Origin of the sequence: Rhizobium sp. BT04 (assembly GCF_030053135.1) — a bacterium.
Classification (GTDB): Bacteria; Pseudomonadota; Alphaproteobacteria; order Rhizobiales; family Rhizobiaceae; genus Rhizobium; species Rhizobium binxianense.
Genome location: NZ_CP125652.1, coordinates 2,836,687 through 2,894,031, shown reverse-complemented (window position 1 = coordinate 2,894,031; position 57,345 = coordinate 2,836,687). Strand labels below are relative to the sequence as shown.

The window sequence follows — 57,345 nt, the reverse complement described above, 5'->3', positions numbered from 1 at the left end:
TCTGGCGCGCATTGCCCGCAGCCTTGAGGGCGCCGATGTCATCGCGCTACAGGAGGTGACCCGCGGCTTCTCGCGCAACGGTTTTGCCGACATAGTGGCCGATGTTGCAGCCTTTTTTCCCGACTATTTCTGGGTGTATGGGCCGGCCTGCGACATGCATGTCGAGGCAGCTGAAGGCAGGCCTCAGCCGCCGCCGGGCACCCGCTTCCAATTCGGCAACATGGTGCTGTCGCGCTGGCCTGTCATCTCGACCCGAACGCTGCTTCTGCCGCGCAGCCGGACGATCGGCAAGATCAACCTGCAGCGCGGCGCAACCGAGGCGGTCATCACAACACCCGGCGGCGCGATCCGCGTCTATTCCGTCCATCTCGACCATGTCTCGGCCGACGAGCGCATCCGCCAGCTGCAATTCCTGAACGCTGAGATCAATGCCTTCGTCCAGGAGGGCGGTTCGCTGACGGGCGGTGGCGAATTCGATCTGCCGGAGCCGCCGCTGCCGGAGGATTACGTCATCATGGGCGATTTCAACATGGAGCCGGAATCGCCGGAATATTGCGCGCTTGCCGGTGCCGGCGGCGGATATTACGGCCGTGTCGCCCGGATCGGCACGCCGATCGACGCCTTTGCGGCGCTTTCGGCCTATCGGCCGGGAAGCTACAGCTGGATGGATCCCGAAGATCACAGCAAACGCATGCATCTCGATTATTGCTTCGTCAGTTGCGGCCTCGAGGGCCGGTTGAAATCCGCCCGGATCGATACGCAATCCGAGGGCTCCGATCATTTCCCTCTCTGGGTCGAGATCGGCGATTGACGGAGACGCCGCTGTGGCGGCGCCTCCCTTTTTTCGATCAGGCCACCTTGCGCGGCGGCAACATGCCCGGCTGCAGCACGGTTTCGATGTGCGACACCATGGTGTTGCGGGCGAAACAATAGATTTCGCCGCAGCCCGTCATGCGGAAACCGAGCTTCTCCTGCAGCCGCAGTGAGGCCGGATTGTCGGCGAAGACGCCGGAATGAACCGGCGTCTCCGGCATGCGGCGCGAGAAGCGCTCGATGATCGCCGCCACCGCCTCGCTCATATAGCCGCGCCGCCAGTAGTAGCGGTTCAGCCAGTAGCCGAGGTGCCAGCGGCCGTGGCGCAGCTCGATCGAGACATTACCGATATGGACATCGTCCTTGCCGGTGATCGCCAGCGGCCAGTCCGGCAAGGTGCCGGAGGTGACCGGGATCAGCCAGTCCAGCGCATCCTGCCGGTCGAACGGCGCGGGCACGCGGGACAGCATGCGCGTGACCGCGAAATCGGAGAGCGATTCCGCGATCGCAGGCGCATCGCTCAGCCGGTGGGGACGGAGCGTCAGCCGGGCGGTCGAGATGACAGGCGCGGGGCCTGGCATCATCGGCGTGACCTCCGGCCTTTGCAGCGCGGTCGTGCTCATGCGATGTTCCCCCAGCTTCGGAGCGACATCCAGGTCTTGCGGTCGAGCCTGTACCATTCCACAGGCACGTTGCTGCCGAGCGCCAGTGAGGCGGCGAGCCCCGAACCCTGGAACTGGAAGCCGCACTTCTGGATAACGCGCCGCGAGGCGACGTTCATCACCCGGCAGCGGGCGTCGATCTGATCGACGTCCTGGCGGGTTCTGAACACCATATCGACCAGGGCATGGCAGGCCTCGGTCGTATAGCCCTTGTTCCAATAGGGTTCGCCCAGCCAGTAACCGATTTCGACGGTCCTGCCGTCGGCATGCGGCTCGACACCGCAGCAGCCGATAAAGGCGCCGTTTTCGGCCTTGGTGATCGCATAGACGCATTTGCCAATCTCGCCATTTTTCGTGCGACGCACGAAGTCAGCAGCATCATCGGCGGTATAGGGGTGCGGCATACGCGATACCATGGTGGCGACTTTGGCGTTGTTGGCGAGATGGGCAAGGGCGTCGATGTCTTCTTCGTGGGGCGCGCGCATGACGAGCCTTTCCGATAATAAGACAGGGCAATCGGTCCTTAACCGTTCCGGCCTCAGCCGTTCTTCGGAAGACACCCGGTCTTCCCGGGGAGACCGTGATTGGTCTACCCTTAACAATTCGCCTTGCATGTTCAGTCCTCCTGTTTGGACAAAGAAAAAGGGGAGATGGCGTCCCATCTCCCCTGTTTTCTGGACTGAACCTGATACGGCCAGCCGGGTCGATGAGACGCCGGCTGTTTTTGAGCGCTACCGGCTTATTCCGCTGCTTCCGCTTTCGGCATGACAGACACGTAGACGCGACCGTTGGCCTTCGTTCGGTAGTTCACATTGCCGGCGGTAAGCGCAAAAATCGTGTGATCCTTGCCGAGGCCGACGTTGGAACCCGGATGCCACTGCGTCCCGCGCTGACGCACGAGGATGTTGCCTGCGATGACGGCTTCGCCGCCGAACTTCTTCACGCCAAGGCGCTTGGATTCGGAATCGCGACCGTTGCGCGAGGAACCGCCAGCTTTTTTGTGTGCCATTGGAGTTCTCCTTTAAACCTGAAACCCGTTGATCTTACTTGGCAGCCACGATGTCCGTGATACGGACGACCGTGTGATGCTGACGATGGCCGCGCGAACGCTTCGAATTCTGACGGCGGCGCTTCTTGAAGGCGATGACCTTCTTGCCGCGGTTCTGTTCGACGACTTCTGCCTTGACAGAGGCGCCGGTAACGAAGGGCGCACCGATCGCAGCGTCGGCGCCTTCGCCGATCACGAGCACTTCGGTGAATTCAATGGAATCGCCAGCGGTGGCTTCCAGCTTTTCGATGGTCAGCACGTCGTTGGCTGCCACACGGTACTGTTTACCGCCGGTCTTGATGACTGCGAACATTTTTTATCCTTTCATGTTCGTTCCAGCTCTCCTCGCCGCTTGAGCAAGGTGGCCGTCTTTTTATCAGTCGAAGTTAAGCAGGGATTTCAGAGGGCTACCCTCGAACTCTTCCTGCCGGTGAAGCGCCCCACGCAAGCGCAGGACAAACAAGGCACGGATTTCTCCAAACCTATTGCGCAGCCGAGATACGCGAGCGACAAAAAACTGTCAAGGCAAAAGGATGGAATGCTTCGACTTTTCGGCTTGCCAACCTGTCATATGCTCGTTATGAGAACGCCCGCGCCGAACAAGCGCCGACCAAGACCGCGGAGAGGTGGCAGAGTGGTCGAATGCACCGCACTCGAAATGCGGCATACCTGCAAGGGTATCGTGGGTTCAAATCCCACCCTCTCCGCCACTTGGACCTTGGGCCGTAAAGTTTCCCCGCGACTGCTGATTTCTCTCAACAAGCTTCAGTCCATTAGTGCCGGCAGCTACGAGGCTGCTGCCCAGTCCAGCACTTGCAGGCCAGGCACACGGGCAAACTCGCCTGTATTGGCTGTCACCAGCACGGTGCCGGCTCGGCGCGCGTGGGCGGCGATCAGCACATCATACGGCCCGATCGGAGTGCCCTGTCTCCGGAGATGGGCACGAATATCCGCTGCTTCTTGTGCGTCGCCCTCGTTGAAATCGATCAGAGAAATCCCGCCCGAAGCGATGAACAGGGCGATCTTCTCCTCGTTCGCGTGTCGGCGCTCGCTGGCTGCGGCACCATACATCAGTTCATGATAGACGATGATTGACAGGCCGAGCGGGGTTCCTGCATTTCGCGCCTCATCGAAGCGCTCGCGAACTTGACGTGGCCGTCCGTTCAAGAGCGCGACTGCGACATTGGTATCAAGATGGATCATCAGTCGAACACGGCGCGGTCGGCTGGCATCGATGGTTGCTCACGACCTTCGGGCATGAAAGGCGTGTCGCCCAGCTTGTCGATTGCTGCCCAAGGCATGGCATTGTCAGCGTCGAGCGGTTCGAGGATGACTCGATTGCCGACCCGGCTGACCCGAACCTCCTTGCCTTCGAAGCGGAACTCTTTTGGCAGGCGCACGGCCTGGCTGCGCCCATGCGTGAATAGCTTGGCGGTCGCGCTCATCGTGACGGACTCCCCTGGTAGATACTTATTAATATCTATCATGTGTTGAGAGCTGTGGTCAATTCATTCAGGTGGCGGAGGTAGCGGAGATAATGCGCTCAATGGTTTCGAGCGGAGTGACGATTCTTCATGGCGATGTCCGTTTCGCTCGTAAGATCGGGCATTCGGCTCAACGCAGCAGGCTCCAGAAGCCATGCTTATTCCCATGTTGGCGCTTCAGCTCCACCACATAGGCGTCGTGGGGCCGGGCGCTGCCGAAATCGTCGATATGAGGTGCCAGCGACGCGCATTCCGCCAGATGGCGTGCGGCATGCCTGTAACGGCTGGATCGGCCGTAATCGAGGGCGAAGCCGATCATCGCCCGCAGCAGCAGGGTTGCCGCGAGCGGGTGTTTCTCCTGCAGCATCTCGGCGGCCGGTGTCATCAGCTCGTACAGCTCGCCGTCCAGTTCCGCCTGGCGGTTGGATATGAGTTTCGCTGCCTCGGCGGGTGCGGGCCACGTCAGGAAAAAGCCAAGGGCTCGATGAACATCCGGAAAGCCGTGCGCGAAGGCGAATGCCTTCTCCTCTGCCTCGATATCGTCGAAGTCGGCGAGCCTTCGCAGGAAAGCGCGAAGGTGCTCGCCATTCAGCGCCTGCTCGAAGCATTGCCATTGATAGGCCTGCGCTTCCTCGGCTCGTCCCAGGGCGTCGAGTGCTTTGACGCGGGCGGACTGCCATTCAAACGGCAGTTCGAACCACCCCCTGCGATCGGCGGCGTCCAAAATCTCCAATGCTTCCTCGGCGCGTCCAGCCAGGAGCAAACGGTCGGCAATCTCCGCTGCGACCATCGGCGCCCTTAACGTTGGTTCCGGCTGCTGGGCGATGAAGGCATCGACATCATTCTGGGCATCGGCAATTTCCTGCAGAGCGATGCGCGCCGTCAGTTGCCGCTGATTGGCGTAGAGCTCGTCCCTGTAGATCGGCCCGTCGCCGCCCCAGCCGAGAATCTCTCGGTCGGCGTCGGCAGGCTTCTCCTCCGGTTCGTTCGACCATTGCACCAGGAGACTCTTCAAACGTTCCAGGCCGTCCTTGCCCAGCGCTGGAACCATCTCGGCGATCAGCGGATCATATTGGCCGTGGTCGTTATCCTGCAGCGCCGTGAAGACCCTGTCGGCAAGGACATCGATACCGATCCCCGCGGAGCTGGCGATGACGCCGGCATCGGCGCATGCCTGGTGGAACGTCTCGATGAAGGCGCTGTCGCTGCTGTTGGATCGCCGGCATATCGAATCGGCGACGGCAAGGAATTGCCAGATGAGATCGAACGCTTCCTTCGGATCGTCGGCCGCCACGACGGTGACGATCGCTGACCGCTGCGTTTCGAGATCCGCGTTGACCGCCTTCACCTTATGCCATTCGATGACGGTGCGTGCCCGCGCGATGCTGGCAAGGCGCTTGCGCACCTCGCGCGCCACTTCCGCACTGCCGTGATTGCCGGCAAGCTCCATTCGAAGCCGTCGTTTGTGGGCGGCGCTGCCTGTGCTGATTTCGATCAGCAGTTCGGCAAGCCGCTGCGCACCGAGGGATTCGAGATTCTTCGCATTGAGGGTTGTCTTGGCTACCATCGGTCATCGCTGTCGTTTCTGCGGATGACCCTATCCTGGAGCCGGCACGTGGCCAAGGTCCAGAAATGTGTGCCGGGGACAATCCCCCGGCGCTGCGGTATTAGCTAAAAACTAACGCTGCCTCGTAACGACTCCTAAAGCCGGTTTTGGCACCTTGTTCCCATCGAATATTCTTTCCGAAATTTCTCGCTGGGGTTGATTATGAGTCGTAATAAAGACGCCTGGGTCAGCCAGCGCGCTTATTCACTGTGGGAATCGGAAGGCAGGCCGGACGGGCGCGGGGAGAACCATTGGGCGCAGGCGCTAAGGGAGTTTGAGCAGCTGGAGCTGACCAAGGCCTCGCCCGATGGAAACGATCTTATCGAGAAGCTGAAGGCAGCCGGGCGGCTGATGCGGGTCTATGACGAGGCCCCCGCCGTCGAGAGCGATCGGCAGATCAAGGCGGCTCGCTAGCCTGTATTTATCAATCCTTGGGTTGCCGAAATACTCAGCGGCATTCCAGGCGGACGATCGGCCTTGCCGGCAGGCGTCTTGCCACCTCGACGAAACCGGCATCCAGAAACATCGAGAGCGCTCCCGGATAGAGCTCGGCTCCGTTCGAAGCACGGGCTGCCTGGTCGACGGGGTAGGCTTCGAGGCATTCGGCCCCGTTCGCGCTTGCGAATTCGACGGCGTGTTTCAACAACGATCGCGCCAGGCCCTGCCGCCGGAACGGCTTGCGGACGATGAAGCAATTGATCGACCAAACCGGCCTGTCGTCGACCGGCGCGAAGGGTTTTGAGCGGCGCAGCCGGTCGAAGACGGCGCGCGGCGCGACACCGCACCATCCGCCCGGCTCGTTCTGGTGATAGCCGAGAATGCCCGGCGGGCGCGGCCCGACGACGAGGCTTCGAAACCAGCTGCGATTTCCCTCGCCCCATCCGGCCTTGTATTCGGCATTCGGAAGATACCAGTAGGCGCAGCGACAATTCCGGCCGCCGGAGCAATCGTCGAAGACTGCTTCTATATCATTCAGGCGGTCGGCCGTGGCGGGGAGGAAAGAGAAGCGATCCGGCATGCGGAGAGATTAGGCGCGGGTCGGCGATCGGCAAGACCGCTCCCCCCGCCCTCCACTGCTACTGACGGGCGGCCCAGCTGAGGCCGCGCCGCAGGATGAGCGGCATGTAGGGATGGTCGAATTCGGCCGCGACATGGCCGAGAGCGGAATAGAAGATGCGGCCGGCGCCGAAATGGCGCTTGAAGACGACCGGCATCACGACATTGCGGGCCGCCGGATCGTAGGCGCCGGTGAAGGTGGTGGTCGCCAGGATTTCGACGGTGGGATCATAGTGCAGATAATATTGCTCCGAACGGTAGTCGAAATCGGGAATGCCCTGCATGACCGGATCGTCCTGGCGGGTGACGGCGACGCGGAAGTCGATGATGTTGCCGGGATGAGCAACCCAAGTGACGCCGGAGACATAGCGGAAAGGGGCGCTTTCCTTGAAGGAGGTGGCGAGCGCGCCGTGATGGCCGGCAAGCCCCAGCCCGCCGCGCACCGCCTCGACCAGGGCGGCGGCATGAGGTTTTTCGAGCGTTTCGCCTGTTATAACAGGCACCAGCAGATCGGTTTTGCCAAGCGTCGGAGAGCCGAATATGCCGAGATCGCCGGTCACGTCTACCGCGAAGCCGTCCTGGCGCAGGAGATCGGCGACGATATGAGCGCATTGCTCCGGCTCATGGCCTTGCCAGCCGCCCCAAACGACCAATGCCTTCCTCATTCGCGCGCTCCTGGCTGATTGCTGCCAAAGCCCCTTAAAACGGGCGGTTATGCAAATCACGCGAATAATTCACCGATCGCCGATCCGGTACAAATCGCATGCGACCGGGGCGGTTCGGCATTTGACCTATTGTCCATTCACGCCTATCGCAATTCCTTCTTTTTATTGACGTGTATCTCGTCTAGGTTTCTTTCATCTCTCGCTAATAATAAGGGTGGTGTATGGCAGGTGAAACGGTTCTTGTGGTCGGCGGCGCCGGCTATATCGGCTCGCATACGTGCCTCGACCTGGCGAACAAGGGCTACAAGCCCGTCGTCTTCGATAATTTTTCGAACGGCCATCGCGAATTCGTCAAATGGGGCCCGGCCGAGGAAGGCGATATTCGCGATCGCGCCCGGCTGGACGAGGTGCTGGCCAAGCACAAGCCGGCGGCGATCCTGCATTTCGCGGCGCTGATCGAGGTCGGCGAATCGGTCAAGGATCCGGTGTCCTTCTACGAGAACAATGTGATCGGCACGCTGACGCTGCTTTCGGCGGCGCAGGCGGCCGGCGTCAATGCCTTCGTCTTCTCCTCGACCTGCGCCACCTACGGCCTGCCGCAGAGCGTGCCGCTCGACGAGACGCACCGGCAGGTGCCGATCAATCCCTACGGGCGGACGAAATATATCGTCGAACAGGCGCTTGCCGATTACGACCAGTACAGAAGCCTGCGCTCGGTGGTGCTGCGCTATTTCAATGCGGCCGGCGCCGATTTCGAAGGCCGGATCGGCGAATGGCACCAGCCGGAGACGCATGCGATACCCCTGGCGATCGATGCGGCACTCGGCCGCCGCCAGGGCTTCAAGGTGTTCGGCAGCGATTACGAGACGCGCGACGGCACCTGCGTGCGCGACTATATCCATGTGCTGGATCTTGCCGATGCGCATGTGCGCGCCGTCGAATACCTGCTGGAGGGCGGCGATTCTGTCGCGCTCAACCTCGGCACCGGCACCGGCACGACGGTCAAGGAATTGCTCGGCGCGATCGAGGACGTGTCGAACCGGCCTTTCCCGGTCGAATATATCGGCCGTCGCGAAGGCGATTCGCATACGCTGGTCGCCAATAACGACAAGGCGCGCGACGTGCTCGGCTGGGTGCCGCAGTATGATCTGTCCGAGATCATCCGCTCCGCCTGGAACTGGCATGCAAAATCCAACCAGCATTGAGCCAACCCGCATTGAAAAGGTCCGCCGGCCGAACATTCTGCTGATCACGGCGGACCAATGGCGCGGCGATTGCCTGTCGGCCGTCGGCCACCCTTGCGTGAAAACACCTGCCGTCGATGCGCTGGCACGGGAAGGCACGCTCTTCCGGCGGCATTATGCCGGGGCCGCACCCTGCTCGCCGGCGCGGGCGACACTCTATACCGGCCTTTACCAGATGAACCACCGCGTCTGCCGCAATGGTTCGCCGCTCGATGCCCGCTTCGACAATCTGGCGCTCGCCGCCCGGCGGGCGGGATATGACCCGACGCTGTTCGGCTACACCGACACGGCGCCCGATCCGCGCGGCATGGCTGCCAACGATCCGCATCTGACGAGTTATGAAGGCGTGCTGCCGGGCTTTACGGCCCGCCAGCTTCTGCCCGAACATGAAAGACAATGGCTCTCCTGGCTGAGGTCCCGCGGCCATCGGCATGCCGTCAGCCGCGACATCCATATTCCCGTCGGCGCGCAAGCCGGCGAAATTTCCGATGGCGCGCCGGCCTATTCCAGCGACGAGACCCAGACGGCGTTCCTGGCCGGCGAGTTCATTCGTTGGTTGGGCGAGCAGGATCGGCCGTGGTTTGCGCATGTCTCCTTCTTGCGCCCGCATCCGCCATTCTCCGTGCCGGAGCCGTTCAACCGGATGTTCAAGCCGGGCGAGGGGCCGGCTTTTGCGCGTGCGGCAAACCGGGCCGTGGAACAGGACAGTCATCCCTATCTCGCTTTTGCCATGCCGCGCGTTGACAAGGGCAACTTCATCCACGGTGCGACGGGGCCGCTCGGCGGCTGGAACGCCGAGGATTTCGCCGCGATAAGGGCGATCTATTACGGCATGATATCGGAGGTCGATGCGCAGCTCGGCCGCATCTGGCAGGCCCTGAAGGATGCGGGTGCCTGGGACGATACATTGATCGTCTTCACCTCCGACCATGCCGAGATGGCGGGCGATCACTGGACGCTCGGCAAGGGCGGCTTCTTCGATGGCAGCTATCATATTCCGCTGGTCATTCGCGATCCCGCAAGCGGTGCTGGGGGCGGGGCCGTCGACGATTTCACCAGCGCTGCGGATGTTTTTCCGACCCTCTGCGAAAGGCTCGGCATCGACGCGAAAAACGGGCTCGACGGCCGGTCGCTGATGCCGTTCGTCAACGGCGGGAGCAGACCGGACTGGCGGGATGCAGCCTTCTGGGAATTCGATTTCCGTGATATCGCCGAGGGTGAAACGGAGCGGTATTTCGGGCTGAAATCGAGCGAATGCAATCTCGCGGTGATCCGCGATGCGCGGTTCAAATATGTGCACTTTGCCGCCCTGCCGCCGCTGCTCTTCAATCTCCGCGACGATCCGACGGAGCTCGACAATGTCGCGGTCGACCCGGCCTATGCAGCGATCCGGCTCGAATATGCCGAAAAGCTGCTGTCGCTGAGGGCCCGGCATCTCGACCAGACGCTTGCCTATACCGAGCTGACGGAAAGAGGGCCGGTGACACGCCGGCCCTGACGCCTTTTACCCGAGATAATCGCGCTTGCCGATCGGCGCACCTTGGTTGCGCAGGATGGCGTGGGCGGTGGTGACGTGGAAATAGAAGTTCGGCAGGGCGAAGGCGGTGACATATTCGGCACCGGGCAGCACGATACCGCTCTTGCCCGGCAGGGTGATCTCACGGCTTTCCGCGCCTTCCAGCGCCTGCGCCGAGAAGGTGGCGAGATAGGCTTCGGTCTTTGCCAGGCGCTCGCGCAGCTCATCGAAGGTCTTCTCATCGTCCTCGAACTTCGGGGCGTCGGTGGCGGTCAGGCGGGCGAGCGTGAATTTGGCGCTATCGCTGGCGCGCTGATACTGGCCGGAGAGCGGCAGCATGTCGGGCGCAAGGCGTGCAGCGACCAATATGGCAGGATCGATATTCTTTTCCTTCGCATAGGTCTCGGCCTTGTCGAGATAGGTTTTCAGGCTTCCGAGGCCGCGCTGGAACATCGGAACGGTGAGGCGATAGATCGAAATGGACATTTGTCCTGTCTCCAAAATCTTTAAATGACCGGCCGCGTCGTAAGATCGAAGATGCCTGCGGCCGCGGCCTTCTCTTCGGCCCTCCCATAGATGGATGCGGCCTTCGCCTTTCACAACAGGGGCAACGCGGGCGCCGATCGCCAAGTCCGCGGCATTGCACCTTTATCCATCGCTCATCGCCACTAAAGAGGCTTGACGCCGTTCCCAGAAAATGGAATGAATATTCCGAAGAACAAATTTTACGGTTTGTTTGTTCCGTTTTGCTGAAGCGCCGCGGGAGAGGCGGCGCGAGGAAATTGCGGCTTCAGGGCAAATGCCTGGAGCTCCGGTGTGAGGAGGGTGCAGCCGGGCACCGCTTTGTGGAGGAAGTGAAAATGAAAAAGTTTATCCTGGGCACTGCGATGGCGCTCGTCATGTCAACGGCCGCTCACGCGGAAACCGTCGGCGTCTCGATGGCGAAGTTCGACGACAACTTCTTGACCGTTCTGCGCAACGGCATGACCGATTATGCAAAGACGCTTTCCGGCGTGACGCTGCAGGTCGAAGACGCGCAGAACGACGTTTCCAAGCAGCAGAGCCAGATCCAGAATTTCATCGCCTCCAAGGTCGATGCAATCATCGTCAACCCTGTCGATACCGATGCGACGACGGCTATGTCGAAGCTCGCCGCCGATGCCGGCATTCCGCTGGTCTACGTCAACCGCCAGCCTGTCAACGTCGACACGCTGCCGGACAAGCAGGCCTTCGTCGCATCCAACGAGCTGGAATCCGGCACGCTGGAAACCAAGGAAATCTGCCGCATTCTCGGCGGCAAGGGCAAGGCCGTCGTCATCATGGGCGAGCTCTCCAACCAGGCTGCGCGCACGCGCACCCAGGACGTCCATGACGTGATCAAGACCGATGAATGCAAGGGCATCGAGATCGTCGAAGAGCAGACGGCCAATTGGGACCGCACCCAGGGCGCCGACCTGATGACCAACTGGCTCTCCAGCGGCATCGAATTCGACGCTGTCATCTCCAACAACGACGAAATGGCGATCGGCGCCATCCAGGCGCTGAAGGCGGCCGGCAAGGACATGACCAAGGTCGTCATCGGCGGTGTCGACGCCACGCAGGACGCGCTTGCCGCCATGCAGGCGGGCGATCTCGACGTCACCGTCTTCCAGGATGCCGCCGGCCAGGGCAAGGGCTCGCTCGATGCGGCGATCAAGCTCGCCAAGGGCGAAAAGATCGACAAGAAGGTTTATATTCCCTTCCAGCTCGTCACGCCTGCCAACGTCAAGGACTTCGTCACCAAGAACTGAGACGAGTGCCACCAGGATGCGGGTTCTGCCCGCATCCTTTCCGCCTGTCCGTATCCGGAGGAGATGATATGGCCGTCAGCCCGACAACCATGGCCGCCGTGCGTGCGAGCGGCGCAGTTCCGAATGCGGAATATCTGCTGAGCGCCGAGGGCGTTCGCAAGGAATTTCCGGGCGTCGTCGCGCTCGACGACGTGCAGTTCCGGCTGAAGCGCGCCTCCGTGCATGCGCTGATGGGCGAAAATGGCGCCGGCAAATCGACATTGATGAAGATCCTTGCCGGCATTTACATACCCGACAAGGGCGATATCCGCTTGAAGGGCGTTGAGATCCGGTTGAAATCTCCGCTCGACGCGCTGGAGAACGGGATTGCCATGATCCATCAGGAACTGAACCTGATGCCGTTCATGACGGTCGCGGAAAATATCTGGATCCGCCGCGAACCGAAGAACCGCCTCGGTTTCGTCGATCACGGCGCCATGCACCGCATGACCGAGGAGCTGTTTACCAGGCTCAATATCGACATCGATCCCGATATCGAGGTCCGGTACCTGTCGGTCGCCAACCGGCAGATGGTCGAGATTGCCAAGGCCGTTTCCTATAATTCCGACGTGCTGATCATGGACGAGCCGACTTCGGCGCTGACGGAGCGCGAGGTCGAGCATCTCTTCCGCATCATCCGCGATCTCAGATCTCAGGGCATCGGCATCGTCTACATCACCCACAAGATGAACGAGCTTTTCGAGATCGCCGACGAGTTTTCGGTCTTCCGTGACGGCCGATATATCGGCACGCACGCTTCGACCGACGTTACCCGCGACGACATCATTCGCATGATGGTCGGGCGCGAAATCACCCAGATGTTTCCCAAAGAGGACGTGCCGATCGGCGAGGTCTTGCTCTCCGTCAAGGATCTTTGCCTCAACGGCGTCTTCAAGAACGTCTCCTTCGAGGTGCGGGCGGGCGAGATCCTCGGTGTGGCCGGCCTTGTCGGTTCCGGGCGATCGAATGTCGCCGAAACGCTGTTCGGCGTGACGCCGGCAAGCTCCGGCTCGATCGAACTCTACGGCAAGCCGGTGACGATTTCGTCGCCGACCGAGGCTATCCGTCACCAGATGGCGTTCCTGACCGAGGACCGCAAAGATACCGGCTGTCTGCTGATCCTCGATATTCTCGAGAACATGCAGATCGCCGTTCTGCAGGACAGATATGTCAAGGGCGGTTTCGTGCAGCAGGGCGCCATCGAAGCGACCTGCGAAGACATGGCAAAAAAGTTGCGGGTGAAAACGCCCAATCTTTACGAGCGGGTGGAAAACCTTTCAGGCGGCAATCAGCAGAAAGTGCTGATCGGGCGCTGGCTGCTCACCAATCCGCGGATCCTGATCCTCGATGAGCCGACGCGCGGCATCGATGTCGGCGCCAAGGCGGAAATCCACCGGCTGGTGACGGAGATGGCGCGCCACGGCGTGGCAGTCATCATGATCTCGTCCGAAATGCCCGAGGTTCTCGGGATGAGCGACCGCATCATGGTCATGCATGAGGGGCGCGTGACCGGTTTCCTCAATCGCGATGAAGCAACGCAGATCAAGGTGATGGAGCTGGCTGCGCAGTGATGCGCCGTCGGCGATCGCCCAAGGGAGGTTTGACATGAGTACCAAGGCAGCAGAGGGCGCGGCTCCGCTCGCAACCCGGCAACGGCGGCGGCGCTTGCCGACTGAGCTCAGCATTTTCCTCGTGCTCGTCGGCATCGCGCTCATCTATGAAGTGCTCGGCTGGATGTTCATCGGCCAGAGCTTCCTGATGAATTCGCAGCGCCTGACGATCATGATCCTGCAGGTCTCCGTCATCGGCATCATCGCCGTCGGCGTCACGCAGGTCATCATCACCGGCGGCATCGATCTTTCGTCAGGTTCGGTCGTCGGCATGACCGCGATGATCGCGACCAGTTTTGCCCAGTCGTCGACCTGGGGGCGGGCCGTCTTCCCGTCGCTGACCGACCTGCCGGCCGTCGTGCCGATCGTCGTCGGCCTGTTGATCGGGGCGGCCGCGGGTCTGGCGAACGGCGCGCTCATTGCCTACACCAAGATCCCGCCGTTCATTGCAACGCTTGGCATGTTCGTGTCCGCCAGAGGTGTGGCGAAGTGGTATACCAAGGGCCAGCCGGTTTCCGGGATCACCGAGCAGTTTCATTTCATCGGAACCAAGGCGTGGCCGGTCGTCGTCTTCCTGGTCGTTGCGCTGATCTTTCACATTGCGCTGCGCTATACCCGCTACGGAAAGTTCACCTATGCCATCGGCGCGAACCCGCAGGCGGCACGCGTTTCCGGCATCAACATCGAAGCGCATCTCGTCAAGGTCTACGTGATTGCCGGATTGCTTGCCGGCCTGGCCGGGATCGTTACGGCGGCCCGCGCCGAAACCGCACAGGCGAGCATGGGCGTCGGATATGAACTCGACGCGATCGCCGCGACCGTCATCGGCGGCACCTCGCTGACCGGCGGCGTCGGGCGTATCACCGGCACCGTCATCGGCACCATCATCCTCGGCGTCATGACATCAGGCTTCACCTTCCTCAGGATCGACGCCTATTACCAGGAGATCGTCAAGGGCTTCATCATCGTCGCGGCTGTCGTCATCGACGTCTACCGACAGAAGAAGCGCCGCAAGCACTGATTTGCGGCCACACGATCCGAGGTTTTCGCGGGGGCTTCGGCCCCCGCTTCGATTCCGGCGAAGCTCCGGAGGTCGGTAACCAATTTCTGAAAAAAGAGGTGGCGAATTCCGTCAGCTTTTCTATTCTGACTGCATCATTCGCCCTCTGCAGCGCCGCGCGTCTGAAAAGACGCGTAAAGGACGCTGTAGCACTTTGAATCGATTCCGATTTAAGGAATTATGCAGTAGGGCAGCGCAGGAAGACAGATGCAATTCGTATTTGACGGTCACAACGACGTTCTCCTCCGACTCTGGACACATTCAAAAGACGGCAGCGATCCGATCGCCGAATTCGCAGGCGGTACGACGGTCGGCCATATCGATGCCCGGCGGGCCAGGGAGGGCGGCCTTTCGGGCGGTCTCTGCGCCATCTACATTCCCTCGGGCGATCTCGTCTTCGCCGACCCGGATGCCGACGGTCGCTATATCACGCCGATGGCGGCCCCTCTCGATCCGCTGCCTTCCCTTGCCATCGCCACCGAAATGGCGGCGATTGCGCTGCGGCTGGACCAGGCCGGCGCCTGGCGGCTCTGCCGGACGGTGAAGGATATCCGCGGCGCCATGGCGGACGGCATTTTTGCAGCCGTCATGCATATGGAAGGCTGCGAGGCAATCGGCGCCGATCTTTCGGCGCTCGAGGTGTTCTATGCGGCCGGTCTGCGGTCGCTCGGGCCGGTCTGGAGCCGGCACAATGTCTTTGGTTACGGGGTGCCCTTCGCCTTCCCGATGTCGCCGGATACGGCGCCGGGCCTCACCGATGCCGGCTTCGCGCTGGTGAGGGAATGCAATCGCCTCGGGGTCCTGATCGATCTTGCCCATATCACCGAAAAGGGTTTCTGGGACGTGGCGAAAACGACGGACCAGCCGCTGGTCGCCAGCCATTCGAACGCCCACGCGCTGACGCCGGTGGCGCGCAATCTGACGGACAAGCAGCTCGATGCGATCCGCGAAAGCGGCGGGCTCGTCGGCATCAACTACGCCACCGCCATGCTGCGTCCCGACGGCCGCTCGGACAGCGAGACGCCGCTTGCCGACATGATCCGCCACATCGACTATCTCGTGAACCGCGTCGGCATAGATTGCGTGGGGCTCGGATCGGACTTCGACGGCGCCACCATTCCTGAGGAAATCGGCGATGCGGCCGGCAATCAGAAGCTGATTGCCGCTCTCCGGGAGGTTGGATATGGTGAAGCCGATCTCACGAAACTTGCCCGTGAAAATTGGCTTCGCATTCTGGCACAAGCTTGGCGGGAGGCGCGGGCCTAAAGCGCCGCGCGCCTCTGGACGCGCTCAGAACGGACAACAGTTTAATGGACATGTCGACAAAACGCTTCGCAATCAATCGAGAACAGGGGAACAAACCATGATGATCACCAGGCTCAGCCGCAATTTCCGACTGCTTTCCGCGGGTGCCGCTCTTTCGCTCCTGATGATGGCCGCACCCTCGGCTTTCGCCGAGACGCCCAAAGACACGCTGGTCGAGGGTTTTGCCATCGACGATATCATCACGATGGATCCGGGCGAGGCTTTCGAGCTGTCGACCGCCGAAATCACCACCAACAGCTACAGCCTGCTCGTTCGTCTCGACATGGACGACACCTCCAAGGTGAAGGGTGATCTGGCCGAGAGCTGGAGCGTTTCCGATGACGGCCTCACCTATACGTTCAAGCTGAAGCCGGGCCTGAAATTCGCCTCCGGCAACCCGATCACCGCCGACGATGTCGCCTATTCGTTCGAACGTGCCGTCAAGCTCGACAAGAGCCCGGCTTTCATCCTCACCCAGTTCGGCCTGACCGGCGACAATATTGCCGAAAAGGCCAAGGCGGCCGATGCCAATACCTTCGTCTTCACGGTCGACAAGGCCTATGCGCCGAGCTTCGTGCTGAACTGCCTGACGGCAACGGTCGCGTCGGTCGTCGACAAGAAGCTGGTGCTGGAGCATGTGAAGGCGGTGACGCCGGATGCCGAGCATAAATACGACAATGATTTCGGCAATGAATGGCTGAAGACCGGCTATGCCGGTTCCGGCGCCTACAAGCTGCGCGAATGGCGCGCTAACGAAGTCGTCGTCTTGGAGCGCAACGACAATTATTACGGCGACAAGGCGAGGCTCAACCGCGTCATCTACCGCTATATGAAGGAAAGTTCTGCCCAGCGGCTGGCGCTCGAAGCCGGCGACATCGATATCGCCCGCAACCTCGAGCCGGGCGACATCGACGCGGTGTCGAAGAATGCCGATCTCGCGACCACGAGTGCGCCGAAGGGCACGATCTATTATGTCAGCCTGAACAACAAGAACGAGAACCTGAAAAAGCCGGAAGTCCAGGAAGCCTTCAAATACCTGGTCGATTACGATGCGATCGGCGCCACCTTGATCAAGGGTATCGGCGAAATTCATCAGACCTTCCTGCCGAAGGGCCAGCTCGGCGCACTCGACGAGAATCCCTACAAGCTCGATGTCGCCAAGGCCAAGGAACTGCTCGCCAAGGCCGGCTTGGCCGACGGTTTCTCGATCACCATGGACGTGCGCAACACGCAGCCGGTCACCGGTATCGCCGAATCCATGCAGCAGACGCTGGCGCAGGCCGGCGTGAAGATGGAAATTATCCCCGGCGATGGCAAGCAGACGCTGACCAAGTACCGCGCCCGCACCCACGACATGTATATCGGCCAGTGGGGTTCGGACTATTTCGATCCGAATTCCAATGCCGATACCTTTACCGGCAATCCCGACAATTCCGACGCCGGCACGGTGAAGACGCTCGCATGGCGCAACAGCTGGGAAGCGCCGGAACTCGACAAGCAAGCCAAGGCAGCCCTTCTGGAACGCGACGCGGCCAAGCGCGCCGCCATATATCAGGACATCCAGAAGAAGTATCTGGCAAACAGCCCCTTCGTCTTCATCTTCCAGCAGACCGAGGTCGCTGGCTATCGCAAGAACCTGAAGGACTTCAAGCTGGGTCCGAGCTTCGACACCAATTTTGTCGGTCCGATCGCCAAGGAATAGTCCGGCAGGATTGAGTGGTTTGAGCACCGTCGAAACAAGACAGGAGGCGCGGCCCCGAAAGGGCCGTGCCAAGGCCTTCGCAAAGGCGCTGGGGCGGTTCCTGTTTGCCGCCGTCACCACCTATCTCGGCCTCTTGGCCGTCACCTTCTTCATCGGCCGCGTCGTGCCGATCGATCCCGTGCTCGCCATCCTCGGCGATCGCGCCCCCAACCATGTCGTCGAGCGGGTGCGCCAGGAGATGGGTTTCAATCTGCCGCTCTATCAGCAGTTCTTCATCTATATCAAAGGCGTCCTGTCCGGCGATTTCGGCAATTCGGTGCTGACGACCAATCCTGTCATGGTCGATATTCGCCGTGCATTTCCGGCGACGATAGAGCTCGCAACGCTCGGAACGCTGATCGGCGCTTTCGTCGGCGTGCCGCTCGGCGTTCTCGCCGCCGTGCGTCGTGGCAGCATCGCCGACCAGGTGGTGCGCGTCGTCGGCCTGATCGGTTATTCGGTGCCGATCTTCTGGCTGGCGCTGATCTCGCTCGTCATCTTCTACGCGCAGCTGCGCTGGGTGGCCTTTCCCGGCCGCATCGACATCGTCTTCGAATATACGTTCACGCCGATCACCGGCTTTTATCTCTTGGACAGCGCCTGGCAGGGGCAATGGGATGTTTTCTACGACGTCTTCCGCCACATCATCCTGCCCGCTTCGCTGCTCGGCTATTTCTCGCTTGCCTATATCAGCCGGATGACGCGCAGCTTCATGCTGAACGAGCTTTCGCAGGAATATATCGTTGCCGCGCGGGCCAAGGGTCTTTCGGAAACGCGGGTGATCTGGGGCCATGCGCTGCGCAATGCCGCCGTGCCGCTGGTCACCGTGATTGCGCTTTCCTATGCCGGTCTGCTCGAAGGGTCGGTGCTCACCGAGACGGTGTTTTCCTGGCCGGGCATCGGGCTCTACATCACCAATTCGCTGCAGAATGCCGACATGAATGCCGTGCTCGGCGGCACGATCGTCATCGGCACGATCTTCATCGGCATCAACCTTCTGTCCGATCTTCTCTACCGGACGCTCGACCCGAGGACGCGAAACCGATGACGGCCCCTGCCAGCCCATCTCCGACGATGAGCCGCCGCGAGTGGCTGCTTTCCGACCGGCCGCAATCGCGCCTGCAGGCCCGCCTCGGCCGCGCCTACATCACCTGGCGGCAGTTCACGGCCAACAGGCTTGCGGTGGTCGGCCTGCTGATCATCGTGGCGCTGCTTTTCATCGCCGCCTTCGCCGATGTGATCGCCACGCACAATCCCGTCGTCGGCGATCTCCGCAATGCCCGGCTGCTGCCGCCCGGAACGGGTGAATTTCTGCTCGGCACCGACGACCAGGGCCGCGACATCTATTCGCGGCTGATCTACGGATCGAGATTGACGCTGTTCGTCGTCGTGCTCGTCGCCGTCATCTCGGCGCCGATCGGGCTGATCGTCGGCACGGTCTCCGGTTATGCCGGAGGCTGGGTGGATGCGACGCTGATGCGCATCACCGATATTTTCCTCGCCTTTCCGAAGCTGGTGCTGGCGCTGGCCTTCGTCGCCGCTCTCGGTCCGGGCATCCAGAACGCGATCATCGCCATCGCCATCACATCCTGGCCGCCCTATGCCCGCATCGCGCGTGCCGAGACGCTGACGGTGCGGCGGTCCGACTATATTTCGGCGGTGAAGCTGATGGGCGCCTCGCCGCTCCGCATCATCGTGCGCCATGTCATGCCGCTCTGCATTTCCTCGCTGATCGTGCGGGTGACGCTCGATATGGCGGGCATCATCCTGACGGCGGCCGGTCTCGGTTTCCTTGGCCTCGGCGCGCAGCCGCCGCTGCCGGAATGGGGTGCGATGATCGCCTCGGGCCGGCGCTTCATTCTCGATCAATGGTGGGTCGCGGCGATGCCCGGCATCGCCATCCTCATCGTCAGCCTCGGCTTCAATCTCCTCGGCGACGGCCTGCGCGACGCGCTCGATCCGAAGGAGAGCGGCCAATGACGACACTTCTGACCGTCGACAAGCTCAAGGTCAGCTACCCCACGCGCACCGGCGTGATCGAGGCCGTGCGCGGCGTCTCCTTCACCCTCGGCAAGGAAAGGCTCGGCATTGTCGGCGAATCCGGTTCCGGCAAGTCGCAGACCGGCCGGGCGATCATGGGTCTGACGCCGAAACACGGCATCGTCACGGCCGACCGGCTCGATTTCAACGGCATCGACCTGATCAAGGCGTCTGCCGGCGAAAGGCGCAGGCTGCGTGGCAAGCGCATCGCCATGATCCTGCAGGATCCGAAATACTCGCTCGATCCGGTCATGACGATCGGGCGGCAGATCTGCGAAACGCTGCGCACGCATGAGAAGGTCGGCAAGGCGGAGGCGCGCGATCGCGCGCTCGCCATGCTGGAAGCGGTGCAGATCCGCGATCCCCAGCGCGTCTTCGACCTGCATCCGCATGAGGTCTCGGGCGGCATGGGGCAGCGGGCGATGATTGCCATGATGCTGATCGCCGGGCCTGAACTGCTGATTGCCGACGAGCCGACCTCGGCGCTCGACGTGACGGTGCAGCTCGATGTGCTGAGGATCATGGACAGGCTGGTGTCGGAGCGCGGCATGGGTCTGATCTTCGTCTCCCACGATCTGAGGCTGGTCTCCTCCTTCTGCGACCGCGTCATCGTCATGTATGCCGGAAAGATCGTCGAGGAACTGGCGGCCGCCGATCTCAAACAGGCAAAACATCCCTATACGCAAGGGTTGCTGAACTGCATGCCCGAGATCGGCGCAAACCGCCATCCGCTGCCGGTGCTCGACCGCAGGCCGGAGTGGGCGGCATGAGCGCAACTCTCGAGATCGACGATCTCAGCGTCGTTTACGACGAATTTCATGCGCTGAAGGATGTCAGCATCACCGTCGAAGGCGGTGAATCCTTCGGTCTCGTCGGGGAATCCGGCTCGGGAAAGTCGACCCTGCTGCGGGCCGTGGCCGGGCTTGCGCCGATCAGCGGCGGCGCAATCTCCATCGACGGCGAAGCGCTGACGGGTTCGAAACGCAGCAAAACCTTCTATCGGCGCGTGCAGATGGTGTTTCAGGACCCTTATGGTTCGCTGCATCCGCGCCAGACGATCGACCGGCTCCTGCTGGAACCGCTTGCCATCCACGGCATCGGCGAGAGCGAGAGGCGCATCGCCCGGGCACTCGACGAGGTCGGCCTCGGCAATGGGTTCCGTTTCCGCTACCCGCACCAGCTTTCGGGCGGCCAGCGGCAGCGCGTGGCGATCGCCCGGGCGCTGATCGTCGAACCGTCTATCCTGCTGCTCGACGAGCCGACATCGGCGCTCGATGCCTCGGTGCAGGCCGAGGTGCTGAACCTCTTGGAACAGATCCGGCGCGACCGCAAGCTCACCTTCGTGATGGTGAGCCATGATCTCGGCGTCGTCACCCATATGTGCGAAAGGCTCGGCGTCATGCGCAACGGCGCCGTCGTCGAGCGATTGAGCTCGCAAGACCTGGCCAGGGGCGCGGTACAGGAGGACTACACGAAAAATTTGATGATCGCGAGCAAGGGTTTCGTCAAAGCGTGAAGGGCAATCTTTTCAAATCGTTGAAAAGAAAAGGCCGGCGGCGGCGTTAAGGATAATGCTTTGCTAAAAGACGACCATTCAACTAGACTATTGACAGCTGCCTTGCTTCTGTCATGATCTCGTTAACGTTTGTTAGCTTTCGTGATCGATGGAGGTTGAAGCATGTTCTTTCTCGGTGGGATGACCATGGGCTACCTCGATCCTCCCGTTAAAGCCGACCGCAGGGAACAGATTTCAACATGCATTCCCGCGGAGAAGGACCGTCGGCTGATCGAGGCCCCCGCAAACCCGTCTCAGACTGAGGACGCCGTCGAGCGGTCGTGGATCTGGGCATGGCGCACGCTCTGCTGAAGGGCGGGTTGAATTTTCTCTTCCGTACGCTCTAGACGGAAATTTATCTCTACCTACTTGATAGATAAAATAAGAATATAAGCGCGAGCCGCACAACCGGCCGAACGAGAACAACGGAGGCGACATATGGCAGATCTGGGTATTTCGCATACTCACGTGAACCAGTACGGTTCCGTAGGGACGAGGAAGCCGCTCACCACGCGTCACCGGCTTCAGACGGCGCTCCATGGCGCAATCTTCACGGCGGCATTCCTGTTCGTCGTGGGGATGGTTTGCGGCGTCGTCGGATAATCCGGGCGATGATAGGCGTCGGCAGATGCCGGCGCTGCGGTGGTTTCCGCCCTTATTGAATTCCGGAACGTTTGATTGTCCCGTCGTTCTCCTGACACTCGAGCACTCTTGCTCCGGTGGCCGGCATTGCCATCCGTATCGTCATTCTTCCCTAATCTTTTCACGCCATTTGAAGCGATCGCATCGAGCGTGTTCATGCGATGTGGCTGGCTTCCTATTTCCGCTGCGCACCTGGACGATCCGCACTCCAGCGTTCGGCCGGAGGGGATCGGTTTTGCCGGTGACGCCCCACCCATTCCTTTCCCGAAATCAAAGAGCTCTCGCATTACCGGCATCTTGTCATTCCCGCCGCCAAGACTTGCCCGCCGGGGCTATAGCTCCTGCCTCATGACTTGAATTATTCCGATGATGGCCAAGTTTTCGCCATGGCTTTCGCGGACAGGGTACCGATGGTCTCGATCATCCGTCGGGCCGCGCGCTGAAACCGGGGCGTAGCCCGTTCGCAGCGTTGGGCCGAAGCGTCATTTATCCCGATTCATCGATCTTCGAAGAATTGGGCTCCGTTCATGTAGCAGTCATGATAAGCAGTGCAAAAGGCTGAGCAAAACAGCCATAACTTTGTTTGGATCCAGAACCGAACCCATGTCTATTGCCAATCTTTCTCCGAGCCTTCCGCGCGAATCCGAGACGAAGCAGATCGATCACAACGATTCGATCCGCTCGACCTATCTTGCCATCGAGGACATCAAGGCGATGGGCGATGCGGTCGCCCGCAGCGGCGTCGACAAGCTGCCGGCTTTCGCCCCCTTCGATTTCTTCGCGCGCCACAAGGAAAACGAGAAGGAAATCCTGCGCGTCTACCGGACGACGGCGACCGACGTCGAAGCCGGCGAGACGATCACGCCGGCGGCGGAATGGCTGCTGGACAATCATTATATCGTCGAAGAGGCGATCCAGGAGGTGCGGCGCGACTTTCCCCGCCGCTTCTATCGCGAATTGCCGACCATGGTCGTCGGCGGCGTCGAGGTACCGCGCACCCTCGTGCTTGCCTGGCTCTACGTCGCCCATACCCACAGCACGATCTCGCAGGAAAGCCTGACGGCGCTGGTCGACGGTTTTCAGGCCAGCGAGACGCTGAGGATCGGCGAACTCTGGGCGTTGCCTTCGCTTGTGCGCTACGTGCTCGTGGAAAACCTTCGCCGCATTTCCAGCCGCGTCGAAGCCAGCCGCCGCATGCGCCGCCGCGCCAACGAGGCGGCCGACGAATTGGTGCGCCTGACCGATCCGGCCGGTGCGGCCAGCTATCTGAAGACACTGGAACCGCTTGCCGAGGACAATACCTTCTCGACACAGTTTCTCTATCGCCTGCGCGACGGCTCGCAGACATCGAGCCTGGCGATCACCTGGCTCGACGAGCGGCTGGAAGAACTCGGCCGCAACACCGAAGAAGCGACGACCGCAGAACACAGCCGCCTGTCTTCCGGCAACGTGACGATGGGCAACATCATCCGCAGCCTTCGCGAGATCGACGATGCCGAATGGTCGGTCTGGGTCGAGCAGGTCAGCCATGTCGACAAGCTGCTCTGGGAGCATTCGGACTACGGCATCCTCGATTCCGGCTCGCGCAACAAATATCGCAAACAGATCGAAAAGCTGGCCAAGCGCTCGCCGCTGACGGAAATGGAAATCGCCCAGCTGGCGCTCGACATGACGGATGCCGCCAAGGCCTCCGACGAGCCGCAGCCGCATGAACCGAATGTCGGCGGTTTCCTGTCCGGCGCGCAGCGGCCGAAGCTCGAGGCGCGGGCGAATTATCGCCCGACCTTCATCCAGCATTTCGTGCGCGCCGTGCGCCAGTTCAACTGGCTGGCAATTGCCGTGCCCGTCATGCTGCTGACGGTCATCGCCATGGCGATCGTCGGCCGGTTCATGGCGAATGCCGGCATGGGGCCGATCGAAATCGCCCTGCTGCTGATCATGTTCTCACTGCCGGCATCGGAGGGAGCCACAGGTCTCTTCAACACCGTGCTTTCCTTCTTCGTGACGCCGGCGCGCCTGGTCGGCTACGAGTTCAAGGAAGGCATTCCGGAGGATGCGCGCACGCTGCTCGTCGTGCCCTGCCTGATCTCGAACCGCGACAGCGTCGACGACCACGTGCGCAATCTCGAGGTTCATTATCTCGCCAATCCGCGCGGCGAACTCTATTTCGCGCTGCTCAGCGATTGGCCGGACAGCGACACCGAGGAAACGCCCGCCGATCTCGAGGTTCTCGATTATGCCCGGCGCGAGATCGCCAATCTTTCAGCCCGCTATGCCTATGACGGCAAGACGCGTTTCTATCTGCTGCATCGCCGTCGCCTCTATAACCCTTCCGAAGGTGTGTGGATGGGCTGGGAGCGCAAGCGCGGCAAGCTGCACGAGCTGAACATGCTGCTGCGCGGCGACCGCGACACGACCTATCTGCCGGGCGCCAACACCGTGCCGGCCAACGTGCAGTATGTCATGACGCTCGATGCCGATACGCGCCTGATGCGCGATGCCGTCACCAAGCTCGTCGGCAAGCTCTATCATCCGATCAATCGCCCGGTCATCAATCCGAAAACCGGCCGTGTCGAAAGCGGCTACGGCGTGCTGCAGCCGCGCGTCACCCCGTCGCTGACAACAGGCAAGGACGCGTCGGTCTTCCAGCGCGTCTTTTCGATCAACCGCGGCCTCGACCCTTACGTCTTCACCGTTTCCGACGTCTATCAGGATCTCGCCGGCGAAGGCACCTTCACCGGCAAGGGCCTTTATCATGTCGATGCCTTCGAAGCGTCGCTGAAGGGCCGGATCGACGAGAACTCCGTGCTCAGCCACGACCTTCTCGAAGGCTCGATGGCGCGTTGCGCGCTCGTCACCGATCTCGAGCTGGTCGAGGATTTCCCGATCCGCTACGAAGTCGAGACCTCGCGTCAGCATCGCTGGGCGCGCGGCGACTGGCAGCTGCTGCCCTATATGTTCAATCCGAAATACGGCGTCACGGCCCTCGGCCGCTGGAAGATGTTCGACAATCTGCGCCGCTCGCTGACGCCGATCGCATGGTTCTTCGCCTCCGTGCTCGGCTGGTATTTCATGAGTCCGCTCGGCGCGCTCATCTGGCAGATTCTCTTGATTTTCTGCCTCTTCGTCGCGCCGACGCTGTCGCTGATCAACGGCATCATTCCGCGCACCAGCGATATCATCGCCCGCGCCCATCTCTATACGGTCTGGTCCGATATCACCGCCGCCAATGCGCAGGTCGCGTTGCGGATCGTCTTCATCGCCGATTCGGCCGCCATGATGGCGGATGCGATCGGCCGTTCGCTCTACCGCCTGTTCGTCAGCCGCAAGCTGATGCTGCAGTGGCGGACCGCCGCCAGCGTCCAGGCCGGCGGCCAGGGGACGCTGATCTCGTATTACAAGGCGATGTGGCATGCGCCCGCGCTGGCGCTGCTGGCGCTCGGTTTTGCAGCCCTCCCCGGCGACAACGCCTTCGTCGTCGGCATTCCCTTCGCGCTTTTGTGGATCCTGTCGCCCGTCGTCGCCTGGTATGTCAGCCAGTCGGCAGAGACCGAGGACCGGCTCGAGGTCGCCGATTCCGTGTCCAGCGAACTGCGCAAGATCGCCCGGCGCACCTGGCGTTATTTCGAGACCTTCACCACGGCCGAGCAGAATTATCTGCCGCCTGATAATATCCAGGAAACGCCGCATGTGATCGTCGCGGCGCGGACCTCGCCGACGAATATCGGCGTCTATCTGCTCTCCGTCGTTTCCGGCCGGCAATTCGGCTGGTTCTCCTTCGAGGAGACGCTGGAGCGGCTCGAGCAGACGATCGCGACGATCGACAGAATGGAGAAATTCCGCGGCCATCTGTTCAACTGGTATCACACCGATACGCTGCAGACGCTCGGGCCCCGTTATGTCTCGGCTGTCGACAGCGGCAATCTCGCCGGCCATCTGATCGCCATTTCGTCGGCCTGCCGCAACTGGGCAGAGGCGCCGTCCGCCCATATGCAGGGCAACCTCGACGGCGTCGGCGACACGGCCGGCATTCTCGGTGAAGTGCTGGCAGACCTGCCCGACGACCGCAAGACCGTGCGCCCGCTGCGCCGGCGGCTGGAGGAACGCATCGTCGGCTTCCAGAATGCGCTTGCCGCCGTCAAGCGCGAGCATGAATTCGCCTCGATCCGCATCATCAACCTTGCCGTTCTCGCGCGCGACATCGAGAAGCTCGCCGCCAATCTCGACCATGAGGTCAAGTCGAAGCAGAGCGAAGAGGTCACCCAATGGGCGGCATCCCTGGTGAAGGTCTGCGAGGCGCATATATCAGACAGCACCTTCGACCTTTCCAAGGTCGATGCGCTGCGGCCGCGCCTGATAGCGCTGCGCGACAAGGCCCGCGATCTCGCCTTCTCGATGGATTTCGGCTTCCTGTTCCGGCCGGAGCGGCGCCTGCTGTCGATCGGCTACCGCGTCGAAAGCGGTGAACTCGATCAGGCCTGCTACGACCTTCTCGCCTCGGAATGCCGCCTGACCAGCCTCTTCGGCATCGCCAAGGGCGATCTGCCGACGGAACACTGGTACCGCCTTGGCCGCCAGGTCGTGCCTGTGGGGTCACGCGGTGCGCTGGTCTCCTGGTCCGGCTCGATGTTCGAATATCTGATGCCGCCGCTCGTCATGCAGGAGCGCGGCGGGGGCATTCTCAACCAGACCAACAATCTGGTCGTGGTCGAGCAGATGAATTACGCCCGCAAGCTCGGCATTCCGTGGGGCATTTCGGAAGCGGCCTTCAATGCCCGCGACCATAACCTCAATTATCAGTATACGAATTTCGGCGTGCCGACGCTCGGCCTGAAGCGCGGCCTCGGCCACAATGCCGTCATCGCGCCTTATGCATCGCTGCTCGCCAGCCAGTACGACCCGCCGGGCGCGCTCGAAAACCTGCAGAGGCTGCGCAAGGTCGGCGCGCTCGGCAAGTTCGGCTTCCACGATGCCGTCGACTTCACGCCGACGCGTGTGCCGGAAGGCAAGAAATGCGCCGTGGTCTACAATTATTATGCCCACCATCACGGCATGTCGATCGCAGCGGTCGCCAACGTCGCCTTCAACGGCCATCTGCGCGAGCTCTTCCACTCCGATCCGGTCATCGAGGCGGCGGAGCTGCTGCTGCAGGAAAAGGCGCCGCGCGACATTCCGGTCATGAGCGGCAAGCATGAATCCGACACGCCCGCCAGCATCCAGGACGACCTCCTGCGGCCGGAGATCAGAAAGATCAGCGACCCGGCTTCGCGTGACCGCGAACTCGTGTTCCTGTCGAACGGTCATTATTCGCTGATGCTGACGGCGACAGGCGCCGGTTATTCCCGCTGGAACGGCCTTTCCGTTTCCCGCTGGAAAGCCGATCCGACCGAAGACCGCTGGGGCAGCTTCATCTTCCTGCGCGATACCGCCACCAATGAATGGTGGTCGACGACATCGGAGCCGAAGGGTGTCGAAGGCGAAAAGATCAAGGTCGAATTCGCCGACGAGAAGGCGCAGTTCACCAAGACGGTCGGTGACCTCACCAGCGAAGTGGAGTGCATCATTGCCACCGAGCATGATGCCGAGGCCCGCCGCGTCACTCTGCTCAACATGGGTGGAGAAGACCGTTTCATCGAAGTCACCTCCTATCTCGAACCTGTCATTACCTCCGACGATACCGACAATGCGCATCCGGCATTCGCCCGGATGTTCGTCAAGACCGAGATCGGCAAGCGCGGCGACGTCATCCGCGCAGAACGCAACAAGCGCGATCCGAACGAGCCGAACATCAGCATTGCCCATCTGATCGTCGACAATGCCGGCGACACCCGCCATACGGAATTCGAGACCGACCGGCGCAAGTTCATCGGTCGCGGCCGCAGTCTTGCCGATGCGGCGGCCTTCGATCCGGGTGCAACACTTTCCGGCAGCGACGGCTTCATGCTCGATCCCGTCATGTCGCTGCGCCGCACCGTCCGTGTGCCGGCCGGCAAGAAGGTCAGCGTGATCTTCTGGACCATCGCGGCCCCAAGCCGCGACGAAGTCGACAAGGCGGTCAATCGCTATCGTCATCCCGACGCCTTCAACCACGAGCTCGTCCAGGCCTGGACGCGCACCCAGGTGCAGATGCGCCATGTCGGCGTCACCTCGCAGCAGGCAGCGGCCTTCCAGCATCTCGGACGTTACCTCGTCTATCCCGACATGCAGCTGCGCAAGGACGAGGCGACCGTCGAGGCCGGCCTGCAGTCGCAATCGGCGCTTTGGCCGCTGGCGATATCAGGCGACTTCCCGATCTTCACGCTGCGCATCAACGACGACATGGATCTCGAAATCGCCCGTGAGGCGCTGCTGGCGCAAGAATATCTGCGCTCGCGCGGCGTCACCGCCGATCTCGTCATCATGAACGAACGCGCATCTTCCTATGCGCAGGACATGCAGCATGCGCTCGACGCCATGTGCGAAAACGTGCGCCGCATGGGCCAGGCCGACGGGTTGCGCCAGCATATCTTTGCGGTTCGCAAGGACCTGATGGAGGAGAGTACCTATCACGCGCTGATCGCGGCTTCCCGCGTCACGCTGCATACGAAGAACGGCAAGGTGGTCGACCAGATCAACCGCGCCGTGGCACTGTTTGCACCCTCCAAGGAGGAGCTGCAGGAGATGGAACGGGCCGAGCGCAACAAGCCCCCCGTCAAGCGGGTCGCGCCGGTGCCGCCGCCCGTCGTGCCGGCCGTCGTCATCGAGGAAGAAGGCGATCTCGACTTCTGGAACGGGATCGGCGGCTTTGCCCGCGACGGGCGCGAATATGTCGTTCGCCTGCCCGGAGGTCACGCGACGCCGCAGCCCTGGATCAATGTCATCTCCAATGACAGTTTCGGCTTCCACGTGTCGGCCGAGGGCTCCGGCTTTACCTGGAGCGCCAATTCGCGCGACTATCAGCTGAGTTCCTGGTCGAACGATGCGGTGATCAACCGTTCCGGCGAGGCCTTCTATCTCGTCGATCTCGACAGCGGTGCCGTCATGACGCCGTTTGCAGCGCTTTCCCGCCGGCCGGACATCCGTTTCGAAGCCCGCCACGGGCTCGGCTATTCGGTTTTCTCCAGCGTTCAGCACGATATCGCCCTGGAACTGACGCAGACGGTCGACCGCGAAAGGCCGGTGAAACTGCAGCGCCTGCGCCTGCGCAACACCGGTTCGACCAGCCGCAAACTGCGTCTCTATGGTTATGTCGAATGGATCCTCGGCAGCAATCCGGGACGCACGGCGCCTTTCATCCTGTCGAAGCATGATGAGGAGACCGGGGCGCTGTTTGCCACCAATCCCTACAGCATCGATTTTTCCAACCGCACCGCCTTCTTCGCGGCGAGCGAGACGCTTTCGAGCTTCTCGGCAAGTCGGCGCGAATTCGTCGGCAAGGCAGGAACGATCCAGGCGCCGCAGGCCGTCACCTCGGCCGCCTCGCTTTCCGCCACGACAGACCTGGACGGTGATCCGGCCGCGGCGCTTGCGATCGACGTCGAGCTCGGTGCCGGCGAGGAACGCGACTTCACCTTCTTCCTCGGCGATACGCCGACGGAGGAAGAAGCGCGTGGTGTCATCGCCGATATCCGCAAGGCTTCGTTCGACGATGCCGTCGAGGCGAACCGCGCCTTCTGGCGGGATTTTACCGGCAGGCTGCAGATATCGACGCCGGATCGCGGGATGAACAATCTCGTCAACACCTGGCTGCCCTATCAGAGCCTCGGCTGCCGCATCATGGCCCGCACCGCCTTCTATCAGGCAAGCGGCGCCTTCGGCTTCCGCGACCAGTTGCAGGACACGCTGGCCTTCGTGCTGCACGAACCCTCGCTTGCCCGCCGGCAGATCCTGAATGCCGCTTCGCGTCAATTCCGCGAAGGCGACGTGCAGCATTGGTGGCTGCCGGGAACGGGTGCAGGCGTGCGCACGCTGATCTCGGACGACGTCGTCTGGCTGAGTTATGCGATCCATCACTATTGCACCGTCACCGGCGACAAGAGCGTGCTCGACGAGGAGATCGCCTTCCTGGAAGGGCCGGCACTGCTCGAGGGCCAGCACGACTCCTTCTACAAGCCGGAGATTTCCGAGGACAAGGCGAGCGTTTACGAACATGCGGCGCTGGCACTCGATCTCGCCATCGCCCGCAAGGGAACAAACGGCCTGCCGCTATTCCTCGGCGGTGACTGGAACGACGGCATGAACCGCGTCGGCATCGGCGGGCGCGGCACCAGCGTCTGGCTCGGCTGGTTCCTGGCGGGTGCCTTGCGCTCCTTCATTCCCTATGCCGAAGAGCGCGGCGACACCGCCCGTGCGGAACGCTGGTCGGCGCATCTCACGGAGCTGAAGAAGGCGCTCGAAACTGCGGCCTGGGATGGCGGCTATTATCGCCGCGGCACGTTCGACGACGGTGCGCTGCTCGGCTCCCGGGAAAGCCCCGAATGCCGGATCGATTCGATTGCGCAGTCCTGGAGCGTGCTGTCGGGCGAGGGCGATCCGGCCCGCGCCGTCACGGCGATGGAGGCCGTGCTCGACCAGCTGGTCGACGAGGATGCCCGCATCATCCGGTTGTTCACGCCGCCTTTCGTCAATTCCGCCAGAGATCCCGGCTATATCAAGGCCTACCCGCCGGGTGTGCGCGAAAACGGCGGGCAATATACCCATGCCTCGACCTGGGTGGTGATGGCGCTGGCGGAGCTGAAGCGGGGCGACGACGCCTTCCGCTGCTTCCAGATCCTCAACCCGATCACCCATGCGCTCGACAAGGCTTCGGCGGAGCAATACCGCGTCGAACCCTATGTCGTGGCGGCCGACGTCTACGGCCATGAGCCTTATACGGCGCGCGGCGGCTGGACCTGGTATACCGGCTCTGCCGGCTGGCTCTACCGCGCCGCCGTCGAGGGCATCCTCGGCATCCGGCTGAAGGGCGGCCGGCTCTACGTGCGCCCGTCGCTCCCTTCGGAATGGGACGGTTTTGCGGCAGAGGTGGAGCAAGGGGGCGGCAAATACCGCATTTCGGTCTCAAAAGCGTCCAATGACAGCGGCTACACTCTGTCTATCAATGGTTGCGAAGTCACCGATCCCGAAGAGGGATATCCGCTCGGATAACAGCGTTCTCCACGCTGAAAAACATGGCGATTCGCGACGGCCAAAAGGGAACCCTTTTGGCCGTCGTCGCGTTTGCAAAATCGGATAATAAGGAGAGACCCATGGCAAGCACGCCGACCGAAGCCATCGTCGCTGGGCGCAGTTCCCTATCCGCAGCTGCGCCAACACGTGACACGAGGCTCGACGTGTTGCGCGGCGTGGCGCTGATCATGATCTTCATCAATCATGTTCCCGGGCAGATTTTCGAATATGCGACGACGAAGAATTTCGGTTTTTCCGACGCTGCCGAGGCCTTCGTGCTGATCTCCGGCATTGCCGTCGGCCTGGCCTATGGTTCCGGGTTCCGGCCGGGCAACCGGCTCAAGATGGCGATCAAGGCAATAAAACGCGCCTTCACGCTCTACCTCGCCCACATGATCACCACCTTCATGACGCTGGCGCTGTTCATCTCGGGCGCCTGGCTGTTTCACCGGCCGGGCTTGCTGGTCGAAATCAACATCCTCGCGGTGCTGATGAACCTGAAGGAAGGCATTCCGGCGCTGCTGCTGCTCGGTCACCAGATCGGTTACAACAATATCCTGCCGATGTACGGCGCGTTGATGCTGATGGTGCCGGTCATCCTGCTTCTGAATGCGCGCAGCCCGTTGCTGGCGCTTGGCGTTTCCGGCACGGTCTGGCTGCTTGCGGGCATCTACCAGGTGGCGCCGCACAACATGCTGATCGAGAGCTACTGGTTCCTCAATCCGCTGTCCTGGCAGTTCCTGTTTACGATCGGCATCGTTTCGATGCTGCATATCAAGCGCGGCGGCACAATCCCGCGGCATCCGCTGCTGCTTGCGGCTGCGGCCGCTTACGTCGCGCTGTCTTTTATCTGGGTGACCGGCCATCTGTGGGCCCTCGGAAATTCGCTGGCCGCGCTTGGCCTGCCGACCGTCATCACCGGTTTCGACAAGACCTTCCTGTCGCTGCCGCGTCTGTTGCATGTGCTGGCGCTGACCTATCTCGTCATCAGCATTCCGGCGTTCTCGCGCATTCTGCGCCGTCCTGCGCACCATCCGCTGACGATCCTCGGCCGCCATTCGCTGAACATCTTCGTCGCCGGCACAATCCTCGCCATGATCGGCCAGGTGGTGCTCTATATCACCAACAAGGATCCGCTGGTCGGTCCGCTCTTCGTGATTGCAGGTGTCGCGACACAATTCGCCTATGCTTATTATCTCGAGCGCAAGCGCCAGCAGGGCAAGGTTAAGACGAAACTGGTCACGAAGCCCGCCACCATGGCGATTCCCGTCCGTATCGGCACGGCAAATACCTATCGCCGCAACGATCGGAAATAGGGTCCGGGATCATCGGAGATGAAGGAGCCGGCGGCCGAAGGGCTGCCGGCTTAATTTTTATGGACGAGGATGTTCACCAGTTTGCCGAAGGGATCGCGCACGTAAAAGCGACGGACGCCCCATGGTTCGTCGGCGGGGCCGTACTCGATGGGAAAGCCGGAGGCCGACATTGCCTCGAAAGCGGCATCGAGGTCGTCCACCTCGATCGAGAGGTCAGGCACCGGTGTTCCGAAACCACCTTCGCTGGCGATGCTGAGTTGAACGGTCATATCAGTTGCGGCGCCGAAGGTCGCGATCCAGCCGTGGTCCATGATGACGTCGAGACCGAGGATATCCTGATAGAAGCGTTTGGCCGGGTGAAGTCCGGTGCCTGGATATTGGCGACGATGCGCAGGACCTTCATGGGTTTCTCCCTCGTGCTCGTTGACTGGCGAAGGTTAGGGAAGATCGGCGGGGTGATCAATCTGTCTGGGTCAGAGCGGAGATGTTGCGGGTGGGATACCCCCTCCGCCTTGCCGACCCGGGGTCGAGCCGCGGGTCTCGACCCGTCCTTCGGACCCCCACAAGGAGGGAGATCGACTCGGGATGGAATCTCCCCAAGCAATCGATGTTGAAACGGGTCCGCCCAGCCGATCTCCCCCCTGTGGGGGACCCCGGCAGGGCAGAGGGGGTGCCACACGCTCAACGCCGCCTCCCGGGCTCAGGCAAACAAAAAGGCCGGAAGGAGTTGCCCTTCCGGCCTTTATCTCGAAACCCGAACCGATCAGGCGGCTTCGGTGGTGTGGGCCTTGCGGACCTCTTCGTCCGTCAGGATGCCGCTGGCGCGCAGCAGGGCGGCGAAGCGGCCGTTGCTGTGGCTGAGTTCGTCGAAGCTGCCCTGTTCGACCACGCGGCCGTCATCCAGGAAGAGCACCATATCGGCTTCGCGGACCGTCGACAGGCGGTGGGCGATGATGAAGGTGGTGCGGTTCTGGCGCAGATTGTCGATCGCCGCCTTGACGCGGGCTTCGGTTTCGACGTCGAGCGCCGAGGTCGCCTCGTCGAGCACCAGGATCGGCGCGTCCTTGAGGATGGCGCGGGCAATCGCGATGCGCTGGCGCTCGCCGCCGGAGAGCTTGTTGCCACGTTCGCCAACATGGGTATCGTAGCGATCCTCGCGGGTCTCGATGAAGTCGGCGGCGGCGGCGGCTTCGGCCGCACGGCGCATTTCCTCTTCGCTGGCGCCTTCGCGGCCAAGGCGGATATTGTCGCTGATCGAGCGGTTCAGCAGGCCCGCATCCTGGAAGACGGTGGCGATATGGCGACGCAGCGACTTGCGGGTCACCTTGGTGATATCGGTGCCGTCGACGAGGATCTGGCCGCCCTGAGCGTCGTAGACCCGCTGGAGCAGGTTGACGAGCGTCGTCTTGCCGGCGCCGGTCGGGCCGACGATGGCGACCGTCTGGCCTGCCTTCACCGAGAAGGAGACATTGTGCAGGCCCTGCGAGGAGTTGCCGAAGCCGAAGGAGACGTCGCGGAATTCGATCGCACCCTTGACCTCCTTGATCTCGCCGTTGCCGGCCGGCTCTTCACGGTCACGCACCGAGTCCTCGAGCGCATAGAATTCCTCGAGCTTGGAGCGGGCCTCGAAAATCTGCGTGGCGAACTGGCGCATCAGGTCGAGGCGGCCGATCAGCAGGTTGGCGAAGCCGATGAAGGCGATGACGTCGCCGACGCGTATCTGGCCGGACTGAACGAGCATGGTACCAATGATCAGGACCACCATCATCGCAATGGTCGACGCCATGCGGTTCAGCGCACTGGCGATCGCCCACCAGTCGAGCACCGGATACTGGGCTTCGAGCAGACGGTCGGCGAAGGATTTCAGCGCCCTGGTTTCAGCCTCGATGCGGTTGTAGCTGTGCAGCACCGACACGTTGCTGATCGAGTCGCTGACATGCGAGAAGACGGTGTGATAGTGGTTCTCGACCGAAGCCTGGCCGTCTTTGGTGCGGCTCATGACGACGCGGCCGATCAGCCAGTAGGCGATGGCGAGCACCATCAGGACGGCTGAAAGGCGCAGGTCCATCGACATTGCGGTCGGTATCAAAAGAGCAAGCGCGATCACCGTCGACAGGTGGTTGCGCATGAATTCCAGCCAGAGGCCGAACAGCGTTTCGCAGGCGCGCAGCAATGTATGCAGCGCGTTGGAGGTGCCGCGCTGATGGTGCCAGCCGAGCGGCATGGAAATGATGCGACCGAAGGCTTCCGTCAGCAGCGTCGCCCGCCGGCCATGGGCGAGCCGGTCGGCCTCGCGGGCGACCAGGACGAAGGCAATGGTGTTGAAGACGGCGAAAGTCGCCCACATGAACAGGATGGGCTTGACCTCACCCTTGCCGGAAATCGCATCGATAATACGACCGAACAGGATCGGCTCCGCGATGGTAATCGTCGCCAGAACGATGTTGGCCACCACGACCAGGGATACGCGCAGCTTGTAGGCGCCAAGATAGCGCAGAGCTCTTGCATAGACCTTGAATAGCGTCACGTCGAACCTCTTGTGCATCTGCGAAAAACGGGATGATGCGATGCTACAAAAGGTTACCTGAACCGGCGATTAACGGCGTATTCAGGGTTCAATCCCGCGACGATTACCCGATCGTGCTATCCCAGGATGCGACGAGATAACCCTGGCGCTCAAATTATTGCTCGGCTATATCCCCGCAACAATTTGCGCTTGCATTTTAATAAATGTTTAGCGCAGCATTAAATTAGAGACTGCATTTTTTGAAGAAGACCGTTTCGCGACAATGTGAAAGCCGCCGACGGCCTCGATGCGGGCACCGGTCCGGACAAGGGGCGCTTTGTGAATATTACATCGTTAATTCAATTGCTTATCGTTCTGGGAGAATCGTCAAATCCTCAAGCTGTCGTCACCGAGCTGGAGCATGTCATCCGCGATTGCGGCTTCGAATATTACGGCCTACTGCGCCATTTGCCGCAGAATCCGGCACAGCAGATTCCGGAACCCTGGGCTGCGGCGCTTGCCGGCCGCTGGCCGGAACAATGGCCGCAGATTTATACCGCGAAAAAATATGTCCTGATCGATCCGATGGTGCGCTACCTCGCCCATGCGCAGCGGCCTTTCAGCTGGCGGGAAAGCTTGGCAGCCTTCCGCAAGGATGCGCAGCAGCGCCGTATGGAGCAGATGATGGTCGATGCTTTCGGTCACGGACTGGAAGACGGTTACATCTTTCCGATCCACGGACGGAACGGCATTCTCGGCAGCCTCAGTCTCGCCGGCAAGCCCGTCGAGCTGTCACCGATGGAGATCGCCCTGTTCGAGGCGGTGGCACGCAAGTCCTTCTGGCGATTGCTCGAGCTGAGAGGCGAGGCTGAGGCGCTGGAAACCGTGCTGCCGGCCGATACGCCGCTGACGCGACGCGAAATGGAAATCCTGCATTATCTCGCCGAAGGCATGACTTCGATAGAAATCAGCAAGATGTTGAAGATCTCAAACCACACCGTCGACTGGTATATGAACGGCCTGCAGAACAAGCTGAAGGCGAAAAACCGGCAGCAGGCGGTGGCGCTTGCGTTTCGTCACGGTCTGATACGCTAGAGGCTGGTGCCGAAAGTATCAGCGGTTTTCATGTTACTTCTTTGATTTAAATAAGGTCTCAGATTTAAACCGGCATGGCCTGATATCATTCGCATCCAAAATGGCGAGAAATTGCATTTCGCAGTCGCAAGAGAAATTGAACTTCCTGTGACAAGAAGTTAAGAATTTCCTTCGCGGGTGCAGCATGCCCGCGTCTGAACGTCTGAGGAGACCGTTTTGCCCATTTCCAAGATTCTCGTTGCCAATCGCTCCGAAATTGCCATTCGCGTGTTCCGCGCGGCCAACGAGCTTGGAATAAAAACAGTGGCGATCTGGGCGGAGGAAGACAAGCTGGCGCTGCACCGCTTCAAGGCGGACGAGAGCTATCAGGTCGGCCGCGGCCCGCATCTTGCCAAGGACATGGGCCCGATCGAAAGTTATCTGTCGATCGATGAGGTGATCCGCGTTGCCAAGCTCTCGGGCGCCGACGCCATTCATCCCGGCTACGGCCTGCTGTCGGAAAGCCCCGAATTCGTCGATGCCTGCAACGAGGCCGGCATTATCTTCATCGGCCCGAAGGCCGATACAATGCGGCAGCTCGGCAACAAGGTTGCGGCGCGCAACCTGGCGATCTCGGTCGGCGTGCCTGTGGTGCCGGCCACCGGGCCGCTGCCGGACGATATGAAGGAAGTGGCAAAGATGGCCGAGGAGATCGGCTATCCCGTCATGCTGAAGGCCTCCTGGGGCGGCGGCGGGCGCGGCATGCGCGCCATCCGCGATCCGAAGGACCTTGCCCGCGAAGTGACGGAGGCCAAGCGTGAGGCGATGGCCGCCTTCGGCAAGGACGAGGTCTATTTGGAAAAGCTCGTCGAGCGCGCCCGCCACGTCGAAAGCCAGGTTCTCGGCGATACGCACGGCAATGTCGTGCATCTGTTCGAACGTGACTGCTCGATCCAGCGCCGCAACCAGAAGGTCGTCGAGCGCGCGCCGGCGCCCTACCTCTCGGAAGCGCAGCGCCAGGAGCTTGCCGCCTATTCGCTGAAGATTGCAGCGGCGACCAACTATGTCGGCGCCGGTACCGTCGAATATCTGATGGATGCCGATACCGGCAAATTCTATTTCATCGAGGTCAATCCGCGCATCCAGGTCGAACATACGGTGACCGAAGTCGTCACCGGCATCGACATCGTCAAGGCGCAGATCCACATTCTCGACGGCTTTGCGATCGGCACGCCGGAATCGGGCGTTCCCGCGCAAGCCGACATCCGCCTCAACGGCCACGCGCTGCAGTGCCGCATCACCACGGAAGATCCGGAGCACAATTTCATTCCGGATTACGGCCGCATCACCGCCTATCGCTCGGCCTCCGGTTTCGGCATCCGCCTCGACGGCGGCACCTCCTATTCCGGCGCGATCATCACCCGCTACTACGATCCGCTGCTCGTCAAGGTGACGGCCTGGGCGCCCAATCCGTCCGAGGCGATTTCCCGTATGGACCGGGCGCTGCGCGAATTCCGTATCCGCGGCGTCGCCACCAACCTGACCTTCCTCGAAGCGATCATCGGCCATCCGAAATTCCGTGACAACAGCTACACGACCCGCTTCATCGACACGACGCCGGAACTCTTCCAGCAGGTCAAGCGCCAGGACCGCGCGACGAAGCTTCTGACCTATCTCGCCGATGTCACCGTCAACGGCCATCCCGAGGCCAAGGACAGGCCGCGGCCGCTTGACAATGCCGCCCAGCCGGTGGTGCCCTACGCCAACGGCAACACCGTCAAGGACGGCACCAAGCAGCTGCTCGACACGCTCGGCCCGAAGAAATTCGGCGAATGGATGCGCAACGAGAAGCGCGTGCTTCTGACCGACACGACGATGCGCGACGGCCATCAGTCGCTGCTCGCCACCCGCATGCGCACCTATGACATCGCCCGCATCGCCGGCACCTATGCGCATGCGCTGCCGAACCTCCTGTCGCTCGAATGCTGGGGCGGGGCGACCTTCGACGTTTCGATGCGCTTCCTGACCGAGGATCCGTGGGAGCGGCTGGCGCTGATCCGCGAGGGGGCGCCGAACCTGCTGCTGCAGATGCTGCTGCGCGGCGCCAATGGCGTCGGCTACACCAACTATCCCGACAATGTCGTCAAATATTTCGTCCGCCAGGCGGCCAAGGGCGGCATCGATCTCTTCCGCGTTTTCGACTGCCTGAACTGGGTCGAGAACATGCGGGTGTCGATGGATGCCATTGCCGAGGAGAACAAGCTCTGCGAGGCGGCGATTTGCTATACCGGCGATATCCTCAATTCGGCCCGCCCGAAATACGACCTGAAATATTATACCGACCTTGCGGTCGAACTCGAGAAGGCCGGCGCCCACATCATCGCGCTCAAGGATATGGCGGGCCTGCTGAAGCCCGCGGCGGCCAAGGTTCTGTTCAAGGCGCTGCGCGAAGCGACCGGCCTGCCGATCCATTTCCATACCCATGATACGTCGGGAATTGCGGCGGCGACTGTGCTTGCCGCCGTCGATGCCGGCGTCGATGCGGTCGATGCGGCCATGGATGCGCTGTCCGGCAATACCTCGCAGCCCTGTCTCGGCTCGATCGTCGAGGCGTTGCGCGGCACCGAACGCGATCCGGGCCTCGATCCGGAATGGATCCGCCGCATCTCCTTCTATTGGGAAGCGGTGCGCAACCAGTATGCCGCCTTCGAAAGCGATCTGAAGGGTCCGGCATCGGAAGTCTATCTGCATGAAATGCCCGGCGGGCAGTTCACCAATCTCAAGGAGCAGGCCCGTTCGCTCGGCCTCGAAACCCGCTGGCATCGGGTGGCGCAGGCCTATGCCGACGCCAACCAGATGTTCGGCGATATCGTCAAGGTGACGCCGTCTTCCAAGGTGGTCGGCGACATGGCGCTGATGATGGTCAGCCAGGATCTGACGGTCGCCGACGTCATCAGCCCGGACCGCGAAGTCTCCTTCCCGGAATCGGTGGTCTCGATGCTGAAGGGCGATCTTGGCCAGCCGCCGTCGGGATGGCCGGCAGCGCTGCAGAAGAAGGCGCTGAAGGGCGACAGGCCCTATACGGTGCGTCCCGGCTCGCTGCTCAAGGAGGCCGATCTCGATGCCGAGCGTAAGGTCATTGAGACCAAGCTGGAGCGCGAGGTCAGCGACTTCGAATTCGCCTCCTATCTGATGTATCCGAAAGTCTTCACCGACTTTGCACTAGCCTCCGATACCTACGGCCCGGTCTCGGTGCTGCCGACGCCGGCCTATTTCTACGGCCTTAAGGATGGCGAGGAGCTGTTTGCCGATATCGAACGTGGCAAGACTCTCGTCATCGTCAACCAGGCGATGAGCGCGACCGACAGCCAGGGCATGGTCACCATCTTCTTCGAGCTCAATGGCCAGCCGCGTCGCATCAAGGTGCCGGACCGGGCCCATGGGGCGACGGGTGCCGCGGTCCGCCGCAAGGCCGAACCGGGCAATGCCGTCCATGTCGGTGCGCCGATGCCGGGTGTCATCTCACGTGTCTTCGTCTCGCCCGGCCAGGCCGTCAGCGCCGGCGATGTGCTCGTTTCCATCGAGGCGATGAAGATGGAAACGGCGCTGCATGCGGAAAAGGACGGCTCGATTTCCGAGGTGCTGGTACGCGCCGGCGACCAGATCGATGCCAAGGACCTGCTCGTCGTTTACGGTGGGTGAGCGGCGCCGATTGTTTCCGAAAGGTTGCATTCGGCCATGCTGCCGATCACCCGATTGTGTACGGTCGGTCTGACAAAAAAGCTGATTTTTCGAAGCGTCAGCGGCTTCCTCGCCTTGCCCGGCGAGGAGGTTTTCTCATAGATTGGCACTCCCTCCATCCGCCCCCAAGACCAATCAGGACACCATCTCCATGAGTAAGCTGAAGATTGCCGTCATTGTCGGCAGCACGCGTATTGGCCGTTTCGCCGAACATCCGGCCAAGTGGATCGCCGAACTGGTCAGCCAGCGCTCCGATCTCGAAGTCGAGATTCTCGATCTTCTCGACTATCCCATGCATTTCTTTGGCGAAGAGCGCGCCACGACGGCTGAAAGCGAATCCGCCGAGCGCTGGAAGAAGAAGCTGCGCGAATTCGATGGCTTCATATTCACCGTCGCCGAATACAACCATGCGCCGACGGCTGTTTTGAAGAATGCGATCGATCTCGGCGAATTCATCCAGAAGCCGGTCGGTTTCGTCGGTTATGGCGGCGTCGGCGGCGCACGTGCGGTCGAGCAGCTTCGTCTGATCTTCGTGGAAATGAGTGCCGCTTCCGTCAAGACCGGCGTCCACATCGCATTCAGCGAATATCTTGCCGTTCTCAAGGAGGGCAAGAGCCTGGGGGATTACGCGCATCTCAACGAGGCTGGCAAGAACCTGCTCGACCAGATCACCTGGTGGGGCAATGCGCTCAAGGCTGCGCGCGCCGTCGTCACGGCCTCCTGATTGCAGTTCCAGCAATGCCGGGATGTTCGCATCCCGGCATTGTCTCAGATATCGTAGGTATGGGCGGCGTTGATCGTCGAGATGAAGCGCTTGGTGCGTTCGCGCTGGGGCGTATTGAAGATCGCCTTGGCGCTGCCCGTTTCCACCACGCTTCCGGCTTCCAGGAAGACGACGTCATTGGCGATTTTCGAGGCAAGCCTGAGATCATGGGTCGCCATCACCATCGTCGTGCCTTCTCCGGCCAAACGGCCGAGCACATCGACCACCTCGGCCGAAAGCTCCGGATCAAGCGCCGAGGTCGGCTCGTCGCAAAGAAGCACGCGCGGCGACGGCGCCAGCGCCCGGGCAATCGCCACACGCTGCTGCTGGCCGCCTGAAAGCGTTGAGGGCCAGGCGTTCGCCTTTTCGGTCATGCCGACCTTGGCCAGCAGCTCCATGGCGCGCTCGCGGGCCTTTTCTCGCGGCCATCTCAACACCGTGACCAGGCCTTCCATGACATTCTCGATCGCGGTCTGATGCGGGAAAAGCTGGAAGTTCTGGAAGACCATGCCGGTCTGGCGGCGGATCTTCTGGATCGCCGACCAGCTCGTTCGTTTGCCCGGCGCAAAGGCCAGCGTTTCCTCTCCGAGGCGGATGGAACCGGCGGTCGGGATTTCGAGCAGGTTGATGCAGCGTAGCAGCGTGCTCTTCCCGCCGCCGGACGGCCCGACTAGCGCGGTGACGCTGCCTTCAGGGATGCGGATTCTGATATCTTTCAGGATAACCGCATCGCCGAAGCGCTTTTCGATGTTGGAAAGCTCGATCATGCATTTGCCTCCAGCATGCCGCCGTAACGCGCGAAGCGGCGCTCCAACCGCACCTGCAGCTGCGAGAGGACGGAGCTCAGGACGAGATAGATCAGCGCCGCCTCGATATAGAGGATCAGCGGCTCATAGGTGGTGGCGACGATGCGCTGCGCCGCCTGGAAGAGTTCCGGCACGGTGATGGCGGCGGCAAGCGAGGTGTCCTTGACCAGCGAGATGAAGGTGTTCGACAGCGGCGGCACGGCGACGCGGGCGGCCTGCGGCAGGATGGTGCGGCTCATCGCCTGGCGCCAGCTCATGCCGATCGAATAGGCGGCCTCCCACTGGCCCTTCGGCACCGAGGAAATGACGGCGCGGATGATCTCGGAGCTGTAGGCGCCGATATTCAGGGTAAAGCCGATCAGGGCGGCGGGAAAGGCATCGAGCAGAATACCGAGGCTCGGCAGGCCGTAGAAGATGACGAAGAGCTGGACGAGCAGCGGCGTGCCGCGAATGACCCAGACATAGAAGCGGGCGACGGCGGAAAGCGGCATCGGCCCGAACAGCCGGGCGATCGCGGTGGCGAGCCCGAGGGCGAGGCCGAAGACGAAGGATAGCAGGGTCAGCGGAATGGTGAAGATCAACCCAGCCCAAAGGAGCGAGGGGAGTGATTCCACCATCAGTTGGAGCCAGTGCGCCAAGGGAGTTCCCTCTCGTCGGTTGGTACGTTGAAGTGGCATACCCCTCCCCAACCCCTCCCCACAAGGGGGAGGGGCTTAGCGGAGGCCCCGGCGCACCAAATAGCGACCGTCCTGTTGGCTGAGAGGCTGTTTTGAGATGAGAACAGTGCGGCATCGAAGCCCCTCCCCCTTGTGGAGAGGGGTTGGGGAGGGGACTTTTCCTGAACGAAGCTTACTTGGAAACGTCCTGGCCGAAATACTTGTCGGCAATCTTCTTATAAGTGCCGTCGGCCTTGATGTCGGCAAGCGCCTTGTTGATTTCGACAAGCAGCTCCGGCTCGTTCTTGCGGATGATGACGCCGGAATAGTCGGCATTTTCCTGCTCGGCGACGATCTTCACCGGCGCGTCCGGCTTGTGCTTCTTGAAGTCGAGGAAGGAGAGGCTGTCGTTGATCGTGGCATCGGCGCGCTTGGTCAGCACCAGCTGGATCGACTGGTCGAAACCATCGGTGCCGACGAGTTCGGCGCCGGCTTCGGTGGCGAGCTTGCCGAAGTTGCTGGTCAGCGACTGGGCGGATTTTTTGCCCTTGAGGTCGGCGAAGGACTTGATGCTGTCGTCGCCGTCGCGGGCGATCAGCACGGCCTTGGATGCGATATAGGGCTCGGAGAAATCGTATTTCTGCTTGCGGGCTTCGGTGATGCCGACCTGATTGATGACGGTGTCGTAGCGCTTGGCGTCGAGGCCGGCGATCAGGCCGTCCCACTTGCCTTCGACGAATTCGGCCTTGACGCCGAGCTTGGCGGCGATGGCTTCGCCGATCTCGACATCGAAGCCGACGAGCTTGCCGCTTTCGTCATGATAGGTGAAGGGCGCATAGGTGCCCTCGGTGCCGATCTTGAAGACGCCGGCCGATTTAATGGCGGCGAGGTTTTCGCCGGCATGGGCGGGCAAGAGGGCCGCAGCCTGAATGAGGGCGGCAGCAGCGACGGTTTTCAGCCAGTTCATTGTTATATCCATCCTTGGGAGGTTGTCATCGGATGAGGGATAGTTCGCAGAAAATTAGGGCGCAGGAAGCGTAAAAAACTGCGAATAAAAGCAGCAACTGCAAATATTTTTCTCAAGCGGCCGGTTGAGCCGGGAATCCCTTGGAAAATTCGCATCAGACAGCGATGCGACGGCGCAGCCTTTCGCTGACGATGATGATCAACCCGGCCCCGAGGATCATGCATGCGCCGGCGATGACATTATGCGTGGGGATATCGGCCCAGATCAGATAGCCGAGGAGGAAGGCCCAGACGAGAGACGTGTATTCGAATGGCGCAAGCACGGAGACGGGCGCCCGGCGCATGCCTTCGAAGAGGGCGAACTGCGCCGCGCCGGCAACAACGCCGGTGGCGACGAGCAGCGCCAGCTGCGTCATGTCAGGCGTCCGCCACGTATAGAGAACGGCAACGCCTGTCATAACAAGGAAAAAGAGGTTGGAGACGGCAAGCTGGACGATGGTCTTCTCGTGCAGCGAGGTCTTGCGCAGCAACACCATGGCGGAGGCCCAGAGGACGGCTGCCTGCAGCGCCAGATAGACCGGCCAGGAGATGGCAAGGCCGATCGGGTTGCAGGCGATCAGCACGCCGACGAAGCCGACGCCGACGGCAAGCCAGCGCGCCGGCGTGACCTCCTCCTTCAGGATAAGCCATGCAAGCAGGGTGCCGACGATGGGTGCGGCGTAATAAAGCGTCGTTACTTCAGCCAGCTGCAGGCGGCTTGCGGCGGAATAATAGGAAAGCCAGGCAGAGAGAAGAAGGATGCTGCGGACGATCATCGGCTTGATGATCGGCGATGTCATCGTTTGATGGACGAGCTTGCCGCGGCCATAGGCGAGACAACCGACGAGGATGGTGAGACTGCGGAAAAACAGGATCTGCCAGACCGGGATGGTTGATGTCAGGATCTTGATGATCGCGTCATGGAAGGTGAACGCCATATAGGCGACGCTCGTGAGCAGAATGCCCAGGCTGACGGAGTTTTTCACGGAAATGCACCAGATGGCGGATATGCCGGCGGGAATCGAGAATATGCGATCGGTAATCCCGGCCCGTGGGCCGGTCAATAGGCCATATTTCGCTCCGGTAGTGGAGCTTTGTTTCATAACGTCAGAAAACGTGTGATCGTGCAGATTGCCTGCACGGTCTTCAGCGTTTATGCACGTTTCTCATGTTTGAAATATTGAGCCGGTAGAAACATGCAGGATTTTTTATTGCGAGAGCGCCAGGGGGTGATTTCCGAAAGGTTGCGGCTGAATGGCCGCGTGCTGGCGGCGGAACTTGCGCTGGAATTCGGTGTCTCCGAGGATACGGTGCGGCGCGACCTGCGCGAAATGGCGGCGGCAGGGCTCTGCGAGCGGGTCTATGGCGGCGCTTTGCCGGTTTCGCCGGCGCATGGAAGCCTGACGCAACGCATCGGTTTTGCCGCTGGCCGGAAACAGGCTCTGGCGCGCGCCGCGGCAACGCAGATTGCCGCCGGTTCGTGTGTGTTCTTCGATGCCGGCAGCACCAATCTGGCGATCGCCAACGCACTGCCGGCCGAACTCGAGCTGACGGCCGCGACCAATGCGCCGGCGATCGCCGCCGCACTGATCGACAAGCCTGCCGTCAACGTCATCCTGATCGGTGGAATGGTGGACCGGCAGACGGGCGGGGCGCTCGGCGCCAAGGCTCTCCGGGACATGGAGCAGATTTCGCCCGATCTCTGCATTCTCGGCGCCTGCGGCGTCGATCTCGAGGCCGGTATCACCGCGTTCGGTTTCGAGGATGCGGAGTTCAAGCGGTTCGCGGCATCCAGGAGCAGAAAAGTGCTGGTGGCGGTCACCTCGGAGAAATTCGGTACGGCCGCGCCGCATAGTATCCTGCCGGTTGCGCATTGCGAATGCCTGGTCGTCGAGCACGATGCCGATCCGGCCGTACTCGGCCGCTACCGCGAGCGCGGATGCAGAACGGTGATCGCCGAGGAAACGAACTGAGGCTGCGGCCACAGAGTTTAGGGAAATCGGGCGCTTGCAAGCCCGGCAATGAGGAAAGACCGAAAATGGACAGTCATGTGAGTGCGCCGGCGGGAGCTCGGAGCGGCTTCGTTACCAGAAGCAGGGCGGCTGTTTCCCTGCTTTTTCTCATGAACGGCTTCGTCGTCGGCTGCTGGGCGCCGAAGATCCCGGATTTTGCCGAGCGGCTGGCGCTGAGCAAGTTCGAGCTCGGGCTGATGATCCTCATCTTCGGCGTCGGCTCGCTGGTCATGATGCCGATCGCCGGGGCGCAGATCGCCAAACACGGCTCGCGTATCGTCGTTCAGGTCCTGGCTGCCTGCGTGTTGCCGCTGCTGCTGGCCTTGACGCTCGCGCCAAATGTGATCACCGGGGCAATCGCGCTGTTCCTGTTCGGCGGCTTCATCGGCGCGATGGATGTGGCGATGAATGCCAATGCGGTGTCGGTCGAGAAATCCATGCGCCGCGCCATCATGTCGTCCTGCCACGCTTTCTGGAGCCTTGGCGGGCTGATCGGCTCCGGCCTCGGCGGCATCGTGATTTCCAAGCTCGGCATTCTCGGCCATGCGCAACTGGCAACGGTGCTGGCGGCAATCTTCCTCGCTCTGGCATGGCCGATGATCCTTGCCGATCCGCCGCATCCCGATGCCAAGAAGGAAAAGACAAGACTGCCGATGGTGCCGCTGCCGTGGCTGCTCGGATTGATGGCCTTGTTCTCCATGGTGCCGGAAGGTGCGGTTCTGGACTGGGGCGCGCTCTATCTCAGGCAGGAAATGGGTGCATCCGTGGCGCTTTCCGGTCTTGGTTTCGCAGCTTTTTCGGCGACCATGGCGATCATGCGCTTTGCCGGCGACGTGGTGCGCGATCGTCTCGGCGGCGTCAAAACGCTGCGGATCTGCACGCTGTTTGCCATCGTCGGCATGCTGCTTGCCGGCCTGGCGCCCAATGCCGAGCTTGCCATTCTGGGCTTTGCCTTTTGCGGTATCGGCATTTCCAACATGGTGCCGATCGCCTTCTCGGCGGCGGGCAACATTCCCGGCCTCAAGCCCGGCATCGGCATCTCCGTGGTCACGACCATGGGTTATTCGGGCATGCTGGTTGCGCCGTCCCTCATCGGCTTCGTCGCCGAGCATATTGGTTTTGCGGTGGTTTTCATGGCGCTGCCGGTGCTGCTGCTGGTCGTTCTCCTGTTCTCCAAGCTCGCCCACTATGCCGATGGGGTCTCCGGAGGCGGCCACTGAGCCGCCTCCCAACAAAAGTGATATCGGGGGCGGTTGACAAGAAAGCGGTCATGATCCACCTGAAAGGCACTGTTTTTAGGGGTGAAAAAGCGCTTCATGTCTTCAGCCGCCGATTTTGATCCGAAACCGCGCCGCGCTTCCGTTGCCGTCGATGTCGGCGGCGTCATTGTCGGTGGCGGGGCGCCGGTCGTCGTGCAGTCCATGACGAACACCGATACGGCCGATATCGATTCGACCGTCGCCCAGGTCGCCGCCCTCCACCGGGCGGGCTCGGAACTGGTGCGCATCACCGTCGACCGCGACGAGAGTGCCGCCGCCGTGCCGAAGATCCGCGAGCGGTTGCTGCGGCTCGGCATGGACGTGCCGCTGATCGGCGACTTTCATTATATCGGCCACAAGCTGCTTGCCGATCATCCCGATTGTGCCGCCGCGCTGGCGAAATACCGCATCAACCCCGGCAATGTCGGCTTCAAGGACAAGAAGGACAAGCAGTTCGCCGAGATCATCGAGATGGCGATCCGCTACGACAAGCCGGTGCGCATCGGCGTCAACTGGGGCTCGCTCGATCAGGATCTGCTGACGGCGCTGATGGATCAGAACGCCGCAGCCGGCTCGCCGCTTTCGGCCCGGCAGGTGACGCGCGAGGCGATCGTGCAGTCGGCGCTGCTCTCGGCAGCCCTTGCCGAAGAAATCGGCCTGCCGCGCAACCGCATCATCCTGTCGGCCAAGGTCAGCCAGGTGCAGGACCTGATCGCCGTCAATTCGATGCTTGCCGAACGCTCCAATCATGCTTTGCATCTCGGTCTGACCGAGGCCGGCATGGGCACCAAGGGCATCGTCGCCTCGTCGGCGGCGATGGGCTTCGTGCTGCAGCACGGCATCGGCGATACGATCCGCGTGTCGCTGACGCCCGAGCCGAACGGCGACCGCACGCGCGAAGTCCAGGTGGCGCAGGAAATCCTGCAGGTCATGGGCTTCCGCCAGTTCATACCTGTCGTTGCCGCTTGTCCCGGCTGCGGGCGCACGACCTCGACGGTGTTCCAGGAGCTTGCCCAGAACATCCAGAACGACATCCGCAAGAACATGCCGGTCTGGCGGGAGAAATATCCCGGCGTCGAAGCGCTGAACGTCGCCGTCATGGGCTGCATCGTCAACGGGCCGGGAGAAAGCAAACATGCCGATATCGGCATTTCGCTCCCCGGCACCGGCGAGACGCCGGCGGCTCCCGTCTTTATCGACGGCCGGAAGGCGCTGACACTGCGCGGCCCCAATATCGCGGCAGATTTTGAGGCGCTTGTCGTCGACTATATCGAGAAGCGCTTCGGTCAGCGCACCGCGGCGGAATGAACGGCAGCGAATTCGATGAGCCGATACTGGTCTGATATCGTCAGCAAGCTTCAGCCCTATGTCGCGGGGGAGCAGCCCCGCATTCCCGGCCTGGTGAAACTCAACACCAACGAAAATCCCTATGGGCCGTCTCCCCGGGCGCTTGAGGCGATCGGGCAAGCGACGGACGATCGTCTGCGGCTCTATCCCGATCCTTCAGCCACGGAATTGCGCGAGACGATCGCGGCGCGTCACGCTCTAACGGCGGACGAAGTCTTCGTGGGCAATGGTTCCGACGAGGTTCTAGCGCATGTGTTTCAGGCGCTGCTGAAACACGATCTGCCGCTGCTCTATCCCGACGTGACCTACAGCTTCTATCCGACCTATAGCCTGCTATACGGTATTGAAGCGATCGAGATACCGGTCGATGACAGGTTCCAGATCCGGCTCGCGGATTATGACAGGCCATGCGGCGCGATCATCATTCCCAATCCGAATGCGCCGACCGGCATCGGCCTGCCGCTCGCTGACATCGAGGCGCTTGTCGCCACCCATCCGGATGCGGTCGTCGTGATAGACGAAGCCTATGTCGACTTCGGCGGTGAAAGCGCCATCCCGCTGATTTCCCGATATCCCAACCTGCTTGTCATCCAGACTTTGTCGAAATCCCGCTCGTTTGCGGGCCTGCGCGTCGGTTTCGCGCTGGGGCAGCGGGAACTGATCGAGGCGTTGGTGCGTGTCAAGGACAGCTTCAACTCCTATCCGCTCGATCGCCTGGCGCAGGTCGCCGCGACCGCCGCGATCCAGGACGAAGCATGGTTCGAGACATGCCGGAAGAAGCTCATTGCCAGCCGGGACCATCTCGTTACGGAACTCGAAGCGCTGGATTTCGAGGTTCTGCCGTCCCAGGCGAATTTCATTTTTGCCAGGCACGAAAGCCGGTCGGGTGCCGCGCTTCTCGCCGCTCTGCGCGAGCGGGACATCCTCGTCCGGCTTTTTGCCAAGCCGCGTATTGCAGATTTCCTGCGCATCAGTATCGGCACCGACGAGGAATGCGCCGGTCTGGTTGCCGCTCTCAAGGCGATATTGGCAGCCTGAGCTGCCCATTTTTCTGAGTCCGGGTCCGTCAGCTCTTCCGGTCGGCGATGAACTGCGCCGCGGCGATGAGGGTCGAGGCGCGGGCGCCGTAGGGGGCAAGCAGCGTCTCGGCATCGGCGACATGCCGGCGGAGCTCGGTCTCGGCCCATTCCATGCCGTGCAGGGCGACGAGCGTTCCTTTGCCGCGGGCCGCATCCTTGCCGGTCGCCTTGCCCATGGTCGCAGCATCAGAGGTCAGGTCGAGGATGTCGTCGGCGAGCTGGAAGGCAAGGCCGATTTTTTCGCCGAAAGCGCGCAGGCGGCGGCGATCTTCCGGCGGACTTGCCGAGATGAGGGCGCCGGCTTCGCAGGCGAAGCGGATCAGCGCGCCTGTTTTCATCGCCTGCAGGCGGATGATGCCGGCCTCGTCAGGGGCCTGTCTTTCCGCCGCGAGATCGAGCGCCTGGCCGCCGGCCATGCCGCCGAGACCGGCGGCGCGGGCAAGGGCCAGCACCAGCGCTGCCTTGCTCGTATCGGGAAGGGCCGTTTCCGGCGCGGCGATGATGTCGAAGGCGTAGGTCAGCAGGCTGTCGCCTGCTAGGATCGCGGTGGCTTCGTCGAATTTTATGTGGACCGTCGGTTTGCCGCGGCGCAGATCATCATCGTCCATGGCCGGCAGATCGTCATGCACGAGCGAATAGCAGTGGACGCATTCGAGGGCTGCGCCGACACGAAGGGCCGCCTCGGCGTCACCGCCGAGAAGGGCGGCGCTTTCGACGACCAGAAACGGGCGCAGCCGCTTGCCGCCATTCAGCACGGCGTAGTGCATGGCGCTGCGCAAGGTCTCGGGCCTGGCGATTTCGTCGGAGAGGCTGTTCGGTAAAAGCAATGCGTCGAGCAGCGCCTCGATCTCGCGGGCGTTGTGCTTCAGCCTGGTTTCGAAAGTGACCCGGTTCGCATCCATGGGCGCTGTTTGGCATGGCGCAATGGGGGCTTGCAACGGAATTGTCGATGGCTGCCGCAAGATTTCCCATGTACTCTGGCATAAGCGCCGCACAGGGGTTATGAGAACGATAGGAGCGAAATCGGGCTGGGGACATTGGATATAGCGCCAGAGATAGAGGACAGCGTCGACGCGCCGGCCGAGCGGCGATGGTTTGGAGACCGGCGTGTGTTGAAACGCATTGTCCTTGCCGTGCTGACCCTGCTGGTCCTTCCCTATGCGCTGATCTTCTTCTACCTGTTGCCCTTCATTCATCCGGTCTCGACGCTGATGCTGCGCGATCTCGTGCTGTTGCGCGGCTATGACCGCAGATGGGTGTCGCTTGATGAGATCGCCCCGGTTCTGGTGCAATCGGTGATGATGTCCGAGGATGGGCAATATTGTTTCCATGGCGGCGTCGACTGGGCCGAGATGCGCATGCTGGTCGAGGATACGCTGAAAGGCCAGGCGACGCGCGGCGGCAGCACCATCCCGATGCAGACGGCGAAGAACCTCTTTCTCTGGAACAGCCGCTCCTTTGTGCGCAAGGCGATGGAGCTTCCTCTGGCCGTCTCCACGGATTTCGTCCTGTCGAAACGGCGGCTGATGGAAATCTACCTCAATATCGCCGAATGGGGTCCCGGCATCTATGGCATCGAGGCGGCGGCCCAGCATCATTTCAAGGTGCCAGCCTCGAAGCTGACGCGGCGCCAGGCGTCGCTGCTTGCGGTCTCGCTGCCGAACCCGATCGATCGCAATGCCGGCAAGCCGGGACGAGGCCTTCGCCGGCTCGCGGGTGTGATCGAGCGGCGGGCACAGGGTTCCGGCGACTACATCAAGTGCATCTATGAGTGATATCAGAACGTGTCGTTAGGAACGGCGCTCCAGATTTTCGAATGGGGGCATCCGCCGTCATCTGACATTCTTGGTTCTGCCATATGGGCGAATGGAGTCTAATCAGAGCCCTCGAGTCGCCCCATGACCGTCACGACGTTTTCTCCCGAGCTTCTCCTTTATTCGAAGACGCACAATCCGAACCCGCCCGCCCATCTCGGCAGCCGTTATCGTAAGGTCGGCGGCTTTCTGCCGGAAGCCGGCAACACCATCGTCTGCCATGCCGAAAAGGGTTCGCCGTCGCAGGCGGTGCTGATCGAGGCGCGGGAGAAATATCTGGCAATGCCGGAGGCTTCGCAGTTCCTGTTCACGCCGATATCAAGCCTTCACATGACGCTTTTCGAAGGTATCATCGAGACCCGGCGCCGGCAGGATTACTGGCCGGGCGATCTCCCGCTCGAGACGCCGATCGATGACATGACCGAGTTGATGGCTGCCAGGCTTGAAGGTTTTACGATGTTCGATCCCTTCAAGGTCGCCATTGTCGAAGCTCGGCCATCGGGCCTCCTCGTCGACGGGGCGACGGAGAATGACCGCGGGGTTATGCGCGCCTGGCGCAACGCGTTTGCCGACCTTCTCGGCTATCGCCAGCCGAACCATGAGGACTATAAGTTCCACATGACCTTGGCCTATGCGATCGAACGGCTGGAGGACGAAGCCTTGCCGCGCTGGCAGGCGATGCTCGACGACGTGGCCGACCATATCCGCCGCAAGGCCCCGGTTTTCGAACTGACGCCACCGGCATTCTGCGTGTTCGAGGATATGAACCATTTCCACGAACTGTTGATCTTCGATTTCGACGCCCGAACGGGAGGAGCCCATGGATAGACCGACGCTCTACATTGCCAATAAGAACTATTCCTCCTGGTCGTTCCGGCCCTGGATGGCGCTGACGGGCGTCGGGATCGATTTCGAGGAAGTCCTGATCCCCTTCGACTATCCGGGCGGCAATCCCAACATCAAGGCCGTATCGCCAAGCGGCAATGTGCCGATCCTGCAGCACGGCGCATTGAAGATCTGGGAATCGCTGGCGATCATCGAATATGTCGCCGAGCTTCACCCGGAAGCCGGCCTTCTGCCGAGCGATCGGGCCGCACGAGCGATCGCTCGTTCGGTTTCGATGGAAATGCTCTCGGGGTTTCGGGCGCTGCGCGCCGCCTGCCCGATGAATATCCGCCGGCCCAAGGCCAGGATCGTCTTGCCGGATGGTGTCGACGCCGATGTCAACCGCATCGAGACGGTCTGGCGAGACCTGCTGCAGCAATCCGGCGGGCCGTTTCTCTTTGGCGCATTCAGCGGCGCAGATGCGATGTTTGCGCCTGTCGTCAACCGGTTCGACATCTATGACCTCGTCAACCGGGACGAAACGCTGACCTATATGGAGACCATGAAGGCGCATCCGGCCTGGCGGAAATGGGAAGAGGCGGCACGGGCCGAGCGTTGGATCGTGGCGGAAGACGAAGTTTGAGCCAGGAATCATCGGCGTCGCAAAAAATATGCATGGGGACTGGTCAAGCCCACCCCTTGCATGTATAAGCGCGCCAAATTCCGAAATCGCGACATGTCCGTTTCGGCCGCCAGTCTGGCCGTGGGAATGTTTTGCCCGCAAGTGGAGTAAGAGAAATGGCTGTACCGAAGAGAAAAACAAGCCCGTCCAAGCGCGGTATGCGCCGTTCGGCAGATGCACTGAAGGCTCCGACCTACGTCGAAGACAAGAACTCCGGCGAACTGCGCCGTCCGCACCATATCGACCTGAAGACCGGTATGTATCGCGGCCGCCAGGTTCTGACGCCGAAGGAAAGCGCATAATTTCCCGATCCGGCTTGCCCGATCGAAAGTTTCAAGGCCGGCGTCACGCCGGCCTTTTCTATTCGACGATATAATATTTGCAATGACTTGCGGTCTGGCAGCGGTTTGCGGCAGTATTCTTCCTGCGCGCTCCAGCGCCGCGCGTCTTTTCAGACGTGCAATTGATGCTGTAGCCCTTTGAATTTACGCGTCATGATTTCCGAAAATCGAATGCGATTTTTCAGAAATCATGATGCTGGGAGATTGCCGATGATAGCCGCCATGCCCCTGATGATTATCCCATTTATTCTTTACAATCTGGCGATGCTGGGATTGATGGGCGATGGCGGCATTCCGGCGCTGCAGCACGACGTCATCGTACTGTCGATGATCTCGGGTGCGATCTGGAGCATGGCGCTCGGCGATCTCTTCATCGTCGTCGCCCTTGTCGTGCTGTTCTTCGAAATCCTGAAGGCGACCAGAACCGGCCCCGGCAACCTCATCAACCATATCTTGTCGATGCTGGTGTTCATCGCCTTCCTGGTCGAGTTTCTGCTCGTCCGGGACGCTGCGACGCAGGTATTCTTCATATTGCTGACGATCGCTCTGATCGATGTGATCGGTGGTTTTGCCGTCTCGATCCGGAGCGCCGGGCGGGATGTCTCGATCGGATTATAGGTTGTCGAGTTTGTTCTGAAGGGCGCGGAGCTGTTCCTTCAGCTCATCGATATCCTTGGCCTCGGCCTTGCGGCTTTCCTTGGCAGGCGGCGTCATGAAGGGCGAGAACATCTGCATCGCCTGCTGAAACAGCTCGGTATTGCGGCGAACCTGGTCCTCGACCATCTGCATCGGCAGTTGCAGGTTCTTGCCGAGCGGCGTCTCGCCGAAGGCGCGGTTCACCTGCTCACGCATCTGGGACTGCTGTTCGGTGAAGGCGCGCATCGAATGTTCGAGAAAGCTCGGCACCACCATCTGCATCTGATCGCCGTAATAGGTGATGAGCTGGCGCAGGAAGGAGATCGGGAGCAGGGTGTTGCCGGTCTTCGATTCCTGTTCGAAAATAATCTGGGTCAGCACCGAATGGGTGATGTCATCTCCGCTTTTTGCATCCTGGACGGTAAAATCTTCGCCCCTCTTCACCATCTCCGCCAGGTCTTCCAGCGTGACATAGGTGCTGGTGCCCGTATTGTACAACCGGCGATTGGCGTATTTCTTGATAACGATCTGACCCTCATGCTTCGCCATATCAGTCTCCTGGACCCCCGTCTGAATTATGGATATTCCTCCACTTCAGACTGTAAACGCAAAAGAAGGCCGGTGACAATCTCTTTGTGCGATGCGGCAAACCTTTCACAGAGCAGATGAATCGGCTTTGGCGGACGATGCTGAAAAACGACGGCAGCCGGTCTTCGCGTTTGACTTGTGCCCCAAGCTTTGCCAGTTTCCACTTATGTAAGTGAGACGAAAAACGAGGAGGAGCGTCCCCATGAGCAATTCATCCGTCGTCATCGCCAGCGCAGGTCGAACAGCAGTGGGCTCGTTCAACGGCGCTTTTGCAACGGTCCCCGCGCATGAGCTCGGCGCGGCCGTCATCAAGGGAGCGCTCCAGCGCGCCGGCGTCGATGCCGGCGAGGTGGATGAGGTGATCCTTGGTCAGGTGCTTGCCGCTGGCGAGGGCCAGAACCCGGCCCGCCAGGCGGCGATCAAGGCCGGCATTCCGAAGGAGGCGACGGCCTGGGGCGTCAACCAGCTCTGCGGCTCCGGCCTGCGCGCCGTCGCACTCGGCATGCAGCAGATCGCCACCGGCGACGCCCGGATCATCGTTGCCGGCGGTCAGGAATCCATGTCGATGGCGCCGCATGCCGCGCATTTGCGCGGCGGCGTCAAGATGGGCGACATGAAGATGGTCGACACGATGATCAAGGACGGCCTGACCGATGCCTTCCATGGCTATCATATGGGGGTCACCGCCGAGAATATTGCGCGGCAGTGGCAGCTTTCGCGCGAGGATCAGGATCAGTTCGCCGTCGCCTCTCAGAACAAGGCTGAAGCCGCGCAGAAGGCCGGCCGTTTTGCCGACGAGATCATTCCCTACCTCATCCAGACGCGCAAGGGCGACGTGACCGTCGATGCCGACGAATATATCCGCCATGGCGCCACGCTGGAGGCGATGGGCAAGCTGCGCCCGGCCTTCGACAAGGAGGGCACGGTCACGGCCGCGAACGCCTCCGGCCTCAATGACGGCGCGGCCGCAGCGGTGCTGATGAGCGAAGCCGAAGCCGTCAGGCGCGGCATCCAGCCGCTCGCCCGCATCGTTTCCTGGGCGACGGCCGGCGTCGATCCTTCCATCATGGGCACCGGCCCGATCCCGGCTTCGCGCAAGGCGCTGGAAAAGGCCGGCTGGTCGGTCGGCGATCTCGATCTTGTCGAGGCCAATGAGGCGTTTGCGGCGCAGGCCTGCGCCGTCACCAAGGATCTCGGCTGGGATCCATCGATCGTCAACGTCAACGGCGGAGCGATTGCGATCGGCCATCCGATCGGCGCCTCCGGCGCCCGCGTTCTCAATACGCTGCTGTTCGAAATGAAGCGCCGCGGCGCCAAGAAGGGCCTGGCCACGCTTTGCATCGGCGGCGGCATGGGTGTCGCCATGTGCTTCGAGGCGCTTTGAGCAGTACGATCCGTCATTGATTGAAAAGCCCACCAAGAGGTGGGCAAAAAACAACAGGGGAGTGGAACATGAGCAGAGTGGCTCTGGTCACCGGGGGGACACGCGGCATCGGCGCGGCGATTTCCGTAGCGCTGAAAAATGCCGGATATAGGGTTGCCGCCAGCTATGCCGGCAACGACGAGAAGGCCAGGGCCTTTCACGAGGCCACAGGGGTTCCGGTGTTCAAATGGGACGTTTCGGACTACGCCGCCTGCGGCGAGGGGATCGCCAGGATCGAAAGCGAGATCGGCCCGGTCGAAATCCTCGTCAACAATGCCGGCATCACCCGTGATGCGATGTTCCATAAAATGACGCCGCAGCAGTGGCACGACGTGATCAATACCAACCTCACCGGCCTGTTCAACATGACGCATCAGGTCTGGACCGGCATGCGCGACCGCAGCTTCGGCCGCATCGTCAATATTTCGTCGATCAACGGCCAGAAAGGTCAGATGGGTCAGGTGAACTATTCGGCCGCCAAGGCGGGCGATCTCGGCTTCACCAAGGCGCTGGCCCAGGAAGGGGCGGCCAAGAATATCACCGTCAACGCGATCTGCCCCGGTTATATCGGAACGGAAATGGTGCTGGCCGTGCCGGAGAAGGTGCTGAACGAACGCATCATTCCGCAGATTCCCGTCGGCCGTCTCGGCGAGCCGGAAGAGATCGCGCGTTGCGTCACCTTCCTCGCCTCCGACGATGCCGGCTTCATCACCGGTTCGACGCTGACGGCCAATGGCGGGCAGTTCTTCGCCTAAGCCACACTACGGATTACACGCAGTTTAAAAGCGAGGCGCGTCTGCAGGACGCGCCTCATTTCATTTGCTGGATCAAGAGCGGTGGTCGGTGTTCGTCCGAATCCTGGCCGGTACTTTCCGCATCGAGCGATCTTCGCTGCCGAGGGCTAATATCGCAGTCGTCAGGCAAGCCGACGCGATGAGAACGGTGACGAGGGAATTCAGGAAATCTGGGTCATGGAAGCGTTTCCTTTCAGGTGCGCCGGGCGGCTCCGCCTGCCCGTTGCGCTGACGAGAGGAATATGTGCCTGCCGTTTGGCGGCGGTAGATTTGACTTTCACGACCAATTGTCAACGTCTTGTTGACGGATGCCGCCGGCAAATAAAAACGGGCGCAGAAGCGCCCGTTGGGAGTCCGATATGCTTCTGCCGATCAGTAGCGGCAACGCGCCTCGTAGCGGCGGCCGTAGCGGTCGCGATAGACGCAGTAGCCGCGGCGTTCGACCGAATGGCCGATGAGAGCGCCGGTCAAACCGCCGGCAACGGCGCCGACGGCGGCACCACCCCAGCTGTTGGTGACGACACCGCCGATGACCGCACCGGTGCCGGCGCCGATGGCCGTACCTTGTTCGGTCGCTGTGCAGGATGCCAGGGCGCCGACGAGGGCACCAATAAGAACGATCTTCTTCATCATGTCGTAACTCCCCAGGTTATTGGCCTTTAGATGCGGCCCATTAGTACAAGGATAATGATAATTACGAGAACTAGCCCCAAACCGCCGGAAGGTCCATAGCCCCAGCCACGGCTATAACCCCAATTCGGCAGGGCTCCGATCAAGAGCAGAATGAGGATAACAAGTAGTATGGTGCCAAGCATGGTGTGTTTCCTTCATTTCATCCGCAATTTGGATGGACTGGAAACACGCATTGGCGATTTTTGTTCCCGGTTACATGGCGGAAATGTGACGAGATTTGATTCGCGCTTTAAGTTCGGTCATCCCCCAAAATTTTCAGTATGGTTAAAAAGGTCTTTAAATACAATATGTTGCGGTGAACAAAGAGGGAAAGTCGCGATGTCGCCGATTCGTCAGCGATTCGTTCCGTATTTGATCGGCGCGCCAATCCTGCCGCCTTGTCCTAACGCCGTCTGAATCCGGCTTCCAAAAGATTAATGGGCTTGCGAGAAGGCGAGGCGAAGCGATCAGCCGCCCGTCCGCATCTAGCGCACCGAGCTGATAACGCCACCAGATATGGGCGTGAACGAAAGGCGAAAATAGCGGAGTCAGCGATTCGTCTCCGATTCGTTCCGGCTTTGGTCGAGAGGTTAATTTCCGGGCGGATTTTCGCCTGCTGAAGTCCGCGCTGAAATCGCCGATTACGACCGCGAACATGCGAAGAGGAGAGAGTCCCGCGATTCAGCATCTAGTGGGAAAAAGTGATTCAAAATCAATACTTAGCCGTGAACAAAAGCTGAATCGCCGGGAGTCAGCGATTCGTCGCTGATTCGTTCTCAGGCTGTTCCGAATCGCATATTCGAATGTTCCGCGAGACTCGCAAAGGTCGTATTCGTCGCTGCATTTTGAAATCTGCCCTTGCGTTTGCGGCGGCAGCTGTCCATGTGTTCTCTGGCTTCCATCGAGAAGCCGAGATTTTTCTGGGGTGCCCGCCTCATTTGCATGGACCGATGATTCTGACTTCGCAGCCGATGATTCTGAGTGGA

The 57,345-nt window shown here is 61.3% G+C and carries 51 protein-coding genes, 1 tRNA gene and 1 pseudogene (2 of these 53 cut by a window edge); 32 read left to right on the top strand and 21 right to left on the bottom strand.

What is annotated here, in order from left to right; all coding sequences use genetic code 11:
* A protein-coding gene (locus tag QMO82_RS22505; RefSeq protein WP_283196550.1) for an endonuclease/exonuclease/phosphatase family protein crosses the window boundary here: on the top strand, positions 1-811 show its 3' portion. The gene continues 56 nt to the left of window position 1, outside the view; only the last 811 of its 867 coding nucleotides appear in the window; its start codon lies beyond the left edge, outside the window; it ends in the stop codon at positions 809-811.
* A gap of 37 nt (positions 812-848) precedes the next feature.
* On the opposite strand, the gene QMO82_RS22500 is transcribed toward QMO82_RS22505, so the two are convergent.
* The 4 genes from QMO82_RS22500 to rplU all read right to left on the bottom strand — a co-directional run bounded on the left by QMO82_RS22500 (position 849) and on the right by rplU (position 2,836).
* Entirely contained in the window at positions 849-1,436 is a 588-nt protein-coding gene (locus QMO82_RS22500) for a GNAT family N-acetyltransferase (RefSeq protein WP_183608477.1), read from the bottom strand.
* Entirely contained in the window at positions 1,433-2,089 is a 657-nt protein-coding gene (locus tag QMO82_RS22495; RefSeq protein WP_183608478.1) for a GNAT family N-acetyltransferase, read from the bottom strand. Before QMO82_RS22495 ends, QMO82_RS22500 begins: the two co-directional genes overlap by 4 nt.
* Before the next feature lie 125 nt (positions 2,090-2,214).
* Complete coding sequence (gene rpmA, locus QMO82_RS22490) at positions 2,215-2,484, bottom strand: 50S ribosomal protein L27 (protein ID WP_003567620.1); 270 nt, start codon at positions 2,482-2,484, stop codon at positions 2,215-2,217.
* A 34-nt stretch (positions 2,485-2,518) separates the two neighbouring features.
* On the bottom strand, positions 2,519-2,836 hold the full coding sequence (rplU, locus tag QMO82_RS22485; protein ID WP_003543907.1) for a 50S ribosomal protein L21: 318 nt from the start codon (positions 2,834-2,836) through the stop codon (positions 2,519-2,521).
* Between the two features lie 307 nt (positions 2,837-3,143).
* Here rplU and QMO82_RS22480 point away from each other — a divergent pair.
* Positions 3,144-3,233: transfer RNA gene (locus QMO82_RS22480), tRNA-Ser, on the top strand.
* Positions 3,234-3,309: 76 nt separating this feature from the next.
* On the opposite strand, the gene QMO82_RS22475 is transcribed toward QMO82_RS22480, so the two are convergent.
* The 3 genes from QMO82_RS22475 to QMO82_RS22465 form a co-directional block, all read right to left on the bottom strand.
* On the bottom strand, positions 3,310-3,726 hold the full coding sequence (locus QMO82_RS22475) for a type II toxin-antitoxin system VapC family toxin (RefSeq protein ID WP_183608479.1): 417 nt from the start codon (positions 3,724-3,726) through the stop codon (positions 3,310-3,312).
* Positions 3,726-3,968 (bottom strand): antitoxin, encoded by a 243-nt coding sequence (locus QMO82_RS22470; protein ID WP_183608480.1) that lies wholly within the window; start codon positions 3,966-3,968, stop codon positions 3,726-3,728. Before QMO82_RS22470 ends, QMO82_RS22475 begins: the two co-directional genes overlap by 1 nt.
* A gap of 169 nt (positions 3,969-4,137) precedes the next feature.
* Positions 4,138-5,574, bottom strand: coding sequence for a DUF6880 family protein (locus QMO82_RS22465; protein ID WP_183608481.1), 1,437 nt, complete (start codon positions 5,572-5,574; stop codon positions 4,138-4,140).
* A 201-nt stretch (positions 5,575-5,775) separates the two neighbouring features.
* Between QMO82_RS22465 and QMO82_RS22460 the strand changes: the two genes are divergently transcribed.
* Positions 5,776-6,027 (top strand): DUF2934 domain-containing protein, encoded by a 252-nt coding sequence (locus QMO82_RS22460; protein ID WP_183608482.1) that lies wholly within the window; start codon positions 5,776-5,778, stop codon positions 6,025-6,027.
* Between the two features lie 34 nt (positions 6,028-6,061).
* Here QMO82_RS22460 and QMO82_RS22455 read toward each other — a convergent pair whose 3' ends face one another.
* Together QMO82_RS22455 and QMO82_RS22450 are read right to left on the bottom strand one after the other, a co-directional pair.
* On the bottom strand, positions 6,062-6,631 hold the full coding sequence (locus tag QMO82_RS22455) for an N-acetyltransferase (protein WP_183608483.1): 570 nt from the start codon (positions 6,629-6,631) through the stop codon (positions 6,062-6,064).
* 58 nt (positions 6,632-6,689) lie between these two features.
* Entirely contained in the window at positions 6,690-7,334 is a 645-nt protein-coding gene (locus QMO82_RS22450; RefSeq protein ID WP_183608484.1) for a ThuA domain-containing protein, read from the bottom strand.
* Between the two features lie 221 nt (positions 7,335-7,555).
* Between QMO82_RS22450 and galE the strand changes: the two genes are divergently transcribed.
* Both galE and QMO82_RS22440 read left to right on the top strand, forming a co-directional pair.
* Positions 7,556-8,539 carry a UDP-glucose 4-epimerase GalE gene (gene galE, locus QMO82_RS22445; RefSeq protein ID WP_183608485.1) on the top strand — a complete coding sequence of 328 codons (984 nt, stop codon included), beginning with the start codon at positions 7,556-7,558 and terminating at the stop codon, positions 8,537-8,539.
* Positions 8,517-10,076: an alkaline phosphatase family protein gene (locus QMO82_RS22440; protein WP_183608486.1), complete on the top strand. Its 1,560-nt coding sequence runs from the start codon at positions 8,517-8,519 to the stop codon at positions 10,074-10,076. The genes galE and QMO82_RS22440 overlap by 23 nt, the downstream gene beginning before the upstream one ends.
* 6 nt (positions 10,077-10,082) lie before the next feature.
* On the opposite strand, the gene QMO82_RS22435 is transcribed toward QMO82_RS22440, so the two are convergent.
* Positions 10,083-10,580 (bottom strand): DUF1993 family protein, encoded by a 498-nt coding sequence (locus QMO82_RS22435; protein WP_183608487.1) that lies wholly within the window; start codon positions 10,578-10,580, stop codon positions 10,083-10,085.
* Positions 10,581-10,954: 374 nt separating this feature from the next.
* Between QMO82_RS22435 and QMO82_RS22430 the strand changes: the two genes are divergently transcribed.
* From QMO82_RS22430 to QMO82_RS22385, 10 genes are all read left to right on the top strand, one after another.
* The gene (locus QMO82_RS22430; protein WP_183608488.1) at positions 10,955-11,884 is read left to right on the top strand and encodes a sugar ABC transporter substrate-binding protein; all 930 of its coding nucleotides are present in this window, start codon (positions 10,955-10,957) and stop codon (positions 11,882-11,884) included.
* A 68-nt stretch (positions 11,885-11,952) separates the two neighbouring features.
* Complete coding sequence (locus QMO82_RS22425) at positions 11,953-13,494, top strand: sugar ABC transporter ATP-binding protein (protein WP_283196549.1); 1,542 nt, start codon at positions 11,953-11,955, stop codon at positions 13,492-13,494.
* 34 nt (positions 13,495-13,528) lie between these two features.
* Positions 13,529-14,554: an ABC transporter permease gene (locus tag QMO82_RS22420; RefSeq protein WP_183608490.1), complete on the top strand. Its 1,026-nt coding sequence runs from the start codon at positions 13,529-13,531 to the stop codon at positions 14,552-14,554.
* A gap of 246 nt (positions 14,555-14,800) precedes the next feature.
* Positions 14,801-15,859: a dipeptidase gene (locus QMO82_RS22415; RefSeq protein WP_183608491.1), complete on the top strand. Its 1,059-nt coding sequence runs from the start codon at positions 14,801-14,803 to the stop codon at positions 15,857-15,859.
* Between the two features lie 97 nt (positions 15,860-15,956).
* The gene (locus tag QMO82_RS22410) at positions 15,957-17,600 is read left to right on the top strand and encodes an ABC transporter substrate-binding protein (RefSeq protein ID WP_183608492.1); all 1,644 of its coding nucleotides are present in this window, start codon (positions 15,957-15,959) and stop codon (positions 17,598-17,600) included.
* Between the two features lie 19 nt (positions 17,601-17,619).
* A complete protein-coding gene (locus QMO82_RS22405) occupies positions 17,620-18,687 on the top strand; it encodes an ABC transporter permease (protein ID WP_183608493.1) in 1,068 nt (355 codons plus the stop codon).
* A complete protein-coding gene (locus QMO82_RS22400) occupies positions 18,684-19,619 on the top strand; it encodes an ABC transporter permease (RefSeq protein WP_183608494.1) in 936 nt (311 codons plus the stop codon). The genes QMO82_RS22405 and QMO82_RS22400 overlap by 4 nt, the downstream gene beginning before the upstream one ends.
* Entirely contained in the window at positions 19,616-20,449 is an 834-nt protein-coding gene (locus tag QMO82_RS22395) for an ABC transporter ATP-binding protein (protein WP_183608495.1), read from the top strand. The genes QMO82_RS22400 and QMO82_RS22395 overlap by 4 nt, the downstream gene beginning before the upstream one ends.
* Positions 20,446-21,195 (top strand): ABC transporter ATP-binding protein, encoded by a 750-nt coding sequence (locus QMO82_RS22390; RefSeq protein ID WP_183608496.1) that lies wholly within the window; start codon positions 20,446-20,448, stop codon positions 21,193-21,195. The genes QMO82_RS22395 and QMO82_RS22390 overlap by 4 nt, the downstream gene beginning before the upstream one ends.
* A gap of 162 nt (positions 21,196-21,357) precedes the next feature.
* Positions 21,358-21,546 (top strand): hypothetical protein, encoded by a 189-nt coding sequence (locus tag QMO82_RS22385; protein ID WP_183608497.1) that lies wholly within the window; start codon positions 21,358-21,360, stop codon positions 21,544-21,546.
* Between the two features lie 212 nt (positions 21,547-21,758).
* Here QMO82_RS22385 and QMO82_RS22380 read toward each other — a convergent pair whose 3' ends face one another.
* Positions 21,759-22,034 (bottom strand): hypothetical protein, encoded by a 276-nt coding sequence (locus QMO82_RS22380; RefSeq protein WP_183608749.1) that lies wholly within the window; start codon positions 22,032-22,034, stop codon positions 21,759-21,761.
* 445 nt (positions 22,035-22,479) lie between these two features.
* On the opposite strand from QMO82_RS22380, the gene QMO82_RS22375 reads away from it, so the two are divergent.
* Complete coding sequence (locus tag QMO82_RS22375) at positions 22,480-30,999, top strand: glucoamylase family protein (protein WP_283196548.1); 8,520 nt, start codon at positions 22,480-22,482, stop codon at positions 30,997-30,999.
* A 101-nt stretch (positions 31,000-31,100) separates the two neighbouring features.
* Positions 31,101-32,336, top strand: coding sequence for an OpgC family protein (locus QMO82_RS22370; protein ID WP_183608499.1), 1,236 nt, complete (start codon positions 31,101-31,103; stop codon positions 32,334-32,336).
* A 50-nt stretch (positions 32,337-32,386) separates the two neighbouring features.
* On the opposite strand, the pseudogene QMO82_RS22365 reads toward QMO82_RS22370, so the two are convergent.
* Both QMO82_RS22365 and QMO82_RS22360 read right to left on the bottom strand, forming a co-directional pair.
* A pseudogene (locus tag QMO82_RS22365) lies at positions 32,387-32,739 on the bottom strand (VOC family protein).
* Positions 32,740-33,099: 360 nt separating this feature from the next.
* A complete protein-coding gene (locus QMO82_RS22360; protein WP_183608500.1) occupies positions 33,100-34,863 on the bottom strand; it encodes a glucan ABC transporter ATP-binding protein/ permease in 1,764 nt (587 codons plus the stop codon).
* 318 nt (positions 34,864-35,181) lie between these two features.
* On the opposite strand from QMO82_RS22360, the gene QMO82_RS22355 reads away from it, so the two are divergent.
* The 3 genes from QMO82_RS22355 to QMO82_RS22345 all read left to right on the top strand — a co-directional run bounded on the left by QMO82_RS22355 (position 35,182) and on the right by QMO82_RS22345 (position 40,381).
* Positions 35,182-35,937 carry a LuxR family transcriptional regulator gene (locus QMO82_RS22355; protein WP_183608501.1) on the top strand — a complete coding sequence of 252 codons (756 nt, stop codon included), beginning with the start codon at positions 35,182-35,184 and terminating at the stop codon, positions 35,935-35,937.
* 216 nt (positions 35,938-36,153) lie between these two features.
* Positions 36,154-39,618, top strand: a complete 3,465-nt coding sequence (pyc, locus tag QMO82_RS22350; protein ID WP_183608502.1) for a pyruvate carboxylase — start codon at positions 36,154-36,156, stop codon at positions 39,616-39,618.
* A 190-nt stretch (positions 39,619-39,808) separates the two neighbouring features.
* On the top strand, positions 39,809-40,381 hold the full coding sequence (locus QMO82_RS22345) for an NADPH-dependent FMN reductase (RefSeq protein ID WP_183608503.1): 573 nt from the start codon (positions 39,809-39,811) through the stop codon (positions 40,379-40,381).
* A 44-nt stretch (positions 40,382-40,425) separates the two neighbouring features.
* On the opposite strand, the gene QMO82_RS22340 is transcribed toward QMO82_RS22345, so the two are convergent.
* The 4 genes from QMO82_RS22340 to QMO82_RS22325 all read right to left on the bottom strand — a co-directional run bounded on the left by QMO82_RS22340 (position 40,426) and on the right by QMO82_RS22325 (position 43,873).
* The gene (locus QMO82_RS22340) at positions 40,426-41,187 is read right to left on the bottom strand and encodes an amino acid ABC transporter ATP-binding protein (protein ID WP_183608504.1); all 762 of its coding nucleotides are present in this window, start codon (positions 41,185-41,187) and stop codon (positions 40,426-40,428) included.
* Positions 41,184-41,864 (bottom strand): amino acid ABC transporter permease, encoded by a 681-nt coding sequence (locus tag QMO82_RS22335; protein WP_183608505.1) that lies wholly within the window; start codon positions 41,862-41,864, stop codon positions 41,184-41,186. The genes QMO82_RS22340 and QMO82_RS22335 overlap by 4 nt, the downstream gene beginning before the upstream one ends.
* 211 nt (positions 41,865-42,075) lie before the next feature.
* Entirely contained in the window at positions 42,076-42,849 is a 774-nt protein-coding gene (locus QMO82_RS22330; RefSeq protein ID WP_183608506.1) for an amino acid ABC transporter substrate-binding protein, read from the bottom strand.
* Between the two features lie 154 nt (positions 42,850-43,003).
* Positions 43,004-43,873 (bottom strand): DMT family transporter, encoded by an 870-nt coding sequence (locus tag QMO82_RS22325; RefSeq protein WP_183608507.1) that lies wholly within the window; start codon positions 43,871-43,873, stop codon positions 43,004-43,006.
* Positions 43,874-44,083: 210 nt separating this feature from the next.
* Here QMO82_RS22325 and QMO82_RS22320 point away from each other — a divergent pair, with 210 nt between their 5' ends.
* From QMO82_RS22320 to hisC, 4 genes are all read left to right on the top strand, one after another.
* A complete protein-coding gene (locus QMO82_RS22320; protein ID WP_183608508.1) occupies positions 44,084-44,860 on the top strand; it encodes a DeoR/GlpR family DNA-binding transcription regulator in 777 nt (258 codons plus the stop codon).
* A 65-nt stretch (positions 44,861-44,925) separates the two neighbouring features.
* Positions 44,926-46,119, top strand: coding sequence for an MFS transporter (locus QMO82_RS22315; protein WP_183608509.1), 1,194 nt, complete (start codon positions 44,926-44,928; stop codon positions 46,117-46,119).
* Positions 46,120-46,215: 96 nt separating this feature from the next.
* A complete protein-coding gene (gene ispG, locus QMO82_RS22310) occupies positions 46,216-47,466 on the top strand; it encodes a flavodoxin-dependent (E)-4-hydroxy-3-methylbut-2-enyl-diphosphate synthase (protein WP_183608510.1) in 1,251 nt (416 codons plus the stop codon).
* Between the two features lie 15 nt (positions 47,467-47,481).
* Positions 47,482-48,543, top strand: a complete 1,062-nt coding sequence (gene hisC / locus QMO82_RS22305) for a histidinol-phosphate transaminase (protein ID WP_183608511.1) — start codon at positions 47,482-47,484, stop codon at positions 48,541-48,543.
* Between the two features lie 28 nt (positions 48,544-48,571).
* Here the strand turns inward: hisC and QMO82_RS22300 are convergent, their stop codons facing one another.
* Complete coding sequence (locus QMO82_RS22300; protein WP_183608512.1) at positions 48,572-49,486, bottom strand: polyprenyl synthetase family protein; 915 nt, start codon at positions 49,484-49,486, stop codon at positions 48,572-48,574.
* Between the two features lie 135 nt (positions 49,487-49,621).
* Between QMO82_RS22300 and mtgA the strand changes: the two genes are divergently transcribed.
* From mtgA to QMO82_RS22275, 5 genes are all read left to right on the top strand, one after another.
* The gene (gene mtgA, locus QMO82_RS22295) at positions 49,622-50,359 is read left to right on the top strand and encodes a monofunctional biosynthetic peptidoglycan transglycosylase (RefSeq protein WP_183608513.1); all 738 of its coding nucleotides are present in this window, start codon (positions 49,622-49,624) and stop codon (positions 50,357-50,359) included.
* A gap of 123 nt (positions 50,360-50,482) precedes the next feature.
* Positions 50,483-51,226 (top strand): DUF1868 domain-containing protein, encoded by a 744-nt coding sequence (locus QMO82_RS22290; RefSeq protein ID WP_183608514.1) that lies wholly within the window; start codon positions 50,483-50,485, stop codon positions 51,224-51,226.
* Positions 51,219-51,866: a glutathione S-transferase family protein gene (locus QMO82_RS22285; RefSeq protein ID WP_183608515.1), complete on the top strand. Its 648-nt coding sequence runs from the start codon at positions 51,219-51,221 to the stop codon at positions 51,864-51,866. The genes QMO82_RS22290 and QMO82_RS22285 overlap by 8 nt, the downstream gene beginning before the upstream one ends.
* A gap of 155 nt (positions 51,867-52,021) precedes the next feature.
* Positions 52,022-52,207 carry a 50S ribosomal protein L32 gene (gene rpmF, locus QMO82_RS22280; RefSeq protein WP_003543812.1) on the top strand — a complete coding sequence of 62 codons (186 nt, stop codon included), beginning with the start codon at positions 52,022-52,024 and terminating at the stop codon, positions 52,205-52,207.
* 249 nt (positions 52,208-52,456) lie between these two features.
* Positions 52,457-52,864 (top strand): hypothetical protein, encoded by a 408-nt coding sequence (locus tag QMO82_RS22275; RefSeq protein ID WP_183608516.1) that lies wholly within the window; start codon positions 52,457-52,459, stop codon positions 52,862-52,864.
* On the opposite strand, the gene phaR is transcribed toward QMO82_RS22275, so the two are convergent.
* Positions 52,859-53,431 carry a polyhydroxyalkanoate synthesis repressor PhaR gene (gene phaR / locus QMO82_RS22270; protein WP_183608517.1) on the bottom strand — a complete coding sequence of 191 codons (573 nt, stop codon included), beginning with the start codon at positions 53,429-53,431 and terminating at the stop codon, positions 52,859-52,861. The genes QMO82_RS22275 and phaR overlap by 6 nt on opposite strands.
* 241 nt (positions 53,432-53,672) lie before the next feature.
* On the opposite strand from phaR, the gene QMO82_RS22265 reads away from it, so the two are divergent.
* A complete protein-coding gene (locus QMO82_RS22265; RefSeq protein ID WP_183608518.1) occupies positions 53,673-54,854 on the top strand; it encodes an acetyl-CoA C-acetyltransferase in 1,182 nt (393 codons plus the stop codon).
* A 68-nt stretch (positions 54,855-54,922) separates the two neighbouring features.
* Positions 54,923-55,648 carry a beta-ketoacyl-ACP reductase gene (locus QMO82_RS22260; RefSeq protein WP_183608519.1) on the top strand — a complete coding sequence of 242 codons (726 nt, stop codon included), beginning with the start codon at positions 54,923-54,925 and terminating at the stop codon, positions 55,646-55,648.
* Positions 55,649-56,059: 411 nt separating this feature from the next.
* Here QMO82_RS22260 and QMO82_RS22255 read toward each other — a convergent pair whose 3' ends face one another.
* Both QMO82_RS22255 and QMO82_RS22250 read right to left on the bottom strand, forming a co-directional pair.
* Positions 56,060-56,320 (bottom strand): YMGG-like glycine zipper-containing protein, encoded by a 261-nt coding sequence (locus QMO82_RS22255; protein ID WP_183608520.1) that lies wholly within the window; start codon positions 56,318-56,320, stop codon positions 56,060-56,062.
* Positions 56,321-56,346: 26 nt separating this feature from the next.
* Positions 56,347-56,502 (bottom strand): DUF3309 family protein, encoded by a 156-nt coding sequence (locus QMO82_RS22250; protein ID WP_003543790.1) that lies wholly within the window; start codon positions 56,500-56,502, stop codon positions 56,347-56,349.
* Between the two features lie 807 nt (positions 56,503-57,309).
* Here QMO82_RS22250 and QMO82_RS22245 point away from each other — a divergent pair.
* On the top strand, positions 57,310-57,345 hold the 5' end (the start) of the coding sequence (locus tag QMO82_RS22245; RefSeq protein WP_183608521.1) for a helicase-related protein. Its footprint extends 3,231 nt past the window's final position; 36 of the gene's 3,267 nt are visible here — the first part of the coding sequence; it begins with the start codon at positions 57,310-57,312; its stop codon lies beyond the right edge, outside the window.

Coding starts and splice junctions, on each gene's coding strand:
- QMO82_RS22500 (WP_183608477.1), bottom strand. CDS start 1,436: ATGAGCACGACCGCGCTGCAAAGGCCGGAGGTCACGCCGATGATGCCA.
- QMO82_RS22495 (WP_183608478.1), bottom strand. CDS start 2,089: ATGCAAGGCGAATTGTTAAGGGTAGACCAATCACGGTCTCCCCGGGAA.
- rpmA (WP_003567620.1), bottom strand. CDS start 2,484: ATGGCACACAAAAAAGCTGGCGGTTCCTCGCGCAACGGTCGCGATTCC.
- rplU (WP_003543907.1), bottom strand. CDS start 2,836: ATGTTCGCAGTCATCAAGACCGGCGGTAAACAGTACCGTGTGGCAGCC.
- QMO82_RS22475 (WP_183608479.1), bottom strand. CDS start 3,726: ATGATCCATCTTGATACCAATGTCGCAGTCGCGCTCTTGAACGGACGG.
- QMO82_RS22470 (WP_183608480.1), bottom strand. CDS start 3,968: ATGAGCGCGACCGCCAAGCTATTCACGCATGGGCGCAGCCAGGCCGTG.
- QMO82_RS22465 (WP_183608481.1), bottom strand. CDS start 5,574: ATGGTAGCCAAGACAACCCTCAATGCGAAGAATCTCGAATCCCTCGGT.
- QMO82_RS22460 (WP_183608482.1), top strand. CDS start 5,776: ATGAGTCGTAATAAAGACGCCTGGGTCAGCCAGCGCGCTTATTCACTG.
- QMO82_RS22455 (WP_183608483.1), bottom strand. CDS start 6,631: ATGCCGGATCGCTTCTCTTTCCTCCCCGCCACGGCCGACCGCCTGAAT.
- QMO82_RS22450 (WP_183608484.1), bottom strand. CDS start 7,334: ATGAGGAAGGCATTGGTCGTTTGGGGCGGCTGGCAAGGCCATGAGCCG.
- galE (WP_183608485.1), top strand. CDS start 7,556: ATGGCAGGTGAAACGGTTCTTGTGGTCGGCGGCGCCGGCTATATCGGC.
- QMO82_RS22440 (WP_183608486.1), top strand. CDS start 8,517: ATGCAAAATCCAACCAGCATTGAGCCAACCCGCATTGAAAAGGTCCGC.
- QMO82_RS22435 (WP_183608487.1), bottom strand. CDS start 10,580: ATGTCCATTTCGATCTATCGCCTCACCGTTCCGATGTTCCAGCGCGGC.
- QMO82_RS22430 (WP_183608488.1), top strand. CDS start 10,955: ATGAAAAAGTTTATCCTGGGCACTGCGATGGCGCTCGTCATGTCAACG.
- QMO82_RS22425 (WP_283196549.1), top strand. CDS start 11,953: ATGGCCGTCAGCCCGACAACCATGGCCGCCGTGCGTGCGAGCGGCGCA.
- QMO82_RS22420 (WP_183608490.1), top strand. CDS start 13,529: ATGAGTACCAAGGCAGCAGAGGGCGCGGCTCCGCTCGCAACCCGGCAA.
- QMO82_RS22415 (WP_183608491.1), top strand. CDS start 14,801: ATGCAATTCGTATTTGACGGTCACAACGACGTTCTCCTCCGACTCTGG.
- QMO82_RS22410 (WP_183608492.1), top strand. CDS start 15,957: ATGATGATCACCAGGCTCAGCCGCAATTTCCGACTGCTTTCCGCGGGT.
- QMO82_RS22400 (WP_183608494.1), top strand. CDS start 18,684: ATGACGGCCCCTGCCAGCCCATCTCCGACGATGAGCCGCCGCGAGTGG.
- QMO82_RS22395 (WP_183608495.1), top strand. CDS start 19,616: ATGACGACACTTCTGACCGTCGACAAGCTCAAGGTCAGCTACCCCACG.
- QMO82_RS22390 (WP_183608496.1), top strand. CDS start 20,446: ATGAGCGCAACTCTCGAGATCGACGATCTCAGCGTCGTTTACGACGAA.
- QMO82_RS22385 (WP_183608497.1), top strand. CDS start 21,358: ATGTTCTTTCTCGGTGGGATGACCATGGGCTACCTCGATCCTCCCGTT.
- QMO82_RS22380 (WP_183608749.1), bottom strand. CDS start 22,034: ATGAACACGCTCGATGCGATCGCTTCAAATGGCGTGAAAAGATTAGGG.
- QMO82_RS22375 (WP_283196548.1), top strand. CDS start 22,480: ATGTCTATTGCCAATCTTTCTCCGAGCCTTCCGCGCGAATCCGAGACG.
- QMO82_RS22370 (WP_183608499.1), top strand. CDS start 31,101: ATGGCAAGCACGCCGACCGAAGCCATCGTCGCTGGGCGCAGTTCCCTA.
- QMO82_RS22345 (WP_183608503.1), top strand. CDS start 39,809: ATGAGTAAGCTGAAGATTGCCGTCATTGTCGGCAGCACGCGTATTGGC.
- QMO82_RS22340 (WP_183608504.1), bottom strand. CDS start 41,187: ATGATCGAGCTTTCCAACATCGAAAAGCGCTTCGGCGATGCGGTTATC.
- QMO82_RS22330 (WP_183608506.1), bottom strand. CDS start 42,849: ATGAACTGGCTGAAAACCGTCGCTGCTGCCGCCCTCATTCAGGCTGCG.
- QMO82_RS22320 (WP_183608508.1), top strand. CDS start 44,084: ATGCAGGATTTTTTATTGCGAGAGCGCCAGGGGGTGATTTCCGAAAGG.
- QMO82_RS22315 (WP_183608509.1), top strand. CDS start 44,926: ATGGACAGTCATGTGAGTGCGCCGGCGGGAGCTCGGAGCGGCTTCGTT.
- ispG (WP_183608510.1), top strand. CDS start 46,216: ATGTCTTCAGCCGCCGATTTTGATCCGAAACCGCGCCGCGCTTCCGTT.
- hisC (WP_183608511.1), top strand. CDS start 47,482: ATGAGCCGATACTGGTCTGATATCGTCAGCAAGCTTCAGCCCTATGTC.
- QMO82_RS22300 (WP_183608512.1), bottom strand. CDS start 49,486: ATGGATGCGAACCGGGTCACTTTCGAAACCAGGCTGAAGCACAACGCC.
- QMO82_RS22290 (WP_183608514.1), top strand. CDS start 50,483: ATGACCGTCACGACGTTTTCTCCCGAGCTTCTCCTTTATTCGAAGACG.
- QMO82_RS22285 (WP_183608515.1), top strand. CDS start 51,219: ATGGATAGACCGACGCTCTACATTGCCAATAAGAACTATTCCTCCTGG.
- rpmF (WP_003543812.1), top strand. CDS start 52,022: ATGGCTGTACCGAAGAGAAAAACAAGCCCGTCCAAGCGCGGTATGCGC.
- QMO82_RS22275 (WP_183608516.1), top strand. CDS start 52,457: ATGATAGCCGCCATGCCCCTGATGATTATCCCATTTATTCTTTACAAT.
- phaR (WP_183608517.1), bottom strand. CDS start 53,431: ATGGCGAAGCATGAGGGTCAGATCGTTATCAAGAAATACGCCAATCGC.
- QMO82_RS22265 (WP_183608518.1), top strand. CDS start 53,673: ATGAGCAATTCATCCGTCGTCATCGCCAGCGCAGGTCGAACAGCAGTG.
- QMO82_RS22260 (WP_183608519.1), top strand. CDS start 54,923: ATGAGCAGAGTGGCTCTGGTCACCGGGGGGACACGCGGCATCGGCGCG.
- QMO82_RS22255 (WP_183608520.1), bottom strand. CDS start 56,320: ATGATGAAGAAGATCGTTCTTATTGGTGCCCTCGTCGGCGCCCTGGCA.
- QMO82_RS22250 (WP_003543790.1), bottom strand. CDS start 56,502: ATGCTTGGCACCATACTACTTGTTATCCTCATTCTGCTCTTGATCGGA.